Source organism: Cupriavidus phytohabitans, from assembly GCF_017815025.1.
In the GTDB taxonomy this organism is placed as follows: Bacteria; Pseudomonadota; Gammaproteobacteria; order Burkholderiales; family Burkholderiaceae; genus Cupriavidus.
Genome location: NZ_JAGIQB010000047.1, coordinates 1 through 55464, shown reverse-complemented (window position 1 = coordinate 55464; position 55464 = coordinate 1). Strand labels below are relative to the sequence as shown.

The following is a 55464-nucleotide window of genomic DNA, read 5'->3' as shown; positions in this document are numbered from 1 at the left end:
GGCGCGAAGAGCGCGCCGAAACCGCCGCCGCGCTCTTCGCCGATGCGGCGCTCGGTCGCCTGGCTCCAGCGCGGATGGTCGACGTCGGGGTTCACGTTGGAATAAAAACCGTATTCCTGCGGCGCCGCCAGGTTCCAGCTCGTGGGTGGCTGCTTGTCGACAAAGCGGATCCTGACGATCGACTTGGCGCTCTTGAAGCCGTATTTCCACGGCAGCACCACGCGTACCGGCGCGCCGTTCTGGTTGGGCAATACCTCGCCGTACAGGCCGAAGGTCAGCAGCGCCAGCGGGTGCAGCGCCTCGTCCATGCGCAGGCCTTCGCTGTAGGGCCAGTCGAGCACGCTGCTGCTGATGCCGGGCATCTGCTTCTTGTCGGCGAGCGTGATGAATTGCACATATTTCGCCCCGGGTTGCGGCTCGACGCGCCTGATCAGCTCGGCCAGCGGAAAGCCGATCCACGGAATCACCATCGACCATCCTTCGACGCAGCGCAGGCGGTAGACGCGTTCCTCCATCGCCGCGATTTTCATCAGCTCATCGAGATCGTAGACCTTGGGCTTCTTCACCAGCCCTTCCACCGACACCTGCCATGGGCGCGGGCGCAGCGTGCCGGCGTTGCGCGCCGGGTCGGACTTGTCGGTGCCGAACTCGTAGAAGTTGTTGTAGGTGGTCACATCCTCGTAAGGCGTACGCTTCTCGGTCACGACGTAGGCATTGTTGGGCGTGGCCGCCAGCTTCGGGCCGTGCTGTCCCTGCGCCCAGGCGTTGCGGGCAAACCATGGCGCCAGCGTGGCGCCGGAGACGCCTGCAGCGGCCAGCGCCAGCATGCGGCGACGCGCCTCGAAGACATGGCGGGGGGTGATCTCGCCGGCGGCGATATCGCCGCCGCGCAGCCATTTGGGGGAAGGAATCAACATGGTTTTCCTCGTTGCCTTGCGCTTGCAGGATTGGACTCAGGGCTTGGTCGTGGCGTGCGGGCCAATCCTGACAAAATTTTTCGGTGCGGCGCAGGGGCGGCGCATGTGCGGCGTAGGCGCCGCGCCGGCGGCTACCCCCCCTGGTATTGCTGGTAGACCGCCTGCGCCAGCGTCAGCAGCCGGGCGCGCTCCAGTGGCCCGGCCAGCGCAAAGCCGAGGTCGCGGTCGATCCAGTAGAACGCCATCGGCGCCGGCCCTGTAGCCGGCCTCGCAGGCGGCCGCAGGGTGCCTTCGCGCGGCATGCGCTCGACGCGGAAGCCGGTGTCGGGCGTGCCCTGCGCCATGCGCCGCAACTGCAGCGACAGGCGCGTGCCGTCGTCCGCTTCGTACATCAGAATGGCGGACGGGCCGCCCTCGGCCACGCCCAGCCGTCCGCCGATCAGGTGGAAGCCCTGTGCGCGCAGGTCGGGCACTTGCAGCGCCATGCCGAGGCGCTTGGACAACCACGCGATCAGGTGTGCCTCGTCGCTGGCGGCGACCTCCACCGGGTGGCGCATTTCCGGCGCGTAGACCACGTGCGTGGCAAGCGCCTCGCGAGCAAAGCGCTCGCCGGGTGCCATCGCCACGGTGCTGCTACCCATCCGATCGTGGGCCATCCAGCCGAGCACGCCCCCGAGCGCCAGCAATGCCATCGACGCGCAGCCCGCGGCCAGCGTGATGGTCCAGCGCGGCGCGCGCCGGCGCACGGCCTGGCGCGGCTCGCCGTGAAGGGCGGGCGGCAGCGCGGCCAGCGGCACTGGTTCGTTCAATACGGGATCCAGCATGCCGTGCAGCGCATCGGCCTGGCGACGCCACGCGGCGACCTGCGCCGCTGCATCCGGGTGCTGCGCCAGGTACGCTTCCACCGCGGCGCGGCGTGCGCCGGACAGCTGGCCGTCGGCGTAGGCATGGAGATCGGCTTCGTGGATCGCGGACATCATTTCACCCGCTGCAGTGAGCTGGCGGCAGCCATTGGCTGGGCGGAGGCAGCGCCGTCGAGCAGTCGCCGCATCTGCTCGCGTGCACGTGCCAGCCGCGACATTACCGTGCCTTGCGGGATGTCGAGCACGCGCGCCGCCTCGGCATAGGTCAGTTGCTCCAGGCTGACCAGCAGCAGCACCGAACGCTGGGCTTCGGGCAACTGCGCCAGCGCCTGAAGCAGGTCGCGGCGCAGGCCAGGGTCCGCCACAGGCGCGCTGACCTCGGGCAGGGTATCGGTGGCCACCACCAGGTCCTTGCGCCGCAAGCTGTTGAGGCGCAGCCGGTGCATCAGGGTCAGCAGCCACGGCAACAGGCCGTCGGCGCCGTCGCCCCACCAGGCGCCGGGGCGCAGGCGGAAGCGCCAGCGGTAGCGCAGCGCGCGCTCGAGCGTGTCCTGCACCAGGTCGTCGGCCTGCGCCGCGTCGCCGGTGAGGCCGCGCGCATGGCGCCGCAGCCGCGGCGCCAGCGCTACGAGCTGGCCTTCAAAGCCTTCCATGCCGTGGCTTGCTTCAGGGCGTCCAGGACATCAGCCCGTCAGGGCCTGGCGACGTGCCAGACGTTGTTGAGATTGTCGCCAGTCTTGTCGCCAGGCTTGGCGTCCTTGGCAAAGCGGTACAGCGGCATGCCGCGGTAGGCCCACTGCTTGGCGCCGTCATCACGCGTGATGACGGTGTACTGGCCCGACGCGCTGGAGCCCGGCGCGGCCATCAGCGGCGGCCAGTTGGTGGCACAGGGGCCGTTGCAGGCGCTCTTGCCGCTGTTGGCGGTGTCGCGGTCGAAGGTGTACAGCGTCAAGCCCTGCGGATCGGTCAGCACGCCACTGGTCACCTTCACCGTGGGCGGCATGTTGCCGGCGCTGCTGCCGCCCATGCCCATGCCGGAACATCCGGCGAGCAGGACTGCCGCGCAGCCGACCGCCAGCGCGGCGGGACGAACGAGGGATGCTGCAGAGGTAAGACGCACACGTGCCATGATCTTGTTCTCCATGCTAACCGGTGCCGCCAGCCGGCACCGCTCCTCCAGTAAACACCGGATGGGATGCCTTTATTCCGTCACGTTGCAAAAATGTCGAAAAAAAACCTGCCCGGAGGCAGGTTCTTTTGCATTGCACCATGGTGCGTCTCGCGTGGCGCTCAAAGTTCGCCGTAGCTATGCAGGCCGGACAGGAACATGTTGACGCCAAGGAAAGCGAAGGTCGTCACCAGCAAGCCGACCAGCGCCCACCACGCAGCCACCGTCCCGCGCAGACCCTTCATCAGGCGCATGTGCAGCCACGCCGCGTAGTTCAGCCACACGATCAAGGCCCAGGTCTCCTTCGGATCCCAGCTCCAGTAGCCGCCCCAGGCTTCGGCCGCCCACAGCGCGCCGAGGATGGTGGCGATGGTGAAGAAGGCAAACCCGACCGCGATGGCCTTGTACATCACGTCATCGAGCAATTCCAGCGACGGCAGCCGCTCGGCAAGGATGCCGCGCTGCTTGAGCAGGTACGCGACCGACACCATCGCCGCCAGCGCAAAGGTGCCGTAGCCGATAAAGTTGGCCGGCACGTGGATCTTCATCCACCAGCTCTGCAGCGCCGGCACCAGCGGCTGGATTTCCTGAGCGTTGCGGGTGACCGTGTACCACAGCAGGAAGCCCACCGCTGCCGACACAACCAGCATCACGAACGGGCCCAGCGCGCGCGTGCCGTAGCGGCCTTCGTAATACAGGTAGAACAGCGAAGTGATCAGCGTGAACAGCACGAACACTTCATACAGGTTCGAGATGGGGATATGGCCGATGTCGGTGCCGATCAGGTACGACTCGTACCAGCGCACCAGCATGCCGGTGAAGCCCAGCACGATCGCACCCCAGCACAGCTTGCTGCCGATGCTGTATCCGGTGTCCGAGCGCGTTGCCAGCCCGACCCAATAGAACAGCGTGGACAGGAACACCAGCGCGCTCATCCACAGGATGGCCGACTGGCTCGACAAGAAGTACTTGAGGAAGAAGGCCTGGTCCGCGCGCGCGAGCTGGCCCTGGTAGAGCTGGATCGCGAACAGCGACAGCACCGTCAGTCCCAGCATCAGCGGACGTACCGCCTTCCAGTGCCAGCCGAGCAGTGCAAAGGTAGGCACCGCGCTGATCAGCACGGCCTTGTCGTAGCCATCCATCCACTGCCCGTATTGCGATAGCGCAATGCCCGCGCCGACGGCCAGCGCCAGCGCGAACAGCCAGTCCACCCACGTCAGCCGGCGCAGGAAGGAAGGTTCGAGATAGGCCTCATCGCCGGCGCCCCCGTGGGCGGGCGTGGCTTGCGTGGCGCCACGCATGGTTTGGTCGCCCGGATTCACGTTTGAAGACATAGCGTACCTGCTCGTTTAATGGCTGCCGCCTTGATGAGGCGCTTCAGCGGGGGTTCCGCCGGCGGCACGGCCGACGTCGTCGCGCAGTGCCGTGAATTCCTTTTCGAAGTCCATCGTGCGGCGCTGGGTCGACATCGCCATCAGTACATGGCTGCTGGACGGCGTGGCCATTCCCTCGGCGGGCTTGTCCTTGATCCAGACCCAGACGCGGCGCTCGCGGATATAGAACATCGCGAACACGCCCAGCGTCAGCAGCAGACAACCAAGATACACGATGTTCTTGCCCGGCGCACGGGTCATCTGGAACACGCTGGCCTTGATTTCCTTGAACTCGTCGAGCTGCAAGAATACCGGCGCGCCGTAGAAAAAACTGTCCGACAGCGCACTGATCGCCTGCTGAAGGAAGGTGCCGCTTTGTGCGCTGTTGGGCACCACCGGCAGGTTGTCCTGGGCGCGTGCCAGCTGCCACAGCTCCCACATCGAGCCATTCAGGATCTTCAGCAGCACGTCGGCGGCCTTCTGCTGGTCGGCCTGTGGCACCGACTTTTCCAGGAATGCCGCGATCGCGGTGAAGCCGCCCGGCGGCGAGTCCGGCGTCGGTCGCGTGGCGCCGGCAAACAGGTCGAGCGCGCGCAGCGCGCTTTCGGCAAGCTGGCGGCGCAGGTCGGCCTTGTCATCTCCCGGCATCGAGGCCAATGCAAAGCGGCGCGCGGCCTCGCCGCGCAGCGCGCGGTCCTGCAACGCAGCGCGCAGGCGCATCCAGTCGGCAACGCTGCCCTGGTCGTCAGCGGGAATGCGCAGGTAGCGGAATTGCTCGCTCGGCGATTCGCGCATGCCGGCCAGGAACACCGACTGCCCGTCCATCTGCACGGGCACCATGTAGTTGTTGTACTCGCGCGCCTGCCCGGTGCGATCGCGCAGCTTGTACTGCACCGAGGGGCCGACGTTGCGCAGCGTCTTGGCGCGGTCGGCACTGGCCGCGGCACCCAGGTGCTTCTCCAGCGTCTCGTTCAGCGATTTGCGCGCGACGCCGCGCGCATCGGGCTTGCCCGAGGCGTCAGTGACATTCTCGATATTCATCAGCCGGAAGTCGCTGAACTCCACCGTCACGCCTTCGCTGTCCGCGCTGGTGCCGGTGCCCTTCAGCGGCGCATTGCCGCCCACGGCACCGTCGATGGCGAAGGTGCCGCGTGCAGCGCCCTGCATCGGATAGCCGACGAACTTCAGGCGCGAGCCGCCATCCTCGAAGCTGGACTGGTAAATGGCGATGCCGTTGACGATCAGCGGCTCGTTTACCTTGATGGTGGCCTCGGTCTGCTTGCCAGTGACGCGGTCGGTGACGATCACGTCGGAGGCGAACAGCTTGGGCATGCCGGTCTCGTAGAAATCGATCGAGAACTTCTTGAGTGTCAGCGCGAACGGCAGGTCCTGCACCAGCGCGCCGTCGGCGACGTTCAGGATGGCCGTGGACACGGTCTGCCCCTCGGGCACATACGCATTGCCGCGAAAGCCAGGGTTGGTCGCCGGCAGGCGGTGCTGCGGCGGTATCTCGCTGATCACCGCGTTGCCGCTGATCGGGGTCTTGCCGCCCAGCCACATCTGCGCGCGGATCAGCATGTCGCCATCGAGCAGGCCGCCGATGCAGATCACCACGATGGCGGTATGCGCCAGGATATAGCCGACCTTGTTGGCGGCCCCCGCCTTGCCCGCCAGCAGCGTGGCGCCCTCATGGTCGACGGCCTTGACGCGGTAGCCGCGGTTGCGCAGCAGCGCCGACAGCCTGCCGACCGCCTCGGTGCGCGTGCGAGCGCCGTCGAATTCGCCGCGATGGTGGAAGGCGCGCAGGCTGCGCTCGCGCACATGGTCCTTCCATGAGCGCATGTCCCCGATCATCTTGGGCGTGTTGCGCACCAGGCAGAGCGTGGTGGACACCACCAGGAAGGCCAGGATCAGCAGGAACCACCACGAGCCGTAGACCTTCTGCAGCGACAGCGTATGGAACACATCGGCCCAGAACGGACCGAACTGGTTGACGTAGTTCGGATACGGCTCGTTCTGCTTGAGCACGGTGCCGATCACGCTGGCGATGGAGATCACGGTCAGCAGCGCGATCGCGAAGCGCATCGAGGACAACAATTCGACCGCGTCGCGCAACACGCGGTGAGAGGTCTTCAGGTGCAGCCCTGAAGTGGAAGCGGTCGACATGTGCAGTGAAACCTAAGACAACGTGCTGCTTTGAAATGAAAAAGGGTGGACTTGCTGGAACGAGCAGGCCACCCTTTTCGATTTTGACTGGCGCGTTCGGTTGCATGCCACGCGGGCTGCATGCCGAAGCGCCGGCGCCCGGCGGCGCCAGCGTACTGCGCTAACGTCGTTACCGGACGCCGGCGACGTAGTCCGCCACCGCCTTGATCTCGGCATCCGACATCTTGGCGGCGATGGTCGTCATGACCGAATTGTTCTTGCGGGTGCCCTGGCGGAACGCCACCAGCTGTGCCTCGGTGTATTCCGACCATTGTCCGCCAATACGCGGATACTGGGCCGGGATGCCGGCGCCGGTGGGGCCATGGCAGGCGGCGCAGGCCGGCACGCCCTTGGCGGCGATACCGCCACGGTAGATCTTCTGGCCTTCCTCGATCGTGTTCTTGTTCTTGGCGGTGGCCGGCTTGATCGGCTGCTTGGCCAGGTAGGCGCCAATGTTGCGCATTTCCTCGTCAGTCAGCACCGATGCCATCGGCACCATGATCGCGTTGTTGCGCGCCTTGGACTTGAAGTCGGCCAGTTGCTTGTGGACGTATTCCGGATGCTGGGCGGCCAGCTTGGGGTTGGCGGCGGCCGCGCTGTTGCCGGCTGCGCCGTGGCAGCTCAGGCAGGCGGGCACATTGCGATCGGGTGCGCCTTGCGTGTACAGCGTCTCACCCTTGGCCGGGTCGGCCTTTGCGGCGGCCTGCTCTGCGGCAGATGCCAGTCCGGAAAGGGCGGCTGCAGGAACGGCCAGTGCCAGGACACCCAGAATCTTCGCAATGCGGTTCATTCGCACACCTTCTCTGAATTGTTTTTGGATACCGTAATGCGTGCCGGCCGGCACTCTGCCGGCGGTGAGGACGCGCCGGGACAAAGGCCTGACATCGTGGCGACCCGCGCGGATGACCGATCCGCTGCGGTTTGCCTGGCAGCAGACTCCCGCCAGCCCTTGCTCCGCCGCTGCGGCACCTGAGGTGCAACACATATGCGAAACAAGGCCGTGCCCACGATAGGACGACACAACGAGGCTTCCCGTCCGGACAACGGCAGCCGAGCCACGCGGCAAAGGATGTCGCGCGTCACCCGGTCAGGAGACCGTAAACCGGCGTATTGTACAATAAGTTATGTGCCGGATTGATGCCTTGCGCCCTGCTGTGCCGTGTTGAAACGGGCTTGCGCTGCGCCAAATCAAACCCGGCAAGCGGCCCGGCCGCACCCCTCCCCACCCTGGCGGTAACCCGGCCACGGCCAGCGCCAATTGCGCCGCCGCGGCGCCCCGCCCTACCGCTATCGCGTATGTCCCTTCTCCACCAGGCCCGCTTCTTCATTACCGTCAACCACCTGCGGGACCTGCCCGCCACGGCCGTTCCCGAGGTCGCGTTCGCCGGCCGCTCCAACGCCGGCAAGTCCACCGCCATCAACATCCTGTGCAACCAGAAGCGGCTGGCGTTTTCCTCGCGCACGCCCGGACGCACGCAGCACATCAACTATTTCACGGTGGCCCCGGTCAAGGCGCCGGAACCGCAGGCGTTCCTGGTCGACCTCCCCGGCTATGGTTATGCAGAGGTGTCGGGCTCGGCCAAGTACCACTGGCAGGGCTTGCTCAGCGACTACGTGCAGACGCGGCCGCAGCTGTCGGGCCTGATCCTGATGATGGATGCGCGCCGGCCGTTCACCGATCTCGATTGCCAGATGGTCGAGTGGTTCCTGCCCACCGGCAAGCCGATCCACGTGCTGCTGACCAAGGCCGACAAGCTCACCAACAGCGAGAACGCCAAGGCACTGCGCGAGACGCGCAAGATGCTGCAGGGCTATGCGGAGCAGCTTGAAACGCCGGTGCCCCTGACGGCACAGTTGTTTTCGAGCCTCAAGCGTCGCGGCATCGAAGAAGCGCAGGGTGTGATCGCCGGGTGGCTCAACCTGCCGGAAGCGCAGAAGAACGCGGCGCAAGACGTTGCCACGGCACCGACGGCGGCTGAACCTCCCGCTTCGGAAGGTCCTGCGGCATAACGCCGCAGCGTAGCCAGCACGCAAAAAAAACCCCGCTGCAAGCAACGGGGGCGAACTTTCCCGCCGCTGGGGCGGGTACCCGCTCAGGGAGGAGTAGCGGGGGACACCCGCGCCACGCAAGGCGCAACGCATAGTGTCCGCGAGTATGATGGCGGGCACGCACAAAAGTTTAGTTTTTCTTCAGCCGGCAACTTTGCGCCGCGCGCGCAGTGCTCGCCGGCTGGCAAATAGGACACTTCTGTCCCGTCTCCAGCACAAGAAGCCTGCCATGTCGACCTTCCCCGAGTACCGCCCGCGGCGTATGCGCCGCGACGATTTCTCCCGCCGCATGATGCGCGAGCATCGCCTGTCGCCGGACAACCTGATCTACCCCGTGTTCATCCTTGACGGCCAGAACCAGCGCCAGTCCGTGGCCTCGATGCCGGGCGTCGAGCGGGTTTCCGTGGACCTGCTGATGCCGGTGGCCGAAGACTGCGTCAAGCTTGGCATCCCGGTGCTCGCGCTGTTCCCGGTGATCGACCCGTCGCTGAAAACGCCGGACGGCATCGAGGCCATCAATCCCGAAGGCCTGGTGCCGCGCGCGGTTCGAGCGCTGAAGGACCGCTTCCCCGAACTCGGCGTGCTGTGCGACGTTGCGCTCGACCCCTACACCAGCCACGGCCAGGACGGCGTGCTGGATGAGAACGGCTACGTCATCAACGACACCACCGTCGAGATCCTGGTGCGCCAGGCGCTGGCCCAGGCCCACGCGGGCGTCGACATCGTGGCCCCGTCCGACATGATGGACGGCCGCATCGGCGCGGTGCGTACGGCGCTGGAAGACAACGGCCACATCCACACCCGCATCATGGCCTATTCGGCCAAGTACGCATCGGCCTTCTATGGCCCCTTCCGCGACGCGGTCGGCTCTGCGGCCAACCTGGGCAAGGGCAACAAGATGACCTACCAGATGGACCCGTCCAACACCGACGAGGCCCTGCGCGAAGTGGCACAGGACATCCTCGAAGGCGCCGACATGGTGATGGTCAAGCCCGGGATGCCGTACCTCGACATCGTGCGCCGCGTGAAGGACGAGTTCCGCTTCCCCACCTACGCTTATCAGGTCAGCGGCGAGTACGCGATGCTGAAAGCCGCCGCGCAGAACGGCTGGCTCGACCACGACAAGGTCATGATGGAATCGCTGCTGGCCTTCCGCCGCGCTGGCGCCGACGGCATCCTGACCTATTTCGCACGCGACGCCGCGCGCCTGCTGGCCGCCTGACCTGTATCGCCCTATCGGGAACCAAGCGCCTATGGAACTGCTCGGCTTCTCGGCCAGCCAGGTACACCCGCTCGCCTCGCTCGCAGAGGCGGGCAGCTTCCTCAGCGGCAATGCCGCCGCGCTGTTCGTGTGGGCGGACTTTTCTACCGAGGAAGTCACCGCCGCCCCTGATGCGTGGCGCGAAAATGTGCGCCAGCTCGCCGGCGCCGCGATCCTCGACCTGCACCTGGCCGACGCCACCAATGCCGCGCATCCGTCGTATTTCGACACGACCAATGCATACGACATGGTGATCTTCCGCAAGCTGACCTTCGAGACCAGCCGTGCGATCGCCGAGGCCGAACCGCAGGAGCCAGCGCCGGCCGGCGCGCCCAAGACGTCGGGCGATGGAACCGCCCGCGCACGGCGTTATCCACCCGGCTTCCTGCCCGCGCTGGCCAGGATCGATACGCAGCCGGTTACGTTCTTCGTCTTCGATACGCTGCTGGTCACGGTACGCAATGGCCCGTCGCGCACCGTCGACCAGGTGCGCCAGCGCCTGCTCGAGCTTTGCCAGGCACCGCGCCCGCAGACGGCACTCGCGCGCGGCAATGGCCAACCGTTGCTGCACGGCGTGCGTCCGCCGAACCGGCCCGAGGACCTGATGCTGCGCCTGCTCAATGCGATGGTGGACCGCTACCTCGAGCTGCGCGCCCCGCTGACACGCCAGCTCGACCGCTGGCAGCGCGCGCTGCTGAACTCGCGCCGCAGTTTTTCCAGTTGGGAAGGGCTGCTCGACGCGCGCATCCAGCTGCGCAAGCTGGAACACCTGAGCGAGGAGCAGCGCGATGCGCTGCAGGAATTCCGCGACAGCTTGCTGGACAACCGCTACAGCAGCGACCAGCACGGCACCCCCGTAGCCATCCCTGGGCGCGATGAAGTGTTGCTGGTGCGCATCAACGACGTCATGGAACATATCCAGCGCGTGCTTGCGCATGCGCGCCGGCTGGAGGATTCAATCGAGTCGGCGGTGCAGATCCACTTCTCGGCGGTGGCCCACCGCACCAACCGCACCATGCGCATGCTGACGCTGATCACGGCGCTGTTCATGCCGCTGACGCTGATCACCGGCATCTTTGGCATGAACTTCGAGCGCATGCCGTGGCTGCAGGCACCAGACGGATTCTGGTGGTCCATCGGCCTGATGGGGGCGGTGGTGGTGGTGCTGGGCGCGCTGTGGGCCGTGGCGCGGCAGCTGGAGCGCTAGCGCAGGCGCAAGTACGCCTCTCAGGTGCTGGTGCGCTTGCCGAAGGCGCGCTCCAGGCTCTCCAGGAAACGGTTGGCCGACTGGTAGCCGATCACCCGCACCGGCCGCTCGCGCCCATCCGGCCCGAACAGGATGATCCCTGGCGGCCCGAACAGCCCGAAGCGCTTGAGCAGCGCCTTGTCGTCGGCATTGTTGGCGGTCACGTCCGCCTGCAGCAGCACGATTTCGGACAACCGCGCGCGCACGCGCGGGTCGACGAAGGTCATGCGCTCCATTTCCTTGCAGCTGACACACCAGTCGGCATAGAAATCGAGCAGCACCGGCTTGCCCGCGGCGGCGGCCTGTGCCACGCGGGCATCCAGTTCGGCAACGCTGCGCACGCGCTCGAAGCGCACTGCCTGGGCGGCGCTCGCGCCTTCCGCACCACTGCGGCCCGCGCTCAGGTGCGACAGCGGCTGCAGCGGATCGCGCCCGCCCGACGCCACGCCGATCAGCACGATGGCCGCGGCGATCGCGAACAATACGCCAAGCCCCTTGCCCACGCGCGCCAGGTTGCGCGGATCGGCCCCGAGCCCGTCAAACGCGCCGAGGAACACGGCGGCCATCAGCAGCAACGCCGCCAGCAGCAGCATCGTCGTCCATGCCGGCAGCACCGGCCCGAGCATCCACAACGCCACACCCAGCAGCAGGAAGCCGAAGAAGCGCTTGGTCACCTCCATCCAGCGGCCGGCGCGCGGCAGCAGGTTGCCCGCGCCCACGCCCACCAGCACCAGTGGCACGCCCATGCCGATCGCCATCGCAAACAGCGCCGCGCCGCCGATGACCGCGTCGCGGGTCTGCGCGATATAGGCCAGCGCCCCCGCCAGCGGCGCGGTCACGCACGGGCCGACGATCAGCGCCGAGATCGCGCCCATCGCTGCCGCACCAGCCACCTGGCCGCCCTGGCGGCGGTTGGACGACTCCGTCAGCCGCGTCTGCCAGCGCCGCGGCAGCTGCAGCTCGTACAGGCCGAACATCGACAGTGCCAGCGCCACCATCAGCGCGGCGAACAAGCCGAGCACCCATGGCGTCTGCAGCGCGGCCGACAGGCCTTCGCCCAGCAGCCCGGCAGCTACCCCGACGGCGGTGTACACCACCGCCATGCCCAGCACATAGGCCAGCGACACCACCAGCGCACGGCTGCGCGTGACATGCTCGCCGACGACGATCGACGACAGGATCGGCACCATCGGCAGCACGCACGGCGTGAAGGTCAGCAGCAGGCCCAGGCCGAAGAAAAGCGCCGCGATCAGGCCCACGTTGCGGCTCGCCAGCGCGCCGGCGATGCGGTCGCTGTCATCGGCACGCAGCGACGCAGCGGGAGCCGGCTGGGCCGGCAGTGGGGCCGCAGCGGGCGCATCGGAGCGCCCGCGCTTGCCGAACAGGTCGGCCAGGCCGGTGCTACCGACCTTGTAGACGCTTTCCATCGGTGGATAGCACAGGCCCTTGTCGGCGCAGCCCTGCGAAGTGACCGTCAGCGTCCACTTGCCGTCAGCCGGCGCTGCCGCCACCGGCACGCGGATGGTCACGCTGTCTCGATACGTCTCCATCTCCTTGCCGAAGGTATCGTCGAACTTGACCTTGCCTGGCGGGAAGTCCGGCGTGCCGAGCTTCACGGCGGCAGGCTCCGTCGCAAAGGCGAATCGCTCCCGGTACATGTAGTAGCCGGGCGCGACATCGAAACGCACCTCCACGGTGCTGTCGTCGATCTGGCGCGCAGCGAAGCGGAAGGCTTGCTCCGGCGGCAGGAAGTCGTCTTCCGTCGCTGCCTGCGCCGCACCAGCCAGGCAAAACCAGGCCAGTACCGCCAGCAGGACTGCGGCAATATGCCGCGCCTGGACCAGCCCGCGTGCCCGCTCCGGAAGTGCCAAACCGATGTTCATGAAGCTGTTTCCTGTCTGTCCTGAGCAATCGATCCTGCCGTACCCGCTGCTGCGCGGCAGTCCCATTGGCCCTTATTCCGCCGGCTGCACGCCGGTATTGGTCTCGGTGCCGACCCACGCCAGGTAAGGCGCAAAACCCGCTGTCACCGGCACTGCGATAATCTCCGGCACGTCATAGGGGTGATGTTGCCGGATCACCGCCTCGAGTGCAGCGTAACGCGCGCGCGTGGTTTTGATCAGCAGCGGCCATTCCCGCGCCTGCTCCAGCACGCCTTGCCACCAGTACTCGGATTCCACCGGGGCCAGACGGTTCACGCAGGCCGCCGCGCGCGCCTCCAGCACGGCCCGGGACAGCCGCGCCGCGGTCTCGTCATCCGGGGTATTGGTGATCACCACGAGCACCTCGGCGGGGTCGGGTGACTTGCTGGCATCGGGCATCGGCACTCTCCTGGAACGGCTGGCAATGGCGGCTGGCGCCCAAAACAAAAGAGCCAGGCGGATGCCTGGCTCGATTGTAAGCGGTGTGCCCGGAACCGTCGCATGACGGCAGCGGACAGGAAATGCACTTATTCCGCGGCTTCTTCAGCCGGGGCTTCGGTGATTTCCGGACGATCCACCAGTTCGACCAGCGCCATCGGCGCGTTGTCGCCCTGACGGAAGCCGAACTTCAGGATGCGGGTGTAGCCGCCCGGACGGGTGGCGTAGCGCGGGCCCAGTTCGGTGAACAGCTTGGTGACCATGTCGCGGTCGCGCAGGCGGGCGAAAGCCAGGCGGCGATTGGCAACGGTGTCCTTCTTGGCCAGCGTGATCAGCGGCTCGACGACCTTGCGCAGTTCCTTGGCCTTGGGCACGGTGGTCTTGATCAGCTCGTGCTGGAACAGCGAGTTGGACATGTTGCGCAGCATCGCGAGGCGGTGCGACGAGGTGCGGTTCAGTTTCCGCAGACCATGACGGTGACGCATGATGATTCCTTTCAGTTAAGTGTTTGACCAGCTCTTCTATCGTCCGATACGGCTGGACGCGGGCCGGTAGTCATACGAGCCCCGGCCGAAGCCAGGGCGGTTACCGCGGTGCAGGGGGCTAAGCCCCTGCGCCACAATTACTTTTCCAGACCTGCGGGCGGCCAGTTCTCGAGCTTCATGCCGAGGGTCAGGCCACGCGAGGCGAGGACTTCCTTGATCTCGTTGAGCGACTTGCGACCCAGGTTCGGGGTCTTCAGCAGCTCGTTCTCGGTACGCTGGATCAGGTCGCCGATGTAGTAGATGTTCTCGGCCTTCAGGCAGTTGGCCGAACGCACCGTCAGCTCCAGGTCGTCGACCGGACGCAGCAGGATCGGATCGATCTGCGGCGTGCGGCTCGAAGCAGCCTCGGCTGCCGACTCGGTGCCTTCCAGCGCGGCGAACACGGACAGCTGGTCGACCAGGATGCGGGCCGACTGGCGGATCGCTTCCTCGGGCGAGATCACGCCGTCGGTTTCGATGTTCATCACCAGCTTGTCCAGGTCGGTACGCTGCTCGACGCGAGCGGACTCAACGGCGTACGACACGCGGCGCACCGGCGAGAACGAGGCGTCCAGCACGATGCGGCCGATGACCTTGCCCGACTCGTCGCCAAACTTGCGCACGTTGCCCGGCACATAGCCACGGCCCTGCTCGACCTTGATCTGCATGTCCAGCTTGCCGCCGGCCGACAGATGGGCGATCACGTGGTTCGGGTTGATGATCTCGACGTCGTGCGGCAGCTCGATATCGGCAGCCGTGACTACGCCTTCGCCATCCTTGCGCAGCGACACCGTGACTTCATCACGGTTGTGCAGCTTGAACACCACGCCCTTCAGGTTGAGCAGCAGGTTGACGACGTCTTCCTGCACGCCGTCGATGGTGGAATACTCGTGGACCACCCCAGCGATCGTGACTTCGGTCGGGGCATAGCCGACCATCGACGACAGCAGCACGCGACGCAGGGCGTTACCGAGCGTATGGCCGTAGCCGCGCTCGAACGGCTCCATCACGACTTTGGCGTGATGGTCGCCCAGAGGCTCGACGGCGATGATTTTTGGCTTGAGGAGTGCTGTTTGCATTAGGTTGTCCTTTTCAATACCCTCGGCTCGTTACACCGATAAGGCTGACGTTTGGAACCTGAAAATTCCCATCGCAACGATGGGCGAAGCCCGACCGCGCGTAGCGCGCGTCGGGCTGAAAGAGAAGCTTTGCGGAGAACGCAAGCGCTGCGCCATCTGCTCGCGGATTAACGCGAGTACAGTTCGACGATCAGGCTTTCGTTGATGTCACCGGAAATATCGGCGCGATCCGGAACTTGCTTGAAGGTGCCTTCGAACTTCTTGGAATCAACGGCAACCCAGGTCGGGAAGCCCGACTGCTCGGCCAGCGACAGCGCTTCGGCGATACGGACTTGCTTCTTCGACTGCTCGCGGATGGTAATGACGTCGCCCGACTTGATCTGGGCCGACGGCACGTTCAGGGTCTGGCCGTTCACCAGGATCGCCTTGTGCGAAACCAGCTGGCGCGCTTCAGCGCGGGTCGAGCCGAAGCCCATGCGGTACACCACGTTGTCCAGGCGCGATTCCAGCAGTTGCAGCAGGTTTTCGCCGGTGTTGCCCTTGCGGCGGTCGGCTTCTGCGAAGTAGCGGCGGAACTGGCGCTCGAGCACGCCGTAGATGCGCTTGACCTTCTGCTTTTCACGCAGCTGGTTGCCGTAATCGGAGGTGCGGGCACCCGAGGTGCGGCCGTGCTGGCCCGGCTTGCTGTCCAGCTTGCACTTGTCGGCGAGCGAGCGACGCGAGCTCTTCAGGAACAGGTCGGTGCCTTCACGGCGGGAAAGTTTGGCCTTCGGGCCGGTATAACGTGCCACGTTGTCTTCCTTTGGTCTATCACGGCGCCTTCTTGACGCGCCGCGAGTCCGTCAACGCAGTGCCTCCCAGAACACTGGGAAGACCGTGACGGACGGTGGGCTTATGAAGCGCGTCCTGGCCGGATGTGGCCGGGTGCGACGCTGAAAGCATTTACAGTACATCGACCACCGGATGTGCTTTATGCGACATCCCGTCGATGCAAAACGAAAACCTGCCGCATCAAATGCAGCAGGTCAACGCGCGATACTACCATATCCGAAACCGGCAGGTAAACCCGCCGGGCCCGGACAACGCCAGCGCTTAGATGCGGCGGCGCTTCGGCGGACGGCAGCCGTTATGCGGAATCGGCGTGACGTCTTCGATGATCGCGATCTTGATGCCCAGCGCGTTCAGCGCGCGGACAGCCGACTCACGGCCAGGGCCGGGGCCCTTGATGCGCACTTCCAGGTTCTTGATGCCCTGGTCTTGCGCCACGCGGCCGGCGTTTTCGGCAGCAACCTGGGCAGCGAACGGGGTCGACTTACGCGAACCCTTGAAGCCCTGGCCACCGGCGGTCGCCCACGACAGAGCATTGCCCTGACGGTCGGTGATCGTGATGATGGTGTTGTTGAACGAGGCGTGGACGTGCGCAATGCCGTCGGCAACGTTCTTCTTTACCTTCTTACGCGCGCGAGCGGCGTTATTCGGACCTTTTGCCATTAGTTTCTTCCTCTGCCTTCGGCTTTACTTCTTCAGAGCCACGCCGGCCTTGCGCGGACCCTTGCGGGTACGGGCGTTGGTACGGGTACGCTGACCGCGCATGGGCAGGCCCTTGCGGTGACGCATGCCACGATAGCAACCAAGGTCCATCAGACGCTTGATGTTCATCGTGGTTTCACGACGCAGGTCACCCTCGACCGTGACCTTGCCCACTTCGTCACGAAGCTTTTCCAGGTCGGCGTCGGTCAGATCCTTGACCTTCTTGTCAAACGGTACACCGGTGGCCTCGCAAATCTTGCGAGCGCGCGAGCGGCCGACACCATAAATGGCCGTCAGGCCGATTTCGGTGTGCTTGTGGTTCGGGATGTTAACCCCTGCGATACGTGCCATTCGTCAATCCTCTTTCCGATTAGCCTTGGCGTTGCTTGTGGCGGGGATCCGACGAGCAGATCACGCGCACGACACCGTTGCGCTTGATGATTTTGCAGTTGCGGCAAATGCGCTTAACAGAAGCCAGCACTTTCATAATTTTCCTCTTCCTTCAATTCCTGTTCGCTCACTTCGTCCGGAAGACGATTCGTGCGCGCGACAGATCATATGGGGTCAGCTCGACCGTCACCTTGTCACCCGGAAGGATCCGGATGTAGTGCATTCTCATCTTGCCGGAGATATGCCCCAGGACTACATGGCCATTCTCCAGCTTGACTCGGAACGTCGCATTGGGCAGGTTTTCCAGGACCTCGCCCTGCATCTGGATGACGTCGTCTTTAGCCATACCTAGCCTGTACCGATCCGAAGTCAGCGCAAGGTCAGATTGCCCTTGAAATTCGCCTTCTTCAGCAGCGACTCATACTGCTGCGACATGACATAGGACTGAACCTGAGCCATGAAGTCCATCGTGACGACCACGATGATCAGCAGGGAGGTTCCGCCGAAATAGAACGGAACGTTCCAGCGCAGCACCAGGAATTCCGGCAACAGGCAGACCAGTGTGATGTAGATCGCACCAGCCAGCGTCAAACGCACCAGGATCTTGTCGATATAGCGCGTCGTCTGCTCGCCCGGACGAATGCCCGGAATGAAGGCACCGCTTTTCTTCAGGTTGTCTGCCACTTCACGGCTGTTGTAGACCAGGGCCGTGTAGAAGAAGCAGAAAAATACAATCGCAGCAGCGTACAGCAGGATGTAGACCGGCTGGCCCGGCGACAGCGTGGCAGCCAGGTCCTTGATGAACCCACCCACCGAGCCGGTCGCGTCAGACGTGAACCAGCCCGCGATCGTTGCCGGGAACAGGATGATCGACGATGCGAAGATCGGCGGAATCACCCCTGCCATGTTCAGCTTCAGCGGCAGGTGCGACGACTGGCCGCCATACACCTTGTTGCCGACCTGACGCTTGGCATAGTTCACCAGGATCTTGCGCTGGCCCCGCTCGACGAACACCACGGCGAAGGTCACACCGATCACGATCGCCACGATGAAGATCGCCGCGATGATGCTCATGGAACCCGTGCGGACCAGTTCGAACAGTCCGCCGATCGCGTTGGGCAGGCCCGCCGCGATACCGCCGAAGATGATGATCGAGATGCCGTTGCCGAGACCCCGCTCGGTGATCTGCTCACCCAGCCACATCAGGAACATCGTGCCGGTCACCAGCGTGATCACCGCCGTGGCCCGGAACATCAGGCCAGGATCGAGCACCAGCCCAGGCTGCGACTCCAGCGCCACCGCAATCGACAGCGCCTGGAACGTGGCCAGGACCACGGTGCCGTAGCGCGTGTACTGCGTGATCTTGCGCTGGCCTGCCTGCCCTTCCTTCTTCAGCGACTCCAGCTGCGGCAGCACGATCGTCAGCAATTGCATGATGATCGACGCCGAGATGTACGGCATGATGCCGAGCGCGAAGACGGTAAAGCGCGACAGCGCCCCGCCCGAGAACAGGTTGAACATCCCGAGGATGCCACCCGACTGACTCTGGAAAAGCTTCGCAAGCTGCTCCGGATCGATACCGGGCACCGGAATATGAGCGCCGATGCGGTACACGATCAGGGCCAGCACCAGGAACATCAACCGGCGCTTGAGGTCGCCGTACTTCGCCGTGTTCCTGGCTTGCGCGCTTGCATTGGGTTTCGCCGTGGCCAAACGATGCTCCGACTATAACTGCCTATGCTGCGATAAATGCCTTGTCAGGCTGCGATCTGGCCGCCGGCGGCTTCGATCGCGGCCTTGGCGCCAGCGGTGGCGCCCAGACCCTTGATCGTTACCTTGCGGGTCAGCTCGCCGGCCTTGATGACCTTGGCGCTCTTGACCAGGTCGCTGACCAGGCCAGCCTGCTTCAGAACCAGCAGGTCGACTTCGGCCGCTTCCAGGCGCTCGATGTCACGCAGCGTGACTTCGGCGGTGAACGCCTTGGTCAGCGAGGTGAAGCCGCGCTTCGGCAGGCGACGATACAGCGGCATCTGGCCGCCTTCGAAGCCCACCTTGTGGAAGCCGCCCGAACGCGACTTCTGACCCTTGTGACCGCGACCGGCGGTCTTGCCCAGGCCGGAGCCGATACCGCGGCCGACGCGACGCTTGGCGTGCTTCGAACCGGCAGCCGGTTTCAGGTTGTTCAGTTGCATCTTGCTCTCCAAGTCCCGATCAGGCCAGAACCTTGACCAGGTACGAGACCTTGTTGATCATGCCGCGCACGGCGGGCGTGTCCTGCAGCTCCGACACCGAGTTGATGCGGCGCAGGCCCAGGCCACGCACGGTGGCGCGATGATCCTCGCGCGTGCCGATCAGGCTGCGCACGAGTTGCACTTTTACGGTTTTCTGCGACATTGCGTTCACCTTAACCCAGGATGTCTTCGACCGACTTGCCACGCTTCGCGGCGATTTCGCTCGGCGTGCTCATCTTCTGAAGGCCGTCCAGCGTGGCGCGAACCATGTTGTACGGGTTGGTGGAGCCGTGCGACTTGGTCACCACGTTGGTGACGCCCATCACTTCGAAGATCGCGCGCATCGGGCCGCCGGCGATCACGCCGGTACCTTCCTTGGCGGGCATCATCAGCACCTTGGCGGCGCCGTGCTTGCCAACGACTTCGTGTTGCAGCGTGCCGTTCTTCAGCGAGACCTTGACCATCTTGCGACGGGCTTCGTCCATTGCCTTCTGAACAGCAACCGGCACTTCCTTGGCCTTGCCCTTGCCCATGCCGATGCGGCCATCGCCGTCACCAACCACGGTCAGCGCTGCGAAACCGAGAATCCGGCCACCCTTCACCACCTTGGTGACACGGTTGACCGAGATCATCTTCTCGCGGAGGCCGTCGTCGCGTTCGTCCTGTTGGACTTTTGCTTGCATCTTTGCCATGACGTATCTCTCTCTATGCGCTTAGAACTTCAGGCCGGCTTCGCGGGCGGCGTCTGCCAGGGCCTTCACGCGGCCATGGAAACGGAAGCCGGCGCGATCGAACGCGACGGTTTCCACGCCGGCAGCCTTCGCCTTCTCGGCGATGCGCTTGCCAACCACGGTGGCGGCAGCGGCGGTAGCGCCCTTGCCATCCAGTTCCTTGCGCACTTCCACCTCGGCGGTCGACGCGGAAGCCAGCACCTTGGTGCCGCACTCCGAGAAAACCTGGGCGTAAATATGCGAATTCGTACGGAACACGGTCAGACGATTGACTTTCATCTCCGCGATCTTGGCGCGGGTCTGACGTGCACGGCGCAAACGAGCGTCTTTCTTGTTCATCATTGCACCCCTTACTTCTTCTTGGTTTCCTTCAGGATGACGCGCTCGTCGCTGTAACGCACACCCTTGCCCTTGTAGGGCTCGGGCGGACGGTACGCGCGGACTTCCGCGGCAACCTGACCGACTTTCTGCTTGTCCGCACCCTTGATGATGATCTCGGTCTGCGTGGGCGTTGCCGCCGTCACGCCTTCCGGCATCTCATGGATCACGTCGTGCGAGAAACCAAGCTGGAGCTTCAGCGCAGCGCCTTGCAGCTGGGCACGGTAGCCCACGCCAACGAGGTTCAGCTTGCGCTCGAAACCGGTGGTCACGCCCTTGACCATGTTCGCCACCAGGGCGCGCATGGTGCCTTGCAGGGCGTTTGCTTCACGCGACTCGTCAGCCGGCGAGAAGGTCAGCGTGTCATTCTCGACATTGACCTTGACCAAGCTGTGAATCGGCAGCGACAGCGTACCCAGCGGACCCTTCACGGAGAGCACGCCAGCAGCCACGTTCACTTCCGCGCCCTTGGGGAGCGCGATGGGAGCCTTACCTACACGGGACATGGTTCTCTCCTTAAGCGACGTAGCAGAGAACTTCGCCGCCCACGCCGGTGGCGCGAGCCTTGCGGTCGGTCATCAGACCCTGCGGGGTCGAGATGATCGCCACACCCAGGCCGTTCATCACTTGCGGAATGTCGCTGCGGCCCTTGTACACGCGCAGGCCGGGCTTCGAGACGCGCTCGATGCGCTCGATCACCGGACGGCCGGCGTAGTACTTCAGGCCGATGCTCAGTTGTGCCTTGCCGCCATCTTCCTGGACGGCGTAGTCGTCGATGTAGCCTTCGTCCTTCAGGACCTTGGCGATTGCCACTTTCAGCTTCGACGACGGCATGACAACCGACGCCTTCTGCACGCCCTGGGCGTTGCGGATGCGCGTCAGCATATCGGCGATAGGATCGCTCATGCTCATACTGTTTCTCCTGTAGCCTGTGCGTAATTACCAGCTGGCTTTCGTCAGACCCGGGATTTCGCCCTTGAAGGCGATTTCGCGGATCTTGTTACGCGCCAGGCCAAACTTGCGGAAGGTACCGCGGGGACGACCGGTGATCGCGCAGCGGTTGCGCTGGCGAGTCGGGTTCGCGTTGCGCGGGAGCTGTTGCAGCTCGAGACGCGCGCTGTAACGCTCTTCTTCCGACTTCTCTTGGTCGTCGATAATGGCCTTGAGGTTGGCGCGCTTGGCGGCGTACTTCGCCACCAGCTTGGCGCGCTTCTTCTCACGTTCAATCAGAGCCAGTTTAGCCACGGTTACCCCTTAATTGCGGAACGGGAACTTGAACGCACCGAGGAGTGCCTTGGCTTCCTCGTCGTTCTTTGCCGTCGTCGTGATGCTGATGTTCAGACCACGCAGTGCGTCGATCTTGTCGTACTCGATTTCGGGGAAAATGATCTGCTCTTTCACACCGATGTTGTAGTTGCCACGACCGTCAAACGAACGGCCCGACACACCACGGAAGTCACGCACGCGCGGCAGGGCCACGGTGACGAAACGATCGAGGAATTCGAACATGCGCTCGCCGCGCAGGGTCACCATCGCACCGATGGGGTAGCCCTGGCGGATCTTGAAGCCGGCGATGGCCTTCTTGGCCTTCGTCACGACCGGCTTCTGACCGGCGATCTTGGTCAGGTCGCCGACGGCGTTTTCAATGATCTTCTTGTCATTGATCGCTTCGCCAAGGCCCATGTTCAGGGTGATCTTGGTGATGCGCGGCACTTCCATGACCGACTTGTAGCCGAACTGTTCGATCAGCTTCGGCACAACCTGTTCTTTGTAAAACTCTTGCAGACGTGCTGCCATGCTCAACTCCTAAACGTGCCCAGAATCAAGCTGCCACGACGGCGCCGGTGGTCTTCAGCACGCGCACGCGCTTGCCGTCTTCCACCTTGATGCCGACGCGCGACGGCTTGCCATTGGCATCCACGAGCGCAACGTTGGAAATATGCAGCGGCATGACCTTGTCAACCACGCCACCGGTGGTGCCCAGCATCGGGTTCGGGCGCGCATGCTTCTTGGCGATGTTCACGCCTTGCACCGCAACCTTGTCACCGAGCACGGCCTGCACGGTACCGCGCTTGCCCTTGTCCTTGCCGGTCAGGACGATGACTTCATCGCCTTTGCGAATCTTGTTCATGTCGGCTCCTTACAGCACTTCCGGAGCGAGCGACACGATCTTCATGAAGCGCTCGGTACGGAGTTCACGAGTCACCGGCCCGAAAATACGGGTGCCGATCGGCTCGAGCTTGTTGTTCAGCAGGACGGCGGCATTGCCGTCGAACTTGATCAGCGAACCGTCAGCGCGGCGCACGCCCTTGGCGGTACGCACGACGACGGCGTTGTAGATGTCGCCCTTCTTCACGCGACCGCGCGGCGCTGCGTCCTTGACGGTCACCTTGATGATGTCGCCAACGCTTGCGTAGCGGCGCTTGGAGCCACCCAGCACCTTGATGCACAGCACTTCGCGCGCACCAGTGTTATCGGCCACTTCGAGCCGGCTTTCTGTCTGAATCATGGTGTTTGTCTTCCCAACTTAATCCGCCAGGTGCCATAGCGCCCGTCGGTCAGTCTTGGTCCCGTCGGTTCCGGCCTTGCGCCAGCACCGTATGGGTTGATCAACTTTGAAGTCGGTAGGAACCTGGCAATCCCGACAGATCGTCGAGGCCGCCTGGCCCTGGCTCGCTCAACAGGCCCGCCCGGGTGGTACTGCTAAGGCGAACGCAATAAAGCGGAAGTCCAGGATTATAGCCACATAATCCTGGACTTGCAAGTCAAGCTAAGAACGTGTTGTTCTTAGATGACGCGTGCAGCCTCTACCAGCCGGGAAACCACCCAGGACTTGGTCCGCGACAGCGGACGGCCTTCCTGGATTTCGACCTTGTCGCCTTCCTTGTACTGGTTGGCTTCGTCGTGTGCGTGGTACTTCTTGGAACGCAGCACGTACTTGCCGTACAGGGGATGCTTGACGCGGTTTTCCACCAAGACCGTAACGGTCTTGTCCATCTTGTCGCTCACGACACGGCCGACCAGGGTGCGGCGAAGCGACTTTTCCGTTTGTGCAGCTTCAGTCATTTCGCGTTCGCCTTTTCAGTCAGCACGGTTTGCACGCGCGCGATGTCCTTGCGAACCTTCTTCAGCTGGCTGGTGTTCTGCAGCTGTTGGGTTGCCTTTTGCATGCGCAGGCTAAATTGGGCCTTCAGCAGCTCGGAGAGCTCCTGGTTCAGGCCTGCGGCGTCCTTGCCGCGAAGTTCGGATGCTTTCATCCCTGCTCTCCTTACGTCCCGACCTGGCGCACCACGAAATTGGTGGCGATCGGCAGCTTGGCCGCCGCAAGGCGGAACGCCTCACGCGCCAGCTCTTCGCTCACGCCATCCATTTCGTACAGCATCTTGCCCGGCTGGATTTCAGCCACGTAGTATTCCGGATTGCCCTTGCCGTTACCCATACGGACTTCAGCGGGCTTCTTCGAGATCGGCTTGTCCGGGAAGATCCGGATCCAGATGCGGCCGCCACGCTTGATGTGACGGGTCATCGCACGACGTGCCGACTCGATCTGACGAGCCGTCAGACGGCCACGGCCCATGGCCTTCAGGCCGAATTCGCCGAAAGACACGGCGTTACCACGGGTAGCCTTACCCGTGTTGCGGCCTTTCTGCTCCTTGCGGTATTTTCTGCGCTTAGGTTGCAGCATCGTTATTCTCCACTCTTCCCATCTGCGCCAGGCGCAGCGCGACGACCGGCACCGGCACCGCCGCGGCGGTTGCCACCCGGACGGCCTTCGCCTTCACGGCGGCGACCTTCCGGACGACCCGGGCGACGACGACGGTCGTCTTGCGGCTCTTCCACCACCGGCGCTTCATTGCGGCCGAGGTGATCACCCTTGTAGACCCACACCTTGACACCGATGATGCCGTAGGTGGTTTCTGCTTCGGAGAAGCCGTAGTCGATGTCGGCGCGCAGGGTGTGCAGGGGCACACGGCCTTCGCGGTACCACTCGGTACGTGCGATTTCGATACCGTTCAGACGGCCGGCGCTCATGATCTTGATACCCTGGGCACCCAGGCGCATCGCGTTCTGCATGGCGCGCTTCATGGCGCGGCGGAACATGATGCGGCGCTCGAGCTGCTGGGTGATCGAGTCGGCGATCAGCTGAGCATCGGTTTCCGGCTTGCGGATTTCCTCGATGTTCACGTGCACGGGCACGCCCATGCGACGCTGCAGTTCGGCCTTCAGCAGTTCGATGTCCTCACCCTTCTTGCCGATCACCACGCCCGGACGCGAGCTGTAAATGGTGATACGGGCATTGCGGGCGGGGCGCTCGATGACGACGCGGCCAACCGATGCGTTCTTCAGCTTCTTCTTCAGGAAGTCGCGAACTTCGATGTCTTCCTTCAGCATGCCGGCGAACTTCGTGTTGCTGGCGTACCAGCGCGAAGCCCAGTTACGGCTGACAGCCAGACGGAAGCCAGTCGGATGAATCTTCTGTCCCATCGTGACTCCTTAGTTGCCGAGCGTCACAGTGATGTGACAGGTTTGTTTCTCGATGCGGTTGCCGCGGCCCTTCGCCCGTGCGGTGAAGCGCTTGAGCGAGGTTGCCTTGTCGACGTAGATCGATTTGACCTTCAGTTCGTCGATGTCGGCGCCTTCGTTGTGCTCAGCGTTGGCGATGGCCGATTCGACCACCTTCTTCACGATCCCGGCAGCCTTTTTCGGGCTGAACGTCAGGACATTGAGCGCGCGCTCGATCGGCAGACCACGGATCTGGTCAGCGACCAGGCGCGTCTTCTGGGCGGAGATGCGGGCACCGCGATGAATCGCTTTCACTTCCATGATGGCACCTTACCTCTTCGCTTTCTTGTCAGCCGCGTGGCCCTTGAACGTGCGGGTGATCGCAAATTCGCCGAGCTTGTGGCCAACCATGTTTTCCGTCACGTACACCGGCACGTGTTGACGGCCGTTGTGCACGGCGATCGTCAGGCCAATGAACTCCGGCAGAATGGTCGAGCGGCGCGACCAAGTCTTGATGGGCTTCTTGTCCTTGCCGCTGACTGCAACTTCCACCTTCTTCAGCAGGTGGGCGTCGCAGAACGGACCCTTTTTAGCGGAACGAGTCATATCTTTAGCTCCTACCTACCGATTAACGCTTGTGGCGCTTCTGGACGATCATGCTGTCCGTGCGCTTGTTGCTGCGGGTGCGGTAGCCCTTGGTCGGGGTACCCCACGGCGACACCGGATCGCGGCCAGCAGCGGTCTTGCCCTCGCCACCACCGTGCGGGTGGTCGACCGGGTTCATCACAACGCCGCGCACCGTCGGGCGGATACCGCGCCAGCGGGTCGCACCGGCCTTGCCGATGACGCGCAGGCTGTGCTCTTCGTTGCCAACTTCACCGACGGTGGCACGGCACTCGATGTGCACGCGGCGCACTTCGCCGGAGCGCAGGCGAACCTGGGCGTACAGGCCTTCACGGGCCAGCAGCACAGCGGAACCGCCTGCAGCGCGAGCGATCTGGGCGCCCTTGCCCGGCAGCATTTCCACGTTGTTGATCGTGGTACCGACCGGAATGTTGCGGATCGGCAGGTTGTTGCCAGCCTTGATCGGCGCTTCCGAGCCATTCAGCAGCGATTGGCCGGCAACCATGCCCTTGGTGGCGATGATGTAGCGGCGCTCGCCGTCGGCGAACACGACCAGCGCGATGTTGGCGCTGCGGTTCGGATCGTATTCCAGGCGCTCGACCTTGGCGGGGATGCCGTCCTTGTCGTTGCGCTTGAAGTCGACCACGCGGTAGTGGTGCTTATGACCACCGCCCTTGTGGCGGGTGGTGATATGACCATTGTTGTTACGGCCCGACTTCTGGAATTGCTTTTCCAGCAGCGGAGCGTGCGGGGCGCCCTTGTGAAGGTCCTTGTTGACCACCTTCACCATCGAGCGACGACCCGGGGAAGTCGGCTTGGTCTTGACGAGTGCCATGATTACTTGGCCTCCGCTTCAAAATTGATTTCCTGACCCGGCTTCAGCGACACGTAAGCTTTCTTCACGTGGTTGCGACGGCCCATGAAACGGCCGAAGCGCTTTTGCTTGCCCTTCTGGTTCAGGATCTGAACGGACTGCACCTCGACCTTGAACAGCAGTTCGACGGCGGCCTTCACTTCTGCCTTGTTGGCATCGCGGGCGACTTCGAACACGACCTGTTCATTCTTGTCGGCGACCAGGGTTGCCTTTTCGGAAACCACCGGCGCGAGCAGCACCTGCATCAAACGATGATCGTTCTTGGCTACTTGCGTCATTTCAGCAACTCCTCGATCTGCGCGACAGCCGCCTTGGTCACCAGCACCTTCTTGTAGTGCACGAGCGACAGCGGGTCAGCCTGGCGCGGCTCGACAACTGCCACGTGCGGCAGGTTGCGCGAAGCCAGGTAGAGGTTTTCGTCGAGGCTGTCGGTGATGATCAGCACCGAGTCCAGGCCCATGGCCTTGAACTTGTCGGCCAAGAGCTTGGTCTTGGGCGCGTCGACAGTGAAACCGTCCACCACATTGATACGGCCTTCACGTGCGAGCTGCGAGTAAATCGAGCGCATGCCGGCACGGAACATCTTCTTGTTGACCTTCTGGCTGAAGTTCTCTTCCGGCGAATTCGGGAAGATACGGCCACCCCCGCGCCACAGCGGCGACGAGGACATACCGGCACGGGCGCGACCCGTACCCTTCTGGCGCCACGGCTTCTTGGTCGTGTGCTTGACCTCTTCACGATCCTTCTGCTTACGGTTACCGCTGCGAGCGTTGGCCTGGTAAGCGACGACGATCTGGTGAACGAGGGCTTCGTTGTAGTCACGGCCGAACACTTCGGGCGAAGCGGCAACGCCTGCGCCGATCTGGCCATTGTCCTGGAGGAGCTTGAGTTCCATTACATGCGCTCCTTAAGCTTTGGCTTTGGCTTTGGCCTTGACGGCCGGGGTAACGATGACCTTGCCGTTCTTGGAGCCGGGGATGGCGCCCTTGACCAGCAGCAGCTTGCGCTCTGCGTCGATCTTGGCGATCTCCAGGTTCTGCACGGTGCGGGTGACATCGCCCAGGTGACCGGTCATGCGCTTGCCCGGGAACACGCGGCCCGGATCCTGCGCCATACCGATCGAGCCCGGCACGTTGTGCGAGCGCGAGTTACCGTGGGTGGCACGGCCGGAGGCGAAGTGGTAGCGCTTGATGGTACCGGCGTAGCCCTTACCGATGGTCACGCCCTGCACGTCGATCTTCTGACCGACTTCGAACAGGTCGACCGACAGCGAACCGCCAGCTTGCAGTTCGGCAGCCTTGGCTGCGTCGATACGGAATTCGCGGATGATTTCGCCGGCTTCCACGCCGGCTTTGGCGAGGTGACCCGCCAGCGGCTTGGTGACGCGGCTTGCGCGTCGTGCGCCGAAGGTGACTTGAACCGCGGTGTAACCGTCGGTCTCGTCCGTCTTGATTTGCGTCACGCGGTTGTCGCCGACCTCGACCACGGTCACGGGAATCGCTTCACCGTCGTCCGTGAAAATACGGGTCATGCCAACCTTGCGACCTACAAGGCCAAGGCTCATGGTTTGCTCCATTCCCAGCTGCGATTGGCCGGGGCTGATTGATACACGAAAACTGTGCTTGCGCTGTGCGCGAATGGGCTGCGCTAAAGAGGACTGCGCCTGGCCAAAACGGCCAACCCACTACCCGGAGACACGGGTAGCCTTATACTATAACCCCTCCATAAGGAAAGGGCAATAAGCAATTGCGATTTGCCGAGGGGTGTTGCACGCAGGATTCAGGCAGATGTGCGCAAAAGCTGGCACGAAGGCGGCGCGGCGGGCGGCACGCGCCGCCCGCCGGCACGCGCAGGTCAGGCCGCGACCCGCACAAACCCCCCGCCGTAGAAGACCAGCGGCTCGCCCTCCTCCGCCGCGATCGACTCCACCGCGCCCACGATCAGCAGGTGGTCGCCGACGGGGTCGGCGCGTTCGACGCGGCACGCGAGCGTGGCGAGCGCCTCGTCAAGGTAGGGCACGCCCTGGCCGCAGCGTGTATGGCGCACGCCGGCGAACTTGTCCGCCGCCGGGGTGGCGAAGCGGCGCGCCAGGTCGCCGTGCCCCGCGCGCAGGATGCTGACGCCGAACGGCCGGCCTGGCTCGAACAGCCCGGCATTGGGCGAGTGCGACGCCAGGCTCCACAGGATCAGCGGCGGCGCCAGCGACAGCGACGCGAACGAGTTGACGGTGATGCCGACCGGGCGCTGCTGCGCCGTACAGGCACCGATGACCGCCACGCCCGTCGCGTAGCGGCCGCAAACCCGGCGCAGCTCGCGCGGATCGAGCAGGGGCGCGGCATGACTGGTGGTGTCCATGTCAGGCAGCCTGCGGCAGATGGTGGTCGATCAGCTGGTGGCAGGCCTGCGGGTCCATCCACCACGGGAAGTAGTCTGGCGGGTTGTCGAAGCCGTTGGCGATGCGCGCCGCCAGCGCCGGCGCCTGCCCCGCCGCGCCCAGCAGCGCCAGGATATGGGGCGGCGGCGGAGTCAGCAGCGAGTTGGTCCAGGCCACCACATCGCCGGCGTAGTGCCAGTAGCGGGCGAAGGTCTGCTCCATCCAGTCACGGTCGAACGGCCGCTCGCCATGGTCGAGGATGGCGTCGAGGTAGACCTTGCAGCATTTGGCGGCATTGTTGGAGCCTTGCCCGGTGATCGGGTCGTTGACGACCACGGCATCGGCCATGCCGAATACCAGCCGGCCCGAAGGCAGCGTCAACACCGGCTTGCGCACCGTCGGCGCGAAGCGGCCCGACAGGATGCCGTTGTCGTCGGTCAGCGCCACATGCTCGCAGCGCCCGGCTTCCCACGGCGCATAGGTGCGCAGGATGCGCAGGCTTTCCGCGAGGTGCTGCTCGGGCGTGCGCGCCTCGGCCCAGCGATCCATTGGACCGCCAGGAATGCCCTCGAACACCATGATCTCGCACGGCCCCGACAGCGTCAGCGCCGGGAAGACGAAGTATTCGCCGACGCCCGGGATCAGGTTGAAGCAAACCCGCGAGAACGGTTCGCGCGGCACCATGCCGGTCACGTAGGTCAGCGCCAGGGCGCGTTGCGGCTTGTCGAACGGGCTGCGCTGCGCATCGCGTTCGAAGCGGCTGACGATCTCGCCCTTGCCGGCAGCGAGCAGCACCAGGTCGTGGTCGCGCGCCAGGTCTTCCAGCTCGTCCACGCCGACATCGACGATGCGAAGGTCGCCGCCACGCTCGGCGAAGGCTTCCATCCACGCCGGCATCTTCAGCCGCTGGTCGACCGCCTGCGCCGGCCGGTCCAGCGGCGCGGCCCAGTCGATGACCTTTGCACCGGGCTGCTCGGGATGCGGCACGGCCAGCCCGATGCCCTCGACCGGCGGGCAGGTGTCGTCCCACCAGTTGAGGCCGAGATCACGCTCGGTCTGCAAGGCGCGGTCGAACATGCACTGGCTCGACATGACCTTGCCGGCGCGGACCTGATCCGGCGTGCGGTTGGACAGCAGCGTGACCTGGTAGCCGGCCGCCTGCAGCCCGAGGGCCATTTGCAGGCCGGACTGCCCGGCCCCGACGATGGCGATGCGTTGGCGCATGATGTTGTCTCCTGGTTTGGATGCGGGGATGGCGTCAGCCGGCCAGCTTGCCGATGGCCGGGACGTTCTGCTCCGGGCCCATGGCGCTGTAGCCACCGTCGACGGCGTAATCCGCGCCGGTCACGAAGCTGGCATGGTCGGAACACAGGAACAGCACCACCTGCGCGACCTCGTCGGGTTCGCCGACGCGGCCCAGCAGATGGAATGGGGCTGCAACGGCATCGGTACGGGCGCGGTTGCCGCCGCTGACCTCGTCCATCAGCCGGCACCAGGTCCAGCCGGGCGAGACCGAGTTCACGCGGATGCGGTCGGGCGCCAGGTCCATCGCCATGTTGCGCGTCAGCTGCGCGATGGCGGCCTTCGATACCGGATAGAGCCAGCGCCCGGTCTGCGCGACGTTGGCCGAGATGCTGGTGAAATTGACGATGGCGCCGCCGCCGCGCGCGCGCATCAGCGGCTGCACCGCCTGCGCCAGCATCACGCCGGACACGACGTTGACGTCGAGCGCCGCCAGCCAGTCGGCACGGCTGGAGCGGAAGCCGTCGTCGAGATAGGTGCAGGCGAGGTTGACCAGGAAGTCCACGCCGCCAAAGCGTTGCGCGACCTGGCTGACCGCATCGCGGACCTGCTCGTCCTGCGTGATGTCGGCCGCGATGTAGAGTGCGTCCTTGCCCAGCTCGGCGGCGACCCGCTCGCCGTTGGCGGCGTCGATATCGAAGATCGCCACGCGCGCGCCGGCCTCGACGAAGGCCCGCGCCACGCCCGCGCCGATCAGTGTGGCGCCGCCGGTGACGATGGCTACCTTGTCCTGCAATCCCTTCATTGTTGTCTCCTTGTTTGCCAGCGGTGTCCGGTACCGGGCGGGCCTCTGCGGGCCCACTCCGGGTTCAATGCTGCAACGCTCGCTACCTGCCCTCGCTCTCCTGCCAGCGCGCCATCAGCGTGTTCGACGGCAGCGTTTCATCGAGCAGCTTGCGCGCGGTCTCCACACCCGCCACCGGCAGACCCGCCGGATCGAGCTTGCCGATCTGCACCAGCACGCTGGCCTGGTCCCAGTAGATATGCTCGTGATAGAGCTTGTCGCCACGGAATTTGACGACGGCGATCAGCGGAATCTCCACGCGCCTTCCGGTGGGCGGCACACCCGGCAGCATCCAGTCGATCTCGCAGGTATGCGTGAAGCAGAACAGTAGTTCGTCGACGATCTGCGTGGCGCCGACCGTTCGCGACAGCGGGATCAGCGTAGTATCGGGCGGATTGCTGTGGACAAAGTGGTTCTGGTAGAAGCGCCGCAGCTGCGCGTAGCCGACGCCGCCGGTCATGGTCGGGATATGGTTCACATAAGGCTGCGGCACCATCGTCGCCATGGTGGCATCAACGTCGCGCGTGGCGAATTCATACTCGCAGTGCTTGTCCCACAGCGCGGAGAAATCGTAGTGCGGCCCCATCTCACGGCGCAGCGCGGCGATCGCGCGCTGGTGCGCCATCAGCGCGGAGGGCTTGTCGAAGTGCTCGCCGCCAGCGCGCGCAAAGGCGTGGTCGACACCGGGGTAGACATAGACCTCGATGTTGTCGCGCCCGGCGAGGGCTTCGCGGATCGCGGCCTGCGCCTGCGGTGGGCAGAAGCCGTCTTTCTCCGCGATATGCAGCACCAGGCGGCCCCGCACCTGGCCGGCTTCGCCCAGCGCGTGCTCGATGCCCACGCCGTAGTAGGCCACCGCGCAGGCCACGTCCGGCAGCCGGCACGCCGCAAGGTAAGCCAGCTTGCCGCCCAGACAGAAGCCCAGCACGCCAGTGTGGCCGTCGCATTCCGGGCGCGCCCGCAGCGTCTCCAGCGCCGCACCCACGTCCTGCACGCCCCTGGCTTCGTCGAACTGCTGGTAGAGGCCAAGCGCACGCTGGAAATCCTCGCCGCGATCAGTTAGCTCGATGCCGGGCGCGAGGCGCCAGAACAGGTCGGGAACCAGCACCGTGTAACCCTCTTCGGCGTAATAGTCGGCGACCTGCCGCATGGTGGCATTGACGCCGAAGATCTCCTGGCACAGCACGATTCCCGGACCCTTGCCTGTCGCGGGAACGGCGAGATAGCCGCTGAAACTGCCTTCGGGGGTCTGGATCTGGATGGTCTGGCCCATGGCCTGCTCTCCTTGTCGTAGTCTCTTGACGGTGTCCGCTGGCGCCGCCGTGCTGGCTTCCATGATGGTGGCTCCGCACCGCAGCAAACTAGCCGCCGGCTGCAGCGGCTATCCGATTAGTGCAGGAAACTGCGAACCCGGTCAACGCTGCATCGCTGACGGCAAGAGCATCCGCTATAGTGGATCGCGTGGGAAACCGCGAGCCGGCGTGCGTGCCGGCCGCGTTCCCCGGACCATGCGGCGCGCACGGCGCCAGGGCTCCGCCGGCACCCGCTGGCCGCCCTGCCCGGCAGCACCGCGGCCACGCCAGAGGAGCGAGACAATGCAGCTGCCCCCCGCCGCCACGGCGGTCCCGACCCAGGGCCCGCTGGCGAGCGCCCTGCTCGGCGATCCCGCCCGGTGCGTGTTCGCCTCGACCGACCTGGCCGAGACGCGCGCCGCCGTCGGCCGTGTATTCAAGCCGCACCGGCTCGACGTGCGCGGCACACGGCTGCAGGCGCGCATGCACCATGCGCCGCTTGGCGCGGTTTCTTTCAACCGCCTCGCCTACGGGGCCGAGGTCACTATCGATCCCGGCCCGCTCGGCGACTTCCTGCTGGTGCAGATGCCGCTGTCAGGGCAGGCCGATATCCGCTGTGGCGACCAGCACATCATTTCGACGCCCGATTGCGCTTCGGTGCTGACGCCCAGCGATCCGCTGGCCATGCGCTGGAGCGCCGACAGCGACCAGCTGATCGTGCGCATCGAACGCAGTGCGCTGGAACGCGTCTGCGCCGCGCACCTGGGCCGACGCCCCGCGCGGCCGCTGCGCTTCGCGCTCGGCATGGCCTGGCGCTCGGGCGCCTGGCATGAGCTGATGCGCTACCTCGCGGCAATGCTTGAGACCGCGCCCGAGACCACGCGCCATCCGCTCACCGCCTGCCAGCTCGAGCAGCTGGTCATCGGCACGCTGCTGACATGGCAGCCGCACGACCTGTCGGAGGCGCTGCGCGAGCACGGCAAGCCGTTGGCGCCGCGGCATGTGAAGGTGGTGGAGGAATACATGCATGCCAACGCCGACGCGGAGTTGACGCCGGCCTTGCTGGCGGAGGTCGCTGGCGTCAGCGTGCGCAGCCTGTTTGCCGGCTTCCGCGAGCATCGCGGCACCGGGCCGATGACTTACCTGCGCACCGTGCGGCTGGAGCGGGTGCGGCGGGATCTGCTGTACGACGCATCGATTTCATCGGTCAGTGCGGCTGCGTTGCGCTGGGGATTTGCGCACCTGGGGCGGTTCAGTGCCGAGTATCGGCGGGTGTTTGGAGAGTGTCCGGCGCAGACGCTGAGGCGGCGCGGAGCAGGCTAGCCCGCTCCGCACAAGAGGGACCGCCCAAAACAAAACGGCGAACCACACGGTTCGCCGTTTGCTGCATCAAGCCGCCTGGGCGGCCCGAAACATCTTTACACCTTGATCTCGACGTCCACGCCGGCCGGCAGGTCGAGCTTCATCAGCGCGTCAACCGTCTTGTCGGTCGGATCGACGATGTCCATCAGGCGCTGGTGAGTGCGGATCTCGAACTGATCGCGGCTGGTCTTGTTGACGTGCGGCGAACGCAGGATGTCGAAGCGCTGGATGCGGGTCGGCAGGGGCACCGGGCCCTTGACGATCGCGCCGGTACGCTTGGCGGTATCCACGATTTCGGCAGCCGACTGGTCGATCAGGCGATAGTCGAAAGCCTTCAGGCGGATACGGATCTTCTGGTTCTGCATAATATTTCCTTAAAAGAGCGATTGGGCAACGTGCCCAGTTGAATGGGGACATGCCCGCGGGCATGTCCCAGGAAGTGCTTAGTCGAGGATCTTTGCCACGACGCCGGCGCCGACGGTACGGCCACCTTCGCGGATAGCGAAGCGCAGGCCTTCTTCCATGGCGATCGGGGCGATCAGCTTGACGGTGATCGACACGTTGTCACCCGGCATGACCATTTCCTTGTCCTTCGGCAGCTCGATCGAGCCGGTCACGTCGGTCGTGCGGAAGTAGAACTGCGGGCGGTAGTTGTTGAAGAACGGGGTGTGACGGCCGCCTTCGTCCTTCGACAGGATGTACACCTCGCCGGTGAAGTGGGTGTGCGGCTTGATCGAACCCGGCTTGCACAGCACCTGGCCGCGCTCGACGTCTTCACGCTTGGTGCCGCGCAGCAGCAGACCGACGTTGTCGCCAGCCTGGCCCTGGTCCAGCAGCTTGCGGAACATTTCCACGCCGGTGCAGGTGGTCTTCACGGTCGGGCGGATACCGACGATTTCGATTTCTTCGCCGACCTTGATGATGCCGCGCTCGATACGGCCGGTCACCACGGTGCCGCGACCCGAGATCGAGAACACGTCTTCCACCGGCATCAGGAAGGTACCGTCAACGGCACGCTCCGGCGTCGGGATGTAGGTGTCCAGCGCGTCGGCCAGGCGCATGATGGCTTCTTCGCCCAGCTCGCCCTTGTCGCCTTCCAGCGCCAGCTTGGCCGAACCCTTGATGATCGGGGTGTCGTCGCCGGGGAATTCGTACTTGCTCAGCAGCTCGCGAACTTCCATCTCGACCAGCTCGAGCAGTTCAGCGTCGTCCACCATGTCGCACTTGTTCAGGAACACGATGATGTACGGCACGCCGACCTGGCGGGCCAGCAGGATGTGCTCACGCGTTTGCGGCATCGGGCCGTCAGCGGCCGAGCACACCAGGATCGCGCCGTCCATCTGGGCGGCACCCGTGATCATGTTCTTCACGTAGTCGGCGTGGCCCGGGCAGTCAACGTGCGCATAGTGGCGGTTGGCCGTCTCGTACTCGACGTGGGCGGTATTGATGGTAATACCGCGTGCCTTCTCTTCCGGCGCTGCGTCGATTTCGTCGTACTTCTTGGCGGCACCGCCGAACTTGGCAGCCAGCACCGTGGCGATCGCTGCGGTCAGCGTGGTCTTGCCATGGTCAACGTGACCAATCGTACCAACGTTCACGTGCGGCTTAGTCCGCTCGAACTTTTCCTTTGCCATTTTTCAGCTCCTAATGGAATTCAGTGTGATTCGATTCATTACACCGCCACGCCGGATAAGGCGTGGCAGCAAAGCTTTTATTACTTGCCCTTGGCCGTCATCACGGCTTCGGCGATGTTCTTCGGTGCCTCTGCGTAGTGCTTGAATTCCATCGTGTACGTGGCGCGGCCTTGCGTGGCCGAGCGCAGCGACGTGGAATAACCGAACATTTCCGACAGCGGGACTTCGGCCTTGATAATCTTGCCGCCGCCAACCATGTCATCCATGCCCTGCACGATGCCGCGGCGGGACGACAAGTCGCCCATCACGGTACCCGTGTAGTCTTCCGGCGTTTCCACTTCCACGGCCATCATCGGCTCGAGCAGAACCGGGCTGGCCTTGCGCATGGCTTCCTTGAAAGCCATCGAGCCGGCCATGCGGAACGCGTTTTCGTTCGAGTCCACGTCGTGGTACGAACCGAACGTCAGCGTGACCTTCACGTCCACCACCGGGAAGCCGGCCAGGATACCGTTCGGCAGCGTGTCGACGATGCCCTTTTCGACCGCCGGGATGTATTCGCGAGGAATCACACCGCCCTTGATGGCGTCGATGAACTCGAAGCCCTTGCCCGGCTCTTGCGGTTCCAGCGTGATCACAGCGTGACCGTACTGGCCGCGGCCGCCCGACTGCTTGACGAACTTGCCCTCGACGCCTTCGGCCGTCTTGCGAATGGTTTCGCGGTAGGCCACTTGCGGCGCGCCGATGTTGGCTTCCACGCCGAATTCGCGCTTCATGCGGTCGACCAGAATTTCGAGGTGGAGCTCGCCCATGCCCGAAATGATGGTCTGACCCGATTCTTCATCGGTACGCACGCGGAACGACGGATCTTCAGCGGCCAGGCGGTTCAGGGCGATGCCCATCTTTTCCTGGTCGGCCTTGGTCTTCGGCTCGACAGCCTGCGAGATCACCGGCTCCGGGAACACCATGCGCTCGAGCACGATCGGTGCAGCCGGATCGCACAGCGTGTCGCCCGTGGTGGCGTCCTTCAGACCCACCGCAGCGGCGATGTCGCCGGCCAGCACTTCCTTGATTTCTTCGCGCTGGTTGGCATGCATCTGCAGAATACGGCCGAGACGTTCCTTCTTGCTCTTGACTGGGTTGTACACCGTGTCGCCCGAATTGATCTTGCCCGAGTACACGCGGAAGAAGATCAGTTGGCCGACGAACGGGTCGGTCATGATCTTGAACGCCAGTGCCGAGAACTTTTCGTTGTCGTCAGCCTTGCGCTCGAGCTTCTTCTCGCTGTCGTCCTCGTCCGTGCCCGTAACCGGCGGAATGTCGACCGGCGACGGCAGGAAGTCGATCACGGCGTCGAGCATGCGCTGCACGCCCTTGTTCTTGAACGCGGTGCCGCACAGCATCGGCTGGATTTCGCAGGCGATGGTACGGTCACGCAGCGCCTTGACGATCTCGGCGCGGGTCAGCTCTTCGCCGCCCAGGTACTTTTCCATCAGCTCTTCGCTGGCTTCGGCGGCGGACTCGACCATCTTCTCGCGCCATTCGTCAGCGGTGGCTTGCAGCTCGGCCGGGATGTCCTGGTATTCGAACTTCACGCCCTGGCTGGCTTCGTCCCAAACGATCGCCTTCATTTCCAGCAGATCGACGACGCCCTGGAAGCCGTCTTCAGCGCCGATCGGCACCACGACGGGCACCGGGTTGGCCTTCAGGCGGGTCTTCAGCTGGTCGTAGACCTTGAAGAAGTTCGCGCCGGTACGGTCCATCTTGTTGACGAACGCCAGACGCGGCACCTTGTACTTGTTGGCCTGACGCCAGACGGTTTCGGACTGCGGCTGCACGCCCCCCACTGCGCAGTACACCATGCACGCGCCGTCCAGCACGCGCATGGAACGCTCCACCTCGATGGTGAAGTCCACGTGGCCCGGGGTGTCGATGATGTTGAAGCGGTGCTCGGGGTAGTTGCCGCCCATGCCCTTCCAGAAGGCAGTGGTCGCAGCAGACGTGATGGTGATGCCGCGCTCCTGCTCCTGCTCCATCCAGTCCATGGTGGCCGCGCCATCATGCACTTCACCGATCTTGTGGTTCACACCGGTGTAGAACAGGATCCGCTCGGTCGTGGTGGTTTTACCCGCGTCAATGTGAGCCGAAATACCGATGTTACGGTAGCGCTCAATAGGAGTCTTACGAGCCACTTTAATCCTCTATTCGTCCGTGAGGCGCCGGCATCTCATGGCCTGCGCCCCTAACACAAACGGGCGAGATGTGTAAAAACACAGCCCGCCCGGCAACCAACAAACGCTATCGCGCGCTTAGAAGCGGAAATGCGAGAACGCCTTGTTGGCTTCGGCCATGCGGTGCACTTCGTCGCGCTTCTTCATCGCGCCGCCACGGCCTTCCGATGCTTCCAGCAGCTCACCTGCCAGGCGCAGCGCCATCGACTTCTCGCTGCGTTTCTTCGCGGCCTCGCGCAGCCAACGCATCGCCAATGCCAGACGACGCGACGGACGGACTTCGACCGGAACCTGATAGTTGGCGCCGCCCACGCGACGGCTCTTCACTTCCACCACCGGCTTCACGTTGTTGATGGCAACGGAGAACACTTCGATGGGGGCCTTGCCTGCCTTCTTTTCGATCTGGTCGAACGCGCCATAGACGATACGTTCGGCAACCGACTTCTTGCCGTCCAGCATCAGCACGTTCATAAACTTGGCAACTTCAACGTTGCCGAACTTCGGATCAGGCAGAACATCCCGCTTGGGGACTTCACGACGACGTGGCATCTTCTTTCCTTTAGATTCAGTTGAGAGCGCGGTCAGTTGTTTCCGCTCTCCGGCCACCAACTAGCTTGCATGCAATAGACAGCAAATTCGCCGGGTGACCACTTACTCGACGGCACGGTTGCCAAAAAGGCGCTCCGTTGTACCGCCGCCTGGTGACAGCACCATGACTTGCGCCACAGGCTATCGTTTGTTGCTGCTTCGGGTCTCGCAGACCCAGGCACCCTAAGCTTAGGCTGCCTTCGGGCGCTTCGCGCCGTACTTCGAACGGGCCTGCTTGCGGTCCTTCACGCCTTGCAGATCCAGCGAGCCACGGACGATGTGGTAACGCACACCCGGCAGATCCTTCACACGGCCGCCGCGGATCAGCACGACCGAGTGTTCCTGCAGGTTGTGGCCTTCACCGCCGATGTACGAAATGACTTCGAAACCGTTGGTCAGGCGCACCTTGGCGACCTTACGCAGTGCCGAGTTCGGCTTCTTCGGCGTCGTGGTGTACACGCGGGTGCACACACCACGGCGCTGGGGGCAGTTCTCAAGCGCCGGGCTCTTGCTCTTGACGACTTCAGAGACGCGCGGCTTGCGAACCAGTTGGTTGATAGTTGGCATTGTTCAATCCAGCTTGGTTTTACGAAAAACGCCCCTCGCGCCGGCATGCGCCAGGCTGGAGAGGCAACTACGGGTTTTTGGGCGGGAGAGATGAGCGGACGCGCTCTGGAGACGGGACTGTGCGGTAACAGCATGCCAAAGAGCGCGAGCCGGCACCCGGATCCCGCGTCTGCCGCCACCGGTCCATCAAAACCGGTCCGGAAGGCTTGCCAGCAGCGGCATGAAAGCCACTTATCCGACGGGCGAGCGAAATCCAAAGCCAAAAACTCGAATCTGGCATCCTAGCAGCGGAATCGTATACCGTCAAGCCGTATACTCGGCTGGAAACAGCGGTGGCTAGATGCCGCGCAGGGTGTCGAGGATGCCCTGCCCGTAGCGCTCCAGCTTGGATGCACCAATCCCGGGAATGCCCTGCATCGCCGAGAGCGAATCCGGCGCAGTGCGCGCCAATTCGGCCAGCGTGGCGTCATGGAAAATCACGTAGGCCGGCACGCCGTGCTCGCGCGCGGCCTCGGTGCGCCAGCGGCGCAGTGCCTCCCAGTTCGCCAGCGTGTCGGCGTCCATGTCCGCGGTATGGTCGGTGCGGGTGCCGCGCGCCGCGCGCTCGCCAGACTTGCCCGCCTTGGTAGCCTGGCGTCGCAGGATGATCTGTCGCTCGCCCTTGAGCACCTCGCGCGCACGTTCGCCCAGCAGCAGCGCACCGTGGCCGCCATGGTCGATCATCAGCAAACCGTGGGCGATCAGCTGGCGGAAGACCGTGTGCCATTCCTGGACCGAACGATCCTTGCCGATGCCGAAGGTCGATACCTTGTCATGGCCCCACTGCTTGATCTTTTCCGAGGCATTGCCGCGCAGCACGTCGATCAGGTGGGTCGCACCAAAGTGGATCCGGCTTGCCTGCGCGGTGCGGTACACACATGACAGCGCCATCTGCGCCTCGCGTGTGCCGTCCCAGGTGGCCGGCGGCTCCAGGCAGGTATCGCAGTTGCCACAGGGCTCGCTCGCTTCGTCGAAGTAGGCGAGGATGCGCTGGCGCCGGCAGCCGGCGGTTTCGCACAAACCCAGCAGTGCGTCGAGCTTGGACGACGACACGCGCTTGAACGCCTCGTCCGCCCCGGACTCGTCGATCATGCGCTTCTGCTGCACCACGTCGCCCAGGCCGTAGGCCATCCAGGCATTGGCGGGCAATCCGTCGCGCCCCGCGCGGCCCGTCTCCTGATAGTAGCCTTCCATACTCTTGGGCAGGTCAAGGTGAGCGACGAAGCGGACGTCCGGCTTGTCGATCCCCATGCCGAAGGCAATGGTGGCCACCATCACCAGCCCTTCTTCTTCGCGGAAGCGTGCCTGGTGGCGCTGGCGCGTGCCGGGGTCCATGCCGGCATGGTAAGGCAGCGCGTTGATGCCGTGCCCTTCCAGCCACGCCGCGGTGTCCTCCACCTTCTTGCGTGACAGGCAGTAGACGATGCCGCTGTCGTGGGTGCCGTCGGCGGCGGTGTGCTCGGCCTTGATAAAGGCCAGCAATTGCTGGCGCGCATTGTCCTTCTCGACGATGCGGTAGCGGATATTGGGCCGGTCGAAGCTGGAGATGAAGACGCGGGCGTCGTCCAGCGCCAGGCGTTCAATGATCTCGTTGCGCGTCAGCGCGTCGGCGGTAGCGGTCAGCGCGATGCGCGGCACGTACGGGAAGCGTTCGTGCAGCACCGACAGCTGGATGTACTCCGGCCTGAAATCATGGCCCCACTGCGATACGCAATGCGCCTCGTCGATGGCGAACAGTCCGACGCGGGTACGCTCGAGCAGGTCGAGGAAGCGCGGCGTCATCAGCCGCTCGGGTGCGACGTAGAGGATCTCCACCCTGCCGGCCAGCAGGTCGCGCTCGACGGCTGACGCTTCCGAACCGGTCAGCGTCGAATTCAGTACCGCGGCGCGCACACCGGCTTCCGTCAGCGCCGCGACCTGGTCCTGCATCAGCGCAATCAGCGGCGATACCACGATGCCGACACCCTGCCCTGTGCGCTGGCGCAGCAGCGCCGGAATCTGGTAGCACAGCGACTTGCCGCCGCCGGTCGGCATCAGCACCAGGCTGTCGCCGCCTTCGGCAACGTGGTCGATGATCTCGGCCTGACGCCCGCGGAAGGCGTGGTAGCCGAAGACATCCTTGAGGATCGCCAGTGCTTGCGACATGGACTGCGGAATTGCTGAAGCCGGAAAAGCCGTAACCTTACCACTAAGGAACCCGGCAACCGCGCCTGGCGGGCAAACTCTCCGACGTTTCTCACGAAAGGTCACACCACGAGCGGGCAGAAAAAAAGCCCGGCTGGATCAGCCGGGCTTTCGACCGCCTTGCGGCGGGCAATCACTACTGCAAGATCAGGCGTTGTCGCCTTCACCCTCGGTCGTCGCCTGCACCACCGGCGGCGGCTCGATGAAGAGCGACTGCTCTTCTTCGGCGATCGCCTGGGCGCGTTCGCGCTCGGAGGCCTCGCGTGCCTTGCGGGCACGGTGGTAGGCCAGGCCGGTACCGGCCGGGATCAGACGGCCGACGATCACGTTTTCCTTCAGACCACGCAGGTCGTCGGTCTTGCCCATGATCGCGGCTTCGGTCAGCACGCGCGTGGTTTCCTGGAACGATGCCGCCGAGATGAAGCTGTCGGTCGACAGCGACGCCTTGGTAATACCCAGCAGCAGGTTCTCGTAGGTCGCCGGACGCTTGCCTTCGGCGATCACGCGGTCGTTCTCGTCGAGCAGTTCCGAGCGCTCCACCTGTTCACCCGGGATGAACTTGGTGTCGCCCACGTCGGCGATCTGCACACGACGCAGCATCTGGCGAACAATCACCTCGATGTGCTTGTCGTTGATCTTCACGCCCTGCAGACGGTACACGTCCTGCACTTCGTCCACGATGTAGTGCGCCAGCTCTTCGATGCCCTTCAGGCGCAGGATGTCGTGCGGGTCCGCCGGACCTTCCACGATCATTTCGCCCTTGTTCACCACCTGGCCGTCGTGCACCAGCACCTGCTTTTCCTTCGCGATCAGGAACTCGTGGGCATTGCCGTCCAGGTCGGTAATGACCAGGCGCTGCTTGCCCTTCGTGTCCTTGCCGAACGAGGTCGTGCCGGTGACTTCCGCCAGCACGGCGGCGTCCTTCGGCGAACGCGCTTCGAACAGCTCGGCCACACGCGGCAGACCACCGGTAATGTCGCGGGTCTTCTGCGATTCGGTCGGGATACGCGCGAGCACTTCACCCACGTGCACCTGCTGGCCGTCCTTCACGGTAATCAGCGCGCCAACCTGGAAGCCGATGGTCACGGAGTGGTCCGTGCCCGGGATCTTCACTTCCTGGCCGTTGGCGTCGAGCAGCTTCACCTGCGGGCGGATGCCCTTGGTTGCAGCCGTGCGGCGCTTGGCGTCGATCACCACCAGGGTCGACAGGCCCGTCACTTCGTCCATCTGCTTGGCGACGGTCACGCCTTCTTCAACGTTCTCGAACTTGGTCGTGCCGGTGTATTCCGAAACGATCGGGCGAGTCAGCGCGTCCCACGTGGCCAGCTGCGTGCCAGCCTTGATAGCCTGGCCGTCCTGCACCAGCAGCGTGGCGCCGTACGGGATCTTGTGGCGCTCGCGCTCGCGGCCGTGGTCGTCGGTGATCAGCGCCTCGCCCGAACGCGAGATGACGATCAGTTCGCCCTTCGCATTGGTGACGTAACGCATGGTCGCCGTGAAACGCACGGTACCGGTCGCCTTGGCTTCCACGCTCGATGCCACTGCCGCACGCGATGCCGCACCACCGATGTGGAACGTACGCATGGTCAGCTGCGTGCCCGGCTCACCGATCGACTGGGCGGCAATCACGCCCACCGCTTCGCCGGAGTTCACCAGCACGCCGCGGCCCAGGTCGCGGCCATAGCACTTGCCGCACAGGCCGTAGCGCGTGTCGCACGACAGCGGGGTGCGGACCTTGACTTCGTCCACGCCGATATTGTCGATCAGCTCGACCAGGTCTTCGTCCAGCAGCGTGCCCGATTCGATCGCGGTTTCCTGGGTTTCCGGGTTCACCACGTCGGCCACGGTCACACGGCCGAGAATACGGTCGCGCAGGGCTTCGATCACTTCACCGCCTTCGACCAGGGCCTTCATGGCCACGCCGTTGGAGGTGCCGCAATCGTCTTCCACCACGACCAGATCCTGGGTCACGTCGACCAGACGACGGGTCAGGTAACCCGAGTTCGCGGTCTTCAGTGCCGTATCGGCCAGGCCCTTACGGGCACCGTGGGTCGAGATGAAGTACTGCAGAACGTTCAGGCCTTCACGGAAGTTCGCCGTAATCGGCGTTTCAATGATCGAGCCATCCGGCTTGGCCATCAGGCCACGCATACCGGCCAGCTGGCGGATCTGCGCGGCGGAACCCCGTGCGCCCGAGTCGGCCATCATGTAGATGGAGTTGAACGACTCTTGCTTCACGGTCTTGCCTTCGCGGTCGACCACGTCCTCGTGCTGGAGCTGCTCCATCATCGCCTTGCCCACCTGGTCGCCGGCGGCGCCCCAGATATCCACGACGTTGTTGTAGCGTTCCTGGTCGGTCACCAGACCCGACATGTACTGCTTGTCGTATTCCTTCACCTTGGCCGAGGCCTCGGCGATGATCTTCTCCTTGGCGGGCGGCACCAGCATGTCGTCGATCGCGATCGAGATACCGGCGCGGGTCGCCAGGCGGAAGCCCGACTGCAGCAGCTTGTCGGCGAAGATCACGGTCTCGCGCAGGCCGCACTTGCGGAACGCGGTGTTGATCAGGCGCGAGATTTCCTTCTTCTTGAGCGGCTTGTTCAGCACCGAGAACGGCAGGCCCTTCGGCAGGATCTCGGACAGGATCGCGCGGCCAACCGTGGTGGCCTGAAGCGTGACCTTGGGTGCGAAACGGGCGTCGCCTTCGGCGTCCTTGTCGACCAGCTCATACTCGGTGATACGCACGTTCACGCGGGAAGCCAGTTCGACTTCCTTGTTCTCGTAGGCGCGGATCACTTCGCTGATGTCGGCGAAGGTCATGCCCTCGCCCTTGCCGTTGATCTTGTCGCGGGTCGTGTAGTACAGACCCAGCACCACGTCTTGCGACGGGACGATCGACGGGTCGCCGTTGGCCGGGAACAGCACGTTGTTGGAGGCCAGCATCAGGGTGCGGGCTTCCATCTGCGCTTCCAGCGACAGCGGGACGTGGACAGCCATCTGGTCACCGTCGAAGTCGGCGTTGAACGCCGCGCAGACCAGCGGGTGCAGCTGGATGGCCTTGCCTTCGATCAGCACCGGCTCGAACGCCTGGATGCCCAGGCGGTGCAGCGTCGGCGCACGGTTCAGCATCACCGGGTGCTCGCGGATCACCTCTTCGAGGATGTCCCACACCACCGGGGTCTGGCTTTCGACTTCCTTCTTCGCCGCCTTGATGGTGGTGGCGATGCCCATCGTTTCCAGCTTGTGGAAGATGAACGGCTTGAACAGCTCGAGCGCCATCAGCTTGGGCAGGCCGCACTGGTGCAGCTTGAGCGTCGGGCCCACCACGATGACCGAACGGCCCGAGTAATCGACGCGCTTGCCCAGCAGGTTCTGACGGAAACGACCGCCCTTGCCCTTGATCATTTCGGCCAGGGACTTCAGCGGGCGCTTGTTGGCGCCGGTCATCGCCTTGCCGCGACGGCCGTTGTCCAGCAGCGAGTCGACCGCTTCCTGCAGCATGCGCTTTTCGTTGCGCACGATGATTTCAGGCGCCTTCAGCTCCAGCAGGCGCTTCAGGCGGTTGTTACGGTTGATGACGCGGCGATACAGGTCGTTCAGGTCCGAGGTCGCGAAGCGGCCACCATCCAGCGGCACCAGCGGGCGCAGCTCGGGCGGCAACACCGGCAGCACTTCGAGGATCATCCACTCGGGCTTGATGCCCGAACGCTGGAAGGCCTCGAGCACCTTCAGGCGCTTGGCGAACTTCTTGATCTTGGCTTCGGAGCCGGTGGCCTGCAGCTCGGCGCGGATCTGTTCGATCTGCTTCTCGATGTCGATGCCGCGCAGCAGTTCACGGATGCCCTCGGCACCCATCATGGCGACGAACTCGCCCTCGCCGTACTCGTCGCACTTCGCCAGGTAGTCGTCTTCCGACATGATCTGGCTCTTCTTGAGCGGGGTCATGCCGGGCTCGAGCACCACGAATGCTTCAAAGTACAGCACGCGCTCGATGTCGCGCAGCGTCATGTCCAGGACCATGCCCAGACGCGACGGCAGCGACTTCAGGAACCAGATGTGCGCGGTCGGCGCGGCCAGTTCGATGTGGCCCATGCGCTCGCGGCGCACCTTGGCCAGCGTCACTTCAACGCCGCACTTCTCGCAGATCACGCCGCGGTGCTTCAGGCGCTTGTACTTGCCGCACAGGCACTCGTAGTCCTTGATCGGGCCAAAGATCTTGGCGCAGAACAGGCCGTCGCGTTCAGGCTTGAACGTACGGTAGTTGATCGTTTCCGGCTTCTTGACTTCGCCGTACGACCACGAACGGATCTTCTCGGGCGAGGCCAGGCCGATCTTGATCGCGTCGAACTGCTCTTCCTGCTGTACCTGCTTAAAGAGATCGAGCAATGCTTTCATTGCAACTCCTTGTTTCGCCACCGCGCCGGAGTCTGTCCGGTGCCGTGGCATTCAATCCTGTGGGAAATGCTGCGCTGGTGGGTGCCCGCCGCGGCCGGCACCCGCATCGTCTCGATCAGTAGCGGTCGAGGTCGATGTCGATACCCAGCGAGCGGATTTCCTTCACCAGCACGTTGAACGATTCCGGCATGCCGGCGTCGATCGAGTGCTCGCCCTTGACGATGTTCTCGTACACCTTGGTACGGCCGTTCACGTCATCGGACTTGACCGTCAGCATTTCCTGCAGCACGTACGACGCGCCGTAGGCTTCCAGTGCCCACACTTCCATCTCACCGAAACGCTGGCCACCGAACTGGGCCTTGCCGCCCAGCGGCTGCTGCGTCACCAGCGAGTACGGGCCGGTGGAACGTGCGTGCATCTTGTCGTCGACCAGGTGGTGCAGCTTCAGCATGTGCATCACACCCAGCGTGACCGGACGCTCGAACGCTTCGCCGGTGCGGCCATCGTGCAGCGTGACCTGCTGCTTGGACGCGGTCAGGCCTTTCTCGGCCGCGATCTCGTCCGGGTAGGCCAGGTCGAGCATGCGCTTGATTTCCCTCTCGTGCGCACCATCGAACACCGGGGTCGCGAACGGCACACCCTTCTTCAGGTTGTGCGCCAGCTCCAGCACTTCGGCGTCGCTCAGGCTGTCCAGGTCTTCCGGCTTGCCGCTCTCGTTGTAGATCTGCGAGAGCAGCGTGCGCAGTTCCTGCGCCTTGGCCGATGCCTTGAGCATGTCGCCGATGCGCTGGCCCAGGCCGCGCGCGGCCCAGCCCAGGTGGGTTTCCAGGATCTGGCCCACGTTCATCCGCGACGGCACGCCCAGCGGGTTCAGCACGATGTCGGCCGGGGTACCGTCCGCCATGTACGGCATGTCTTCGATCGGGACGATCTTCGACACCACACCCTTGTTACCGTGACGGCCTGCCATCTTGTCGCCAGGCTGCAGGCGGCGCTTGACGGCCAGGTAGACCTTGACCATCTTGATCACGCCCGGCGGCAGCTCATCGCCCTGCGTCAGCTTCTTGCGCTTCTCTTCGAAGGCGAGGTCGAACTCGTGGCGCTTCTGCTCGATGGCTTCCTTGACGGCTTCCAGCTGGGCAGCCAGTTCCTCGTCCGCCGGACGGATGTCGAACCAGTGGTACTTGTCGACGTCAGCCAGGTATTCCTTGGTGATCTTGGCGCCCTTGGCCAGCTTCTTCGGACCGCCGTTGACGGTCTTGTCGATCAGCAGGCGCTCCAGACGCTGGAAGGCATCGCCTTCCACGATACGCAGCTGGTCGTTCAGGTCCAGGCGGTAGCGCTTCAGTTCGTCGTCGATGATCGACTGGGCACGCTTGTCGCGGGTCACGCCTTCGCGGGTGAAGACCTGGACGTCGATCACGATGCCGCTCATGCCCGACGGCACGCGCAGCGAGGTGTCCTTCACGTCCGACGCCTTCTCGCCGAAGATCGCGCGCAGCAGCTTCTCTTCCGGAGTCAGCTGGGTCTCGCCCTTCGGCGTGACCTTGCCCACCAGCACGTCGCCGGCTTCAACCTCGGCGCCGATGTAGGTGATGCCCGACTCGTCCAGGCGAGCCAGCTGGGCTTCGGCCAGGTTAGAGATATCGCGCGTGATTTCCTCGGGTCCCAGCTTGGTGTCGCGGGCAACGACCGACAGTTCCTCGATGTGGATCGAGGTATAGCGGTCTTCGGCCACCACACGCTCCGAGATCAGGATCGAATCCTCGAAGTTGTAGCCGTTCCACGGCATGAACGCCACCAGCATGTTCTGGCCGAGCGCCAACTCGCCCAGGTCGGTCGAGGCGCCGTCGGCAATCACGTCGCCGCGGGCCACGTGGTCGCCAACCTTCACCATCGGACGCTGGTTGATGTTGGTGTTCTGGTTCGAGCGCGTGTACTTGATCAGGTTGTAGATGTCCACGCCGACTTCACCGGCCACGGCTTCGTCGTCGTTCACGCGGATCACGATACGCATCGCGTCGACGTAGTCCACCAGGCCGCCACGCATCGCCTGCACAGCAGTACCCGAGTCGACCGCAACGGTGCGCTCGATGCCGGTACCGACCAGCGGCTTGTCCGGACGCAGGCAGGGCACGGCCTGACGCTGCATGTTCGCGCCCATCAGTGCACGGTTCGCGTCATCGTGTTCCAGGAACGGCACCAGCGAGGCAGCGGCCGACACGATCTGCGACGGCGCCACGTCGATGTACTGCACGCGGTCCGGCGTCACCATACGGGTTTCACGCTCGGAACCTTCACGCGCCGACACCAGTTCGTCGGTCAGGTTGCCTTCGGCGTCGACGGTCGCGTTGGCCTGCGCCACCACGTACTTGCCTTCCTCGATCGCGGACAGGTAGTCGACCTGGTCGGTCAGCTTGCTGTTCTCGACCTTGCGGTACGGGGTTTCCAGGAAGCCGTACTCGTTCAGGCGCGCATACAGTGCCAGCGAGTTGATCAGACCAATGTTCGGACCTTCCGGCGTTTCGATCGGGCACACGCGGCCATAGTGGGTCGGGTGCACGTCGCGGACTTCAAAGCCAGCACGCTCGCGGGTCAGACCGCCCGGGCCCAGTGCGGAGACACGGCGCTTGTGCGTGATCTCGGACAGCGGGTTGGTCTGGTCCATGAACTGCGACAGCTGCGACGAACCGAAGAACTCGCGGATCGCCGACGAGATCGGCTTCGAGTTGATCAGGTCGTGCGGCATCAGGTTCTCGGTCTCGGCCTGGCCCAGACGTTCCTTGACGGCACGCTCCACGCGCGACAGGCCGGCGCGGAACTGGTTCTCGGCCAGTTCGCCGACGCAACGCACGCGACGGTTGCCCAGGTGGTCGATATCATCGACCTCGCCCTTGCCGTTGCGCAGGTTGACCAGGATCTTGATGGTCTCGAGGATGTCCTCGTCCTGCAGCACCATGGCGCCTTCACCGCTGGGGCGACCCAGGCGGCTGTTGACCTTCATGCGGCCAACGCGCGACAGGTCGTACGACTCCTCGCTGTAGAACAGGCGCTGGAACAGCGCTTCCACGGCTTCCTCGGTCGGCGGCTCGCCTGGGCGCATCATGCGGTAGATCGCGATCCGCGCGGCGGTCTGGTCGGCGGTCTCGTCCACGCGCAGGGTCTGCGACATGTACGGGCCCTGGTCCAGGTCGTTGGTGTACAGGGTCTGGATCTGCTTGACGCCGGCTTCGCGCAGGTTTTCCAGCAACGTTTCGGTCAGCTCGTCGTTGGCGTTGGCAATCACCTCGCCGGTATCCGGGTCGATGATGTTCTTGGCCAGCACGCGGCCCAGCAGGTAGTCTTCCGGCACGCTGATGAGCTTGGTGCCGGCCGAGTCCAGGTCGCGGATGTGCTTGGCGTTGATCCGCTTGTCCTTCTCCACGACCACGCGGCCGTTCTTGTCGGCGATGTCGAAGCGCGCGACTTCACCGCGCAGGCGCTCGGGCACGAACTCCAGCTGCGCGCCTTCCGACTGCAGCGTGAAGTTGTCGAACACGAAGAAATGCGCGAGGATCTGTTCCGGGGTCAGGCCGATCGACTTCAGCAGGATCGTCACCGGCATCTTGCGGCGGCGGTCGACGCGGAAGTACAGGATGTCCTTCGGGTCGAATTCGAAGTCGAGCCACGAGCCGCGGTAGGGGATGATACGTGCCGAGAACAGCAGCTTGCCCGAGCTGTGGGTCTTGCCCTTGTCGTGCTCGAAGAACACGCCCGGCGAGCGGTGCAGCTGCGAGACGATGACACGCTCGGTGCCGTTGATCACGAACGAACCGGTGGAAGTCATCAGCGGGATTTCGCCCATGTAGACTTCCTGCTCCTTTACTTCCTTGACCTTGCCCGGGTTCTCGCGATCGTTGATGATCAGGCGAACCTTGGCGCGCAGGGCCGAATGGAAAGTCAGGCCACGCTGTTGACATTCCTTGACGTCGAACGGCGGGTTGGACAAGTGGTAAGAGACGAACTCCATACGGGCGAGCCCGTTATGCGAGGAGATCGGGAAGATTGCGTTGAAAGCGGCCTGGAGGCCTTCGGTCTTGCGACGCGCGGTCGGCGTTTCCGCTTGCAAGAACTGGGTGTAGGATTCAATCTGGGTGGCAAGCAGGAATGGAACCTGATGTACCGTAGCGCGCTTCGCAAAGCTTTTGCGAATGCGCTTCTTTTCGGTGAAGCTGTACGCCATGGGATCTCCGAATCATCGCAGGACGGCTGGACCTGGCCGTGCCTGAGGTGTTCAGCGACTGGGAGGGGATTTGGCGGTTGGCCGCTACCAACCTCTGGCTGACGGTGCCCGCACGCTGCGGGCGGTGTGGTCGTCGCATCAGCGCAACGCCTGCACTCGCCCGGGGGACACCCGACCAAACTTGTCTTCTGCAGTCGGTTCAGAAGACAAACATCAGCAGCAACCACTTAGTGTGCCACTGATGTTTGGCCTCTGCTGAGTTGCCGGCAAATCAAGTGCCGCCAGGACTCGCAAAGATCACTTTTTGCGACTTTGCCACTGTGCTGAGTGGTGACTAAAACACAATCGCACAAGCGCAAAAAGGCTGGCGCCGGGAATTTCCCTTTGCCAGCCCCATTCGCGTGCCGCAAAGGCACGCGAGTACAGCATTACTTGACGTCGACCTTCGCGCCGGCGTCCTCCAGCTTCTTCTTGGCTTCGGCAGCAGCGGCCTTGTCCACGCCTTCCTTGACGGGCTTCGGTGCGCCATCGACCAGGTCCTTGGCTTCCTTCAGGCCCAGGCCGGTGATTTCGCGAACGGCCTTGATCACGCCAACCTTGTTGGCGCCGACTTCGGCCAGGATCACGTTGAACTCGGTCTGCTCTTCAGCAGCGGCGGCACCGCCAGCGCCCGGAGCAGCAGCCACGGCCATGGCAGCAGCCGACACGCCAAACTTCTCTTCGAACGCCTTGACCAGGTCGTTCAGTTCCATCACGGACATCGCGCCAACGGCTTCCAGGATGTCGTCTTTGGTGATTGCCATTTGAAATACTCCTACTAGATTTGATTCGGTATCGGTAATGCGATCTTTCGATGCGCGGCCTGGATTGCCTTAGGCGCCAGCAGCTTCCGCTTCCGCGGGAGCGCCTTCTTCCTTCTTGGCGGCCAGAGCAGCCAGCAGACGGGCGAAGCCCGACACCGGTGCCTGCATCACGCCCAGCAGCTGAGCAATCAGTTCGTCGCGGCTCGGGATCGAGGCCAGCGCCTTCACGGCGGCAGCGTCGAGAACCTTGCCGTCATACGACCCGGCGCGCAGGACCAGCTTGTCGTTGGTCTTGGCGAAGTCGTTCAGAACCTTGGCCGAGGCCACTGCATCTTCGGAAATACCGTAGATCAGCGGACCGGTCATCTGCTCTGCGAGGCCTGCAAACGGCGTACCTTCGACGGCGCGGCGAGCCAGCGTGTTCTTCAGAACACGCAGGTACACGCCTTGCTGGCGAGCGGTAGCGCGCAGCTTGGTCAGATCGCCAACCGCAATGCCGCGATATTCGGCCACGACGATGGTCTGGGCCTTGGCGACTTGCGCCGAGACCTCAGCAACGACGGCCTTCTTATCTTCAATATTGAGTGGCACGGTTAAGCTCCAAAATGACGCTTATGTCTCCGGCAATACCGGAGCCTTCACGTCAGCACAAACGAACGGCGTCCGATTGGCCCGAATCACCCGGGTCAGTGCCCGGTTGCTTCAATCCCTTCGGGTGCGCCATCTGCGCTGGCTGGCCGGAGGACGTCGCTCAGGCTTGGAAGCCCTCCCGCACGTTCCGACCGATTAAGCCCTTTCCGCCATACTGCCGCGGACAAGGACACCAGCGGTCTTTGATAACCAGCGGTGCCTGCCGATGCTTGCGCATCCAGCGGGCACCACTGCCCAAAGCCATCCTCCATTCCTTGCGGTCCGGAGACGACCCTCGCCATTGGCCAGGGTCTTCAATTCTTCTTGCCGACCGGTGTTATCGGGTGCCGGTCAGCAATTTGCCGTCAGCTCAGGCAGCCAGCGTAGCCTGGTCGACACGCACGCCAACGCCCATGGTCGACGAAACGGCGATCTTGCGCAGGTACACGCCCTTGCTGGTGGCCGGCTTGGCCTTGACCAGCGCGTCCAGCAGCGCCGACAGGTTGCTCTTCAGCGCGGCGTCTTCGAACGAACGGCGGCCGATGGTGGCGTGGATGATACCGGCCTTGTCGACACGGAACTGAACCTGACCGGCCTTGGCGTTCTTCACAGCCTGGGCCACGTCGGGGGTCACGGTACCGACCTTCGGGTTCGGCATCAGGCCGCGCGGGCCCAGGATCTGGCCCAGCGTACCGACGATACGCATCGTGTCCGGCGAAGCGATCACGACGTCGAAGTTCAGGTTGCCGGCCTTGACTTGCTCGGCCAGGTCTTCCATGCCGACGATGTCAGCACCGGCGGCCTTGGCGGCCTCGGCCTTGTCGCCCTGGGCGAACACAGCCACGCGCACCGACTTGCCGGTACCGGCGGGCAGCACCACGGAACCACGAACCACCTGGTCCGACTTCTTGGCGTCGATGCCCAGTTGCACGGCCACGTCGATCGACTCGTCGAACTTCGCCGAGGCGCAGCCCTTCACCAGGCCCAGGGCCTCGTCGATCGGGTAGAACTTGGTACGCTCGATCTTCGCCTTGTTGGCAGCGACGCGCTTGGAAACCTTAGCCATTTACAGACCCTCCACGGTGATGCCCATCGAACGAGCCGAACCGGCGATGGTACGCACGGCGGCGTCCAGGTCGGCGGCAGTCAGGTCAGCGTTCTTGGCCTTGGCGATTTCTTCAGCCTGGGCGCGGGTGATCTTGCCAACCTTGTCGGTATGGGGCTTCGGCGAACCCTTGGTGATGCCGGCTGCCTTCTTGATCAGCACGGTCGCCGGCGGCGACTTCATCACGAAGGTGAAGCTCTTGTCGGCGAAGGCGGTAATCACCACCGGCACCGGCAGACCAGGCTCCATGCCTTGGGTCTGGGCGTTGAACGCCTTGCAGAACTCCATGATGTTCAGACCACGCTGACCCAGTGCGGGACCAACGGGCGGGGAGGGATTTGCCTTACCAGCCGGAATCTGCAGCTTGATAAAGCCAATGATCTTCTTGGCCATTTCTACTCCAATCCGGATCGCCCCACTCGGGGGTTGCGATCCTGTTGAGTCGTAACGCGCTGTCGCCGCACCGGTGGCACGGCCTCACGCTCCTCTTTGGCAACACCCAGGGGCGCCGCCGTTGCGGGTTGCCGCCCTCTCGGCCGACAGCCCGCAAATTCCTTAAACCTTCTCGACCTGGCCGAACTCGAGCTCGACCGGCGTCGCACGTCCGAAGATGGTGACCGAGACACGCAGGCGCGATTTCTCATAGTTCACTTCTTCCACGTTGCCGTTGAAGTCGGTGAACGGACCGTCCTTGACGCGCACCATTTCGCCCACCTCGAACAGCGTCTTGGGACGCGGCTTCTCGACCCCTTCCTGCATCTGGGTCATGATCTTGTCGACTTCGCGCTGCGAAATCGGGCTCGGGCGGTTGCGGGCGCCGCCCACGAAACCGGTGACCTTGCTGGTGTTCTTCACCAGGTGCCAGGTTTCGTCGGTCATTTCCATTTCCACCAGCACGTAGCCCGGGAAGAAACGGCGTTCTGTCACCGACTTGTGACCACCCTTGATTTCCACGACTTCTTCGGACGGCACCAGGATGCGGCCAAATTTGTCCTGCATCTCGGCGCGGTCGATGCGCTCCTGCAGCGCGCGCTGCACGCTCTTCTCCATGCCGGAGTAGGCATGCACGACATACCAGCGCTTCTTCGATGAAGGCGATTCCGGCGCGGTGGTTTCCTGCTGAGCGTTATCCGTCATGTGCTACCTCTTATTTCCAGCCCAGTACGAGCGAAAACACGATCCACTCAATGAGCTTGTCCGCCGACCACAGGAACAGTGCCATGATGACGACAAAGACGAAGACCAGCCCCGTCATCTGCCCGGATTCCTTGCGCGTCGGCCAGACGACCTTGCGAACTTCCCGATACGATTCCTTGGCGAACCCAATGAAGTCCTTGCCCGGTGCCGACACCAGTGCAACCACTACACCCAGTGCAATACCGCCGAACAGCGCAGCGCCACGTACATAAGACGGTTGCTGTGCGAGTGCATAGAAACCGATGACGCCGGCAACCACCAGCAGCACCGCGACGCCGAGCATCCACTTGCCGCTGTTGGCGTTCACGGTTTCAACATTGGGATTGGCCATGTTTCGCAAACGAGACTAAGCCGCGTCACGATTGCTCCTCGCGACGCGGCTGATTGATTTGGCAGGGGCAGAGGGAATCGAACCCCCAACCTTCGGTTTTGGAGACCGACGCTCTGCCAGTTGAGCTATACCCCTAGAACTACTTAGAGCTGGCGCTTGCGCCAACCCTTTTCTGGCAACGAACGCGGCCGGTTGGTGCCGCGTTCGCAATCGAACAGCTTAGTCGAGGATCTTTGCCACGACGCCGGCGCCGACGGTACGGCCGCCTTCGCGGATAGCGAAGCGCAGGCCTTCTTCCATGGCGATCGGGGCGATCAGCTTGACGGTGATCGACACGTTGTCACCCGGCATGACCATTTCCTTGTCCTTCGGCAGCTCGATCGAGCCGGTCACGTCGGTCGTGCGGAAGTAGAACTGCGGGCGGTAGTTGTTGAAGAACGGGGTGTGACGGCCGCCTTCGTCCTTCGACAGGATGTACACCTCGCCGGTGAAGTGGGTGTGCGGCTTGATCGAACCCGGCTTGCACAGCACCTGGCCGCGCTCGACGTCTTCACGCTTGGTGCCGCGCAGCAGCAGACCGACGTTGTCGCCAGCCTGGCCCTGGTCCAGCAGCTTGCGGAACATTTCCACGCCGGTGCAGGTGGTCTTCACGGTCGGGCGGATACCGACGATTTCGATTTCTTCGCCGACCTTGATGATGCCGCGCTCGATACGGCCGGTCACCACGGTGCCGCGACCCGAGATCGAGAACACGTCTTCCACCGGCATCAGGAAGGTACCGTCAACGGCACGCTCCGGCGTCGGGATGTAGGTGTCCAGCGCGTCGGCCAGGCGCATGATGGCTTCTTCGCCCAGCTCGCCCTTGTCGCCTTCCAGCGCCAGCTTGGCCGAACCCTTGATGATCGGGGTGTCGTCGCCGGGGAATTCGTACTTGCTCAGCAGCTCGCGAACTTCCATCTCGACCAGCTCGAGCAGTTCAGCGTCGTCCACCATGTCGCACTTGTTCAGGAACACGATGATGTACGGCACGCCGACCTGGCGGGCCAGCAGGATGTGCTCACGCGTTTGCGGCATCGGGCCGTCAGCGGCCGAGCACACCAGGATCGCGCCGTCCATCTGGGCGGCACCCGTGATCATGTTCTTCACGTAGTCGGCGTGGCCCGGGCAGTCAACGTGCGCATAGTGGCGGTTGGCCGTCTCGTACTCGACGTGGGCGGTATTGATGGTAATACCGCGTGCCTTCTCTTCCGGCGCTGCGTCGATTTCGTCGTACTTCTTGGCGGCACCGCCGAACTTGGCAGCCAGCACCGTGGCGATCGCTGCGGTCAGCGTGGTCTTGCCATGGTCAACGTGACCAATCGTACCAACGTTCACGTGCGGCTTAGTCCGCTCGAACTTTTCCTTTGCCATTGCGCGACTCCTGTCTCGGTAGCGATGTTGCCAGTGCGGTGGTATTTGGTGCCCATGGGCAGGATCGAACTGCCGACCTCTCCCTTACCAAGGGAGTGCTCTACCACTGAGCCACATGGGCGAAACTAGACGTACTACTGTATGACAGCAACCGCGCGACTGGAGCGGGTGAAGGGAATCGAACCCTCGTCGTAAGCTTGGAAGGCTTCTGCTCTACCATTGAGCTACACCCGCCTGGGTCTTTCCTGCTTCTTCACCGGCGTTGCCGGCTGCTGTCTTGCATTCTGGTGGAGAGGGCTGGATTCGAACCAGCGTAGGCGTAAGCCAACAGATTTACAGTCTGCCCCCTTTAGCCACTCGGGCACCTCTCCGCAGAGAACTATCGATTATGGGGCTCTTGGCCTTGCCTGTCAAGCACTTTCCGTTGCGGATGCTGTACTCGATCAGGCCCGGGCAGGCGTTCCGGCGTGGTGCTCGGTGCCGCCTGCGGCTCCCACAAGCGCAGTTTAGATTTCTGCGTTCTCACCCTATAGGGACTTCGCCGGACGGCTCCTGGAGGCTCTGAAGCGGTCTGGCGGAACTGCGGAGCACCAGGCAAACAGCCTGCCGGAAAAGCAAAAACCCCTCGCAGCGAACGCTGTCGAGGGGTTTTGCACAATAAGAGCCTGGCGATGACCTACTTTCACACGGGAATCCGCACTATCATCGGCG

60 protein-coding genes and 4 tRNA genes (1 of these 64 only partly in view) are annotated in these 55464 nt (G+C 63.9%); 4 read left to right on the top strand and 60 right to left on the bottom strand.

Features of this window, described 5'->3' with window-relative positions:
• From msrP to J8I34_RS26510, 7 genes are all read right to left on the bottom strand, one after another.
• Window positions 1-917, bottom strand: the 5' portion of a protein-coding gene (gene msrP / locus J8I34_RS26540) for a protein-methionine-sulfoxide reductase catalytic subunit MsrP (RefSeq protein WP_209807364.1). 85 nt of this gene lie to the left of the window's left edge; 917 of the gene's 1002 nt are visible here — the first part of the coding sequence; its start codon is at window positions 915-917; its stop codon lies off the left edge, out of view.
• Window positions 918-1048: 131 nt separating this feature from the next.
• A complete protein-coding gene (locus J8I34_RS26535; protein WP_029047602.1) occupies window positions 1049-1897 on the bottom strand; it encodes an anti-sigma factor family protein in 849 nt (282 codons plus the stop codon).
• Entirely contained in the window at window positions 1894-2433 is a 540-nt protein-coding gene (locus tag J8I34_RS26530) for an RNA polymerase sigma factor (protein WP_209775485.1), read from the bottom strand. The genes J8I34_RS26535 and J8I34_RS26530 overlap by 4 nt, the downstream gene beginning before the upstream one ends.
• A gap of 38 nt (window positions 2434-2471) precedes the next feature.
• A complete protein-coding gene (locus tag J8I34_RS26525; protein WP_209807363.1) occupies window positions 2472-2909 on the bottom strand; it encodes a COG4315 family predicted lipoprotein in 438 nt (145 codons plus the stop codon).
• Window positions 2910-3070: 161 nt separating this feature from the next.
• Window positions 3071-4282, bottom strand: coding sequence for a c-type cytochrome biogenesis protein CcsB (gene ccsB, locus J8I34_RS26520; RefSeq protein WP_029047599.1), 1212 nt, complete (start codon window positions 4280-4282; stop codon window positions 3071-3073).
• Between the two features lie 15 nt (window positions 4283-4297).
• Window positions 4298-6487 (bottom strand): cytochrome c biogenesis protein ResB, encoded by a 2190-nt coding sequence (locus J8I34_RS26515; RefSeq protein ID WP_029047598.1) that lies wholly within the window; start codon window positions 6485-6487, stop codon window positions 4298-4300.
• 169 nt (window positions 6488-6656) lie between these two features.
• Complete coding sequence (locus tag J8I34_RS26510; protein ID WP_029047597.1) at window positions 6657-7316, bottom strand: c-type cytochrome; 660 nt, start codon at window positions 7314-7316, stop codon at window positions 6657-6659.
• 506 nt (window positions 7317-7822) lie between these two features.
• Here J8I34_RS26510 and yihA point away from each other — a divergent pair.
• From yihA to J8I34_RS26495, 3 genes are all read left to right on the top strand, one after another.
• Window positions 7823-8536 carry a ribosome biogenesis GTP-binding protein YihA/YsxC gene (gene yihA / locus J8I34_RS26505; protein ID WP_209775482.1) on the top strand — a complete coding sequence of 238 codons (714 nt, stop codon included), beginning with the start codon at window positions 7823-7825 and terminating at the stop codon, window positions 8534-8536.
• Between the two features lie 268 nt (window positions 8537-8804).
• Window positions 8805-9797: a porphobilinogen synthase gene (hemB, locus tag J8I34_RS26500; RefSeq protein WP_209807362.1), complete on the top strand. Its 993-nt coding sequence runs from the start codon at window positions 8805-8807 to the stop codon at window positions 9795-9797.
• Between the two features lie 31 nt (window positions 9798-9828).
• Entirely contained in the window at window positions 9829-11043 is a 1215-nt protein-coding gene (locus tag J8I34_RS26495) for a magnesium transporter CorA family protein (protein WP_209807361.1), read from the top strand.
• A 20-nt stretch (window positions 11044-11063) separates the two neighbouring features.
• Here the strand turns inward: J8I34_RS26495 and dsbD are convergent, their stop codons facing one another.
• The 34 genes from dsbD to J8I34_RS26325 form a co-directional block, all read right to left on the bottom strand.
• Window positions 11064-12965, bottom strand: coding sequence for a protein-disulfide reductase DsbD (gene dsbD, locus J8I34_RS26490; protein WP_029047593.1), 1902 nt, complete (start codon window positions 12963-12965; stop codon window positions 11064-11066).
• 72 nt (window positions 12966-13037) lie between these two features.
• Entirely contained in the window at window positions 13038-13403 is a 366-nt protein-coding gene (gene cutA / locus J8I34_RS26485) for a divalent-cation tolerance protein CutA (protein ID WP_209807360.1), read from the bottom strand.
• A gap of 128 nt (window positions 13404-13531) precedes the next feature.
• Window positions 13532-13927 carry a 50S ribosomal protein L17 gene (gene rplQ, locus J8I34_RS26480; protein ID WP_010812373.1) on the bottom strand — a complete coding sequence of 132 codons (396 nt, stop codon included), beginning with the start codon at window positions 13925-13927 and terminating at the stop codon, window positions 13532-13534.
• 137 nt (window positions 13928-14064) lie between these two features.
• Window positions 14065-15045 (bottom strand): DNA-directed RNA polymerase subunit alpha, encoded by a 981-nt coding sequence (locus tag J8I34_RS26475; RefSeq protein WP_010812374.1) that lies wholly within the window; start codon window positions 15043-15045, stop codon window positions 14065-14067.
• A 167-nt stretch (window positions 15046-15212) separates the two neighbouring features.
• Window positions 15213-15836: a 30S ribosomal protein S4 gene (gene rpsD, locus J8I34_RS26470; protein ID WP_029047591.1), complete on the bottom strand. Its 624-nt coding sequence runs from the start codon at window positions 15834-15836 to the stop codon at window positions 15213-15215.
• A 301-nt stretch (window positions 15837-16137) separates the two neighbouring features.
• Window positions 16138-16536, bottom strand: coding sequence for a 30S ribosomal protein S11 (gene rpsK, locus J8I34_RS26465; RefSeq protein ID WP_010812376.1), 399 nt, complete (start codon window positions 16534-16536; stop codon window positions 16138-16140).
• Window positions 16537-16560: 24 nt separating this feature from the next.
• Complete coding sequence (rpsM, locus tag J8I34_RS26460; RefSeq protein ID WP_010812377.1) at window positions 16561-16926, bottom strand: 30S ribosomal protein S13; 366 nt, start codon at window positions 16924-16926, stop codon at window positions 16561-16563.
• A gap of 19 nt (window positions 16927-16945) precedes the next feature.
• Window positions 16946-17062 (bottom strand): 50S ribosomal protein L36, encoded by a 117-nt coding sequence (gene rpmJ, locus J8I34_RS26455; RefSeq protein WP_008642959.1) that lies wholly within the window; start codon window positions 17060-17062, stop codon window positions 16946-16948.
• 30 nt (window positions 17063-17092) lie between these two features.
• On the bottom strand, window positions 17093-17311 hold the full coding sequence (gene infA / locus J8I34_RS26450) for a translation initiation factor IF-1 (protein WP_029047590.1): 219 nt from the start codon (window positions 17309-17311) through the stop codon (window positions 17093-17095).
• A gap of 23 nt (window positions 17312-17334) precedes the next feature.
• Window positions 17335-18678: a preprotein translocase subunit SecY gene (gene secY, locus J8I34_RS26445; RefSeq protein WP_029047589.1), complete on the bottom strand. Its 1344-nt coding sequence runs from the start codon at window positions 18676-18678 to the stop codon at window positions 17335-17337.
• Between the two features lie 44 nt (window positions 18679-18722).
• Window positions 18723-19157 (bottom strand): 50S ribosomal protein L15, encoded by a 435-nt coding sequence (gene rplO, locus J8I34_RS26440; protein WP_063241272.1) that lies wholly within the window; start codon window positions 19155-19157, stop codon window positions 18723-18725.
• 19 nt (window positions 19158-19176) lie between these two features.
• Complete coding sequence (gene rpmD, locus J8I34_RS26435) at window positions 19177-19359, bottom strand: 50S ribosomal protein L30 (RefSeq protein ID WP_010812381.1); 183 nt, start codon at window positions 19357-19359, stop codon at window positions 19177-19179.
• Between the two features lie 10 nt (window positions 19360-19369).
• Entirely contained in the window at window positions 19370-19888 is a 519-nt protein-coding gene (rpsE, locus tag J8I34_RS26430; RefSeq protein WP_011299302.1) for a 30S ribosomal protein S5, read from the bottom strand.
• A 21-nt stretch (window positions 19889-19909) separates the two neighbouring features.
• Window positions 19910-20266 (bottom strand): 50S ribosomal protein L18, encoded by a 357-nt coding sequence (gene rplR / locus J8I34_RS26425; protein ID WP_010812382.1) that lies wholly within the window; start codon window positions 20264-20266, stop codon window positions 19910-19912.
• Between the two features lie 11 nt (window positions 20267-20277).
• Complete coding sequence (rplF, locus tag J8I34_RS26420; RefSeq protein WP_209807359.1) at window positions 20278-20811, bottom strand: 50S ribosomal protein L6; 534 nt, start codon at window positions 20809-20811, stop codon at window positions 20278-20280.
• A 10-nt stretch (window positions 20812-20821) separates the two neighbouring features.
• On the bottom strand, window positions 20822-21217 hold the full coding sequence (gene rpsH / locus J8I34_RS26415; RefSeq protein ID WP_010812384.1) for a 30S ribosomal protein S8: 396 nt from the start codon (window positions 21215-21217) through the stop codon (window positions 20822-20824).
• Window positions 21218-21244: 27 nt separating this feature from the next.
• Window positions 21245-21550: a 30S ribosomal protein S14 gene (rpsN, locus tag J8I34_RS26410; RefSeq protein WP_010812385.1), complete on the bottom strand. Its 306-nt coding sequence runs from the start codon at window positions 21548-21550 to the stop codon at window positions 21245-21247.
• A 9-nt stretch (window positions 21551-21559) separates the two neighbouring features.
• On the bottom strand, window positions 21560-22102 hold the full coding sequence (gene rplE, locus J8I34_RS26405) for a 50S ribosomal protein L5 (RefSeq protein ID WP_010812386.1): 543 nt from the start codon (window positions 22100-22102) through the stop codon (window positions 21560-21562).
• Between the two features lie 25 nt (window positions 22103-22127).
• Window positions 22128-22436: a 50S ribosomal protein L24 gene (rplX, locus tag J8I34_RS26400; RefSeq protein ID WP_010812387.1), complete on the bottom strand. Its 309-nt coding sequence runs from the start codon at window positions 22434-22436 to the stop codon at window positions 22128-22130.
• A 9-nt stretch (window positions 22437-22445) separates the two neighbouring features.
• Window positions 22446-22814: a 50S ribosomal protein L14 gene (gene rplN / locus J8I34_RS26395; RefSeq protein ID WP_010812388.1), complete on the bottom strand. Its 369-nt coding sequence runs from the start codon at window positions 22812-22814 to the stop codon at window positions 22446-22448.
• Window positions 22815-23092: 278 nt separating this feature from the next.
• On the bottom strand, window positions 23093-23371 hold the full coding sequence (gene rpsQ, locus J8I34_RS26390) for a 30S ribosomal protein S17 (RefSeq protein ID WP_010812389.1): 279 nt from the start codon (window positions 23369-23371) through the stop codon (window positions 23093-23095).
• Window positions 23368-23562, bottom strand: a complete 195-nt coding sequence (rpmC, locus tag J8I34_RS26385) for a 50S ribosomal protein L29 (RefSeq protein WP_008642937.1) — start codon at window positions 23560-23562, stop codon at window positions 23368-23370. Before rpmC ends, rpsQ begins: the two co-directional genes overlap by 4 nt.
• Before the next feature lie 11 nt (window positions 23563-23573).
• Window positions 23574-23990, bottom strand: coding sequence for a 50S ribosomal protein L16 (rplP, locus tag J8I34_RS26380; protein WP_006576240.1), 417 nt, complete (start codon window positions 23988-23990; stop codon window positions 23574-23576).
• A gap of 2 nt (window positions 23991-23992) precedes the next feature.
• Entirely contained in the window at window positions 23993-24790 is a 798-nt protein-coding gene (gene rpsC / locus J8I34_RS26375) for a 30S ribosomal protein S3 (protein WP_029047586.1), read from the bottom strand.
• A gap of 9 nt (window positions 24791-24799) precedes the next feature.
• Window positions 24800-25129: a 50S ribosomal protein L22 gene (gene rplV / locus J8I34_RS26370; RefSeq protein WP_003271370.1), complete on the bottom strand. Its 330-nt coding sequence runs from the start codon at window positions 25127-25129 to the stop codon at window positions 24800-24802.
• 9 nt (window positions 25130-25138) lie between these two features.
• Window positions 25139-25414, bottom strand: coding sequence for a 30S ribosomal protein S19 (rpsS, locus tag J8I34_RS26365; protein ID WP_029047585.1), 276 nt, complete (start codon window positions 25412-25414; stop codon window positions 25139-25141).
• A gap of 22 nt (window positions 25415-25436) precedes the next feature.
• Complete coding sequence (gene rplB / locus J8I34_RS26360; RefSeq protein ID WP_029047584.1) at window positions 25437-26267, bottom strand: 50S ribosomal protein L2; 831 nt, start codon at window positions 26265-26267, stop codon at window positions 25437-25439.
• 2 nt (window positions 26268-26269) lie between these two features.
• Entirely contained in the window at window positions 26270-26584 is a 315-nt protein-coding gene (rplW, locus tag J8I34_RS26355; protein WP_006576245.1) for a 50S ribosomal protein L23, read from the bottom strand.
• The gene (gene rplD, locus J8I34_RS26350) at window positions 26581-27201 is read right to left on the bottom strand and encodes a 50S ribosomal protein L4 (protein ID WP_029047583.1); all 621 of its coding nucleotides are present in this window, start codon (window positions 27199-27201) and stop codon (window positions 26581-26583) included. Before rplD ends, rplW begins: the two co-directional genes overlap by 4 nt.
• A gap of 12 nt (window positions 27202-27213) precedes the next feature.
• On the bottom strand, window positions 27214-27870 hold the full coding sequence (gene rplC / locus J8I34_RS26345; RefSeq protein ID WP_209807358.1) for a 50S ribosomal protein L3: 657 nt from the start codon (window positions 27868-27870) through the stop codon (window positions 27214-27216).
• 290 nt (window positions 27871-28160) lie between these two features.
• On the bottom strand, window positions 28161-28661 hold the full coding sequence (locus J8I34_RS26340; RefSeq protein ID WP_029047582.1) for a flavin reductase family protein: 501 nt from the start codon (window positions 28659-28661) through the stop codon (window positions 28161-28163).
• A 1-nt stretch (window position 28662) separates the two neighbouring features.
• Window positions 28663-29904 carry a styrene monooxygenase/indole monooxygenase family protein gene (locus J8I34_RS26335; RefSeq protein WP_209807357.1) on the bottom strand — a complete coding sequence of 414 codons (1242 nt, stop codon included), beginning with the start codon at window positions 29902-29904 and terminating at the stop codon, window positions 28663-28665.
• A gap of 34 nt (window positions 29905-29938) precedes the next feature.
• Window positions 29939-30727, bottom strand: a complete 789-nt coding sequence (locus tag J8I34_RS26330) for an SDR family oxidoreductase (RefSeq protein ID WP_209807356.1) — start codon at window positions 30725-30727, stop codon at window positions 29939-29941.
• An 82-nt stretch (window positions 30728-30809) separates the two neighbouring features.
• A complete protein-coding gene (locus tag J8I34_RS26325) occupies window positions 30810-32039 on the bottom strand; it encodes a dienelactone hydrolase family protein (RefSeq protein ID WP_209807355.1) in 1230 nt (409 codons plus the stop codon).
• A 322-nt stretch (window positions 32040-32361) separates the two neighbouring features.
• Here J8I34_RS26325 and J8I34_RS26320 point away from each other — a divergent pair, with 322 nt between their 5' ends.
• Window positions 32362-33381, top strand: a complete 1020-nt coding sequence (locus J8I34_RS26320; protein ID WP_209807354.1) for an AraC family transcriptional regulator — start codon at window positions 32362-32364, stop codon at window positions 33379-33381.
• 95 nt (window positions 33382-33476) lie between these two features.
• On the opposite strand, the gene rpsJ is transcribed toward J8I34_RS26320, so the two are convergent.
• From rpsJ to J8I34_RS26225, 19 genes are all read right to left on the bottom strand, one after another.
• Window positions 33477-33785, bottom strand: coding sequence for a 30S ribosomal protein S10 (gene rpsJ / locus J8I34_RS26315; protein WP_006160488.1), 309 nt, complete (start codon window positions 33783-33785; stop codon window positions 33477-33479).
• Between the two features lie 78 nt (window positions 33786-33863).
• Entirely contained in the window at window positions 33864-35054 is a 1191-nt protein-coding gene (tuf, locus tag J8I34_RS26310; RefSeq protein ID WP_209775475.1) for an elongation factor Tu, read from the bottom strand.
• Between the two features lie 80 nt (window positions 35055-35134).
• Window positions 35135-37243 carry an elongation factor G gene (gene fusA / locus J8I34_RS26305; protein WP_029049804.1) on the bottom strand — a complete coding sequence of 703 codons (2109 nt, stop codon included), beginning with the start codon at window positions 37241-37243 and terminating at the stop codon, window positions 35135-35137.
• Between the two features lie 117 nt (window positions 37244-37360).
• A complete protein-coding gene (rpsG, locus tag J8I34_RS26300) occupies window positions 37361-37831 on the bottom strand; it encodes a 30S ribosomal protein S7 (RefSeq protein WP_010810459.1) in 471 nt (156 codons plus the stop codon).
• A 228-nt stretch (window positions 37832-38059) separates the two neighbouring features.
• Window positions 38060-38437 carry a 30S ribosomal protein S12 gene (rpsL, locus tag J8I34_RS26295; RefSeq protein WP_010810460.1) on the bottom strand — a complete coding sequence of 126 codons (378 nt, stop codon included), beginning with the start codon at window positions 38435-38437 and terminating at the stop codon, window positions 38060-38062.
• A 336-nt stretch (window positions 38438-38773) separates the two neighbouring features.
• A complete protein-coding gene (recQ, locus tag J8I34_RS26290; RefSeq protein WP_209775476.1) occupies window positions 38774-40621 on the bottom strand; it encodes a DNA helicase RecQ in 1848 nt (615 codons plus the stop codon).
• Window positions 40622-40807: 186 nt separating this feature from the next.
• On the bottom strand, window positions 40808-45055 hold the full coding sequence (gene rpoC, locus J8I34_RS26285; RefSeq protein WP_029049802.1) for a DNA-directed RNA polymerase subunit beta': 4248 nt from the start codon (window positions 45053-45055) through the stop codon (window positions 40808-40810).
• A gap of 115 nt (window positions 45056-45170) precedes the next feature.
• A complete protein-coding gene (rpoB, locus tag J8I34_RS26280; RefSeq protein ID WP_029049801.1) occupies window positions 45171-49277 on the bottom strand; it encodes a DNA-directed RNA polymerase subunit beta in 4107 nt (1368 codons plus the stop codon).
• A 428-nt stretch (window positions 49278-49705) separates the two neighbouring features.
• Complete coding sequence (rplL, locus tag J8I34_RS26275) at window positions 49706-50080, bottom strand: 50S ribosomal protein L7/L12 (protein WP_010810464.1); 375 nt, start codon at window positions 50078-50080, stop codon at window positions 49706-49708.
• A 69-nt stretch (window positions 50081-50149) separates the two neighbouring features.
• Window positions 50150-50671 carry a 50S ribosomal protein L10 gene (rplJ, locus tag J8I34_RS26270; RefSeq protein ID WP_115705207.1) on the bottom strand — a complete coding sequence of 174 codons (522 nt, stop codon included), beginning with the start codon at window positions 50669-50671 and terminating at the stop codon, window positions 50150-50152.
• A gap of 409 nt (window positions 50672-51080) precedes the next feature.
• Window positions 51081-51776 carry a 50S ribosomal protein L1 gene (rplA, locus tag J8I34_RS26265; protein WP_029049799.1) on the bottom strand — a complete coding sequence of 232 codons (696 nt, stop codon included), beginning with the start codon at window positions 51774-51776 and terminating at the stop codon, window positions 51081-51083.
• Window positions 51777-52208 (bottom strand): 50S ribosomal protein L11, encoded by a 432-nt coding sequence (rplK, locus tag J8I34_RS26260; protein ID WP_010810467.1) that lies wholly within the window; start codon window positions 52206-52208, stop codon window positions 51777-51779.
• A 162-nt stretch (window positions 52209-52370) separates the two neighbouring features.
• On the bottom strand, window positions 52371-52952 hold the full coding sequence (gene nusG / locus J8I34_RS26255; RefSeq protein WP_029049798.1) for a transcription termination/antitermination protein NusG: 582 nt from the start codon (window positions 52950-52952) through the stop codon (window positions 52371-52373).
• A 10-nt stretch (window positions 52953-52962) separates the two neighbouring features.
• Window positions 52963-53343 carry a preprotein translocase subunit SecE gene (gene secE / locus J8I34_RS26250; RefSeq protein ID WP_029049797.1) on the bottom strand — a complete coding sequence of 127 codons (381 nt, stop codon included), beginning with the start codon at window positions 53341-53343 and terminating at the stop codon, window positions 52963-52965.
• Between the two features lie 59 nt (window positions 53344-53402).
• Window positions 53403-53478, bottom strand: a tRNA-Trp gene (locus tag J8I34_RS26245).
• Between the two features lie 84 nt (window positions 53479-53562).
• Window positions 53563-54753 carry an elongation factor Tu gene (gene tuf / locus J8I34_RS26240; RefSeq protein WP_209775475.1) on the bottom strand — a complete coding sequence of 397 codons (1191 nt, stop codon included), beginning with the start codon at window positions 54751-54753 and terminating at the stop codon, window positions 53563-53565.
• A gap of 46 nt (window positions 54754-54799) precedes the next feature.
• Window positions 54800-54874, bottom strand: a tRNA-Thr gene (locus J8I34_RS26235).
• A 39-nt stretch (window positions 54875-54913) separates the two neighbouring features.
• Window positions 54914-54987 (bottom strand) — tRNA-Gly (locus J8I34_RS26230).
• A 51-nt stretch (window positions 54988-55038) separates the two neighbouring features.
• Window positions 55039-55124 (bottom strand) — tRNA-Tyr (locus tag J8I34_RS26225).
• Window positions 55125-55464 lie beyond the last annotated feature (340 nt).

Coding starts and splice junctions, on each gene's coding strand:
- J8I34_RS26535 (WP_029047602.1), bottom strand. CDS start 1,897: ATGATGTCCGCGATCCACGAAGCCGATCTCCATGCCTACGCCGACGGC.
- J8I34_RS26530 (WP_209775485.1), bottom strand. CDS start 2,433: ATGGAAGGCTTTGAAGGCCAGCTCGTAGCGCTGGCGCCGCGGCTGCGG.
- J8I34_RS26525 (WP_209807363.1), bottom strand. CDS start 2,909: ATGGCACGTGTGCGTCTTACCTCTGCAGCATCCCTCGTTCGTCCCGCC.
- ccsB (WP_029047599.1), bottom strand. CDS start 4,282: ATGTCTTCAAACGTGAATCCGGGCGACCAAACCATGCGTGGCGCCACG.
- J8I34_RS26515 (WP_029047598.1), bottom strand. CDS start 6,487: ATGTCGACCGCTTCCACTTCAGGGCTGCACCTGAAGACCTCTCACCGC.
- J8I34_RS26510 (WP_029047597.1), bottom strand. CDS start 7,316: ATGAACCGCATTGCGAAGATTCTGGGTGTCCTGGCACTGGCCGTTCCT.
- yihA (WP_209775482.1), top strand. CDS start 7,823: ATGTCCCTTCTCCACCAGGCCCGCTTCTTCATTACCGTCAACCACCTG.
- hemB (WP_209807362.1), top strand. CDS start 8,805: ATGTCGACCTTCCCCGAGTACCGCCCGCGGCGTATGCGCCGCGACGAT.
- J8I34_RS26495 (WP_209807361.1), top strand. CDS start 9,829: ATGGAACTGCTCGGCTTCTCGGCCAGCCAGGTACACCCGCTCGCCTCG.
- dsbD (WP_029047593.1), bottom strand. CDS start 12,965: ATGAACATCGGTTTGGCACTTCCGGAGCGGGCACGCGGGCTGGTCCAG.
- cutA (WP_209807360.1), bottom strand. CDS start 13,403: ATGCCCGATGCCAGCAAGTCACCCGACCCCGCCGAGGTGCTCGTGGTG.
- rplQ (WP_010812373.1), bottom strand. CDS start 13,927: ATGCGTCACCGTCATGGTCTGCGGAAACTGAACCGCACCTCGTCGCAC.
- J8I34_RS26475 (WP_010812374.1), bottom strand. CDS start 15,045: ATGCAAACAGCACTCCTCAAGCCAAAAATCATCGCCGTCGAGCCTCTG.
- rpsK (WP_010812376.1), bottom strand. CDS start 16,536: ATGGCAAAAGGTCCGAATAACGCCGCTCGCGCGCGTAAGAAGGTAAAG.
- rpsM (WP_010812377.1), bottom strand. CDS start 16,926: ATGGCACGTATCGCAGGGGTTAACATCCCGAACCACAAGCACACCGAA.
- rpmJ (WP_008642959.1), bottom strand. CDS start 17,062: ATGAAAGTGCTGGCTTCTGTTAAGCGCATTTGCCGCAACTGCAAAATC.
- infA (WP_029047590.1), bottom strand. CDS start 17,311: ATGGCTAAAGACGACGTCATCCAGATGCAGGGCGAGGTCCTGGAAAAC.
- rplO (WP_063241272.1), bottom strand. CDS start 19,157: ATGCAACTGAACAACCTGAAACCGGCTGCCGGTTCGAAGCACGCCAAG.
- rpmD (WP_010812381.1), bottom strand. CDS start 19,359: ATGTCGCAGAAAACCGTAAAAGTGCAACTCGTGCGCAGCCTGATCGGC.
- rpsE (WP_011299302.1), bottom strand. CDS start 19,888: ATGGCAAAGATGCAAGCAAAAGTCCAACAGGACGAACGCGACGACGGC.
- rplR (WP_010812382.1), bottom strand. CDS start 20,266: ATGAACAAGAAAGACGCTCGTTTGCGCCGTGCACGTCAGACCCGCGCC.
- rplF (WP_209807359.1), bottom strand. CDS start 20,811: ATGTCCCGTGTAGGTAAGGCTCCCATCGCGCTCCCCAAGGGCGCGGAA.
- rpsH (WP_010812384.1), bottom strand. CDS start 21,217: ATGAGCATGAGCGATCCTATCGCCGATATGCTGACGCGCATCCGCAAC.
- rplE (WP_010812386.1), bottom strand. CDS start 22,102: ATGGCAGCACGTCTGCAAGAGTTTTACAAAGAACAGGTTGTGCCGAAG.
- rplX (WP_010812387.1), bottom strand. CDS start 22,436: ATGAACAAGATTCGCAAAGGCGATGAAGTCATCGTCCTGACCGGCAAG.
- rplN (WP_010812388.1), bottom strand. CDS start 22,814: ATGATTCAGACAGAAAGCCGGCTCGAAGTGGCCGATAACACTGGTGCG.
- rpsQ (WP_010812389.1), bottom strand. CDS start 23,371: ATGACTGAAGCTGCACAAACGGAAAAGTCGCTTCGCCGCACCCTGGTC.
- rpmC (WP_008642937.1), bottom strand. CDS start 23,562: ATGAAAGCATCCGAACTTCGCGGCAAGGACGCCGCAGGCCTGAACCAG.
- rplP (WP_006576240.1), bottom strand. CDS start 23,990: ATGCTGCAACCTAAGCGCAGAAAATACCGCAAGGAGCAGAAAGGCCGC.
- rpsC (WP_029047586.1), bottom strand. CDS start 24,790: ATGGGACAGAAGATTCATCCGACTGGCTTCCGTCTGGCTGTCAGCCGT.
- rplV (WP_003271370.1), bottom strand. CDS start 25,129: ATGGAAGTGAAAGCGATTCATCGCGGTGCCCGCATCTCCGCCCAGAAG.
- rpsS (WP_029047585.1), bottom strand. CDS start 25,414: ATGACTCGTTCCGCTAAAAAGGGTCCGTTCTGCGACGCCCACCTGCTG.
- rplB (WP_029047584.1), bottom strand. CDS start 26,267: ATGGCACTCGTCAAGACCAAGCCGACTTCCCCGGGTCGTCGCTCGATG.
- rplW (WP_006576245.1), bottom strand. CDS start 26,584: ATGACGCAAGTAGCCAAGAACGATCATCGTTTGATGCAGGTGCTGCTC.
- rplD (WP_029047583.1), bottom strand. CDS start 27,201: ATGGAACTCAAGCTCCTCCAGGACAATGGCCAGATCGGCGCAGGCGTT.
- rplC (WP_209807358.1), bottom strand. CDS start 27,870: ATGAGCCTTGGCCTTGTAGGTCGCAAGGTTGGCATGACCCGTATTTTC.
- J8I34_RS26340 (WP_029047582.1), bottom strand. CDS start 28,661: ATGGACACCACCAGTCATGCCGCGCCCCTGCTCGATCCGCGCGAGCTG.
- J8I34_RS26335 (WP_209807357.1), bottom strand. CDS start 29,904: ATGCGCCAACGCATCGCCATCGTCGGGGCCGGGCAGTCCGGCCTGCAA.
- J8I34_RS26330 (WP_209807356.1), bottom strand. CDS start 30,727: ATGAAGGGATTGCAGGACAAGGTAGCCATCGTCACCGGCGGCGCCACA.
- J8I34_RS26325 (WP_209807355.1), bottom strand. CDS start 32,039: ATGGGCCAGACCATCCAGATCCAGACCCCCGAAGGCAGTTTCAGCGGC.
- J8I34_RS26320 (WP_209807354.1), top strand. CDS start 32,362: ATGCAGCTGCCCCCCGCCGCCACGGCGGTCCCGACCCAGGGCCCGCTG.
- rpsJ (WP_006160488.1), bottom strand. CDS start 33,785: ATGCAGAACCAGAAGATCCGTATCCGCCTGAAGGCTTTCGACTATCGC.
- tuf (WP_209775475.1), bottom strand. CDS start 35,054: ATGGCAAAGGAAAAGTTCGAGCGGACTAAGCCGCACGTGAACGTTGGT.
- rpsG (WP_010810459.1), bottom strand. CDS start 37,831: ATGCCACGTCGTCGTGAAGTCCCCAAGCGGGATGTTCTGCCTGATCCG.
- rpsL (WP_010810460.1), bottom strand. CDS start 38,437: ATGCCAACTATCAACCAACTGGTTCGCAAGCCGCGCGTCTCTGAAGTC.
- recQ (WP_209775476.1), bottom strand. CDS start 40,621: ATGTCGCAAGCACTGGCGATCCTCAAGGATGTCTTCGGCTACCACGCC.
- rpoC (WP_029049802.1), bottom strand. CDS start 45,055: ATGAAAGCATTGCTCGATCTCTTTAAGCAGGTACAGCAGGAAGAGCAG.
- rpoB (WP_029049801.1), bottom strand. CDS start 49,277: ATGGCGTACAGCTTCACCGAAAAGAAGCGCATTCGCAAAAGCTTTGCG.
- rplL (WP_010810464.1), bottom strand. CDS start 50,080: ATGGCAATCACCAAAGACGACATCCTGGAAGCCGTTGGCGCGATGTCC.
- rplA (WP_029049799.1), bottom strand. CDS start 51,776: ATGGCTAAGGTTTCCAAGCGCGTCGCTGCCAACAAGGCGAAGATCGAG.
- rplK (WP_010810467.1), bottom strand. CDS start 52,208: ATGGCCAAGAAGATCATTGGCTTTATCAAGCTGCAGATTCCGGCTGGT.
- nusG (WP_029049798.1), bottom strand. CDS start 52,952: ATGACGGATAACGCTCAGCAGGAAACCACCGCGCCGGAATCGCCTTCA.
- secE (WP_029049797.1), bottom strand. CDS start 53,343: ATGGCCAATCCCAATGTTGAAACCGTGAACGCCAACAGCGGCAAGTGG.
- tuf (WP_209775475.1), bottom strand. CDS start 54,753: ATGGCAAAGGAAAAGTTCGAGCGGACTAAGCCGCACGTGAACGTTGGT.